The 57,671-nt window shown below is 73.4% G+C and carries 46 protein-coding genes and 2 tRNA genes; 30 read left to right on the top strand and 18 right to left on the bottom strand.

From position 1 onward, the window contains the following. Positions 1-99 precede the first annotated feature (99 nt). A complete protein-coding gene (locus tag ACFYSC_RS04335; RefSeq protein ID WP_362939256.1) occupies positions 100-750 on the top strand; it encodes a ferritin-like fold-containing protein in 651 nt (216 codons plus the stop codon). Between the two features lie 420 nt (positions 751-1,170). Here ACFYSC_RS04335 and ACFYSC_RS04330 read toward each other — a convergent pair whose 3' ends face one another. The 3 genes from ACFYSC_RS04330 to ACFYSC_RS04320 form a co-directional block, all read right to left on the bottom strand. Beyond that, a complete protein-coding gene (locus ACFYSC_RS04330; protein WP_362939259.1) occupies positions 1,171-1,401 on the bottom strand; it encodes a DUF3107 domain-containing protein in 231 nt (76 codons plus the stop codon). Positions 1,402-1,569: 168 nt separating this feature from the next. Next, positions 1,570-2,199, bottom strand: a complete 630-nt coding sequence (locus tag ACFYSC_RS04325; protein WP_179825285.1) for a TetR/AcrR family transcriptional regulator — start codon at positions 2,197-2,199, stop codon at positions 1,570-1,572. 59 nt (positions 2,200-2,258) lie between these two features. Beyond that, positions 2,259-2,579, bottom strand: a complete 321-nt coding sequence (locus ACFYSC_RS04320) for a hypothetical protein (RefSeq protein ID WP_389956477.1) — start codon at positions 2,577-2,579, stop codon at positions 2,259-2,261. 207 nt (positions 2,580-2,786) lie between these two features. On the opposite strand from ACFYSC_RS04320, the gene ACFYSC_RS04315 reads away from it, so the two are divergent. Next, positions 2,787-3,701, top strand: a complete 915-nt coding sequence (locus ACFYSC_RS04315; protein ID WP_389956473.1) for a Ku protein — start codon at positions 2,787-2,789, stop codon at positions 3,699-3,701. A 279-nt stretch (positions 3,702-3,980) separates the two neighbouring features. Here ACFYSC_RS04315 and ACFYSC_RS04310 read toward each other — a convergent pair whose 3' ends face one another. Together ACFYSC_RS04310 and ACFYSC_RS04305 are read right to left on the bottom strand one after the other, a co-directional pair. Beyond that, entirely contained in the window at positions 3,981-4,355 is a 375-nt protein-coding gene (locus tag ACFYSC_RS04310) for a hypothetical protein (RefSeq protein WP_389956470.1), read from the bottom strand. A 378-nt stretch (positions 4,356-4,733) separates the two neighbouring features. After that, on the bottom strand, positions 4,734-5,099 hold the full coding sequence (locus tag ACFYSC_RS04305; RefSeq protein WP_389956467.1) for a hypothetical protein: 366 nt from the start codon (positions 5,097-5,099) through the stop codon (positions 4,734-4,736). Positions 5,100-5,398: 299 nt separating this feature from the next. On the opposite strand from ACFYSC_RS04305, the gene ACFYSC_RS04300 reads away from it, so the two are divergent. The 11 genes from ACFYSC_RS04300 (at position 5,399) to ACFYSC_RS04250 (ending at position 23,725) form a co-directional block, all read left to right on the top strand. Further along, positions 5,399-6,385, top strand: coding sequence for an alpha/beta fold hydrolase (locus ACFYSC_RS04300; protein ID WP_389956464.1), 987 nt, complete (start codon positions 5,399-5,401; stop codon positions 6,383-6,385). 90 nt (positions 6,386-6,475) lie between these two features. After that, the gene (moeZ, locus tag ACFYSC_RS04295) at positions 6,476-7,657 is read left to right on the top strand and encodes an adenylyltransferase/sulfurtransferase MoeZ (RefSeq protein ID WP_362939277.1); all 1,182 of its coding nucleotides are present in this window, start codon (positions 6,476-6,478) and stop codon (positions 7,655-7,657) included. 224 nt (positions 7,658-7,881) lie between these two features. Beyond that, complete coding sequence (locus ACFYSC_RS04290; RefSeq protein WP_389956460.1) at positions 7,882-8,616, top strand: hypothetical protein; 735 nt, start codon at positions 7,882-7,884, stop codon at positions 8,614-8,616. Continuing rightward, complete coding sequence (locus tag ACFYSC_RS04285) at positions 8,610-9,980, top strand: S8 family serine peptidase (RefSeq protein WP_389956457.1); 1,371 nt, start codon at positions 8,610-8,612, stop codon at positions 9,978-9,980. Before ACFYSC_RS04290 ends, ACFYSC_RS04285 begins: the two co-directional genes overlap by 7 nt. Positions 9,981-10,012: 32 nt before the next feature. Continuing rightward, positions 10,013-10,960 carry a hypothetical protein gene (locus ACFYSC_RS04280; RefSeq protein WP_389956454.1) on the top strand — a complete coding sequence of 316 codons (948 nt, stop codon included), beginning with the start codon at positions 10,013-10,015 and terminating at the stop codon, positions 10,958-10,960. Next, entirely contained in the window at positions 10,954-12,378 is a 1,425-nt protein-coding gene (locus tag ACFYSC_RS04275) for a S8 family serine peptidase (protein ID WP_389956451.1), read from the top strand. Before ACFYSC_RS04280 ends, ACFYSC_RS04275 begins: the two co-directional genes overlap by 7 nt. A 134-nt stretch (positions 12,379-12,512) precedes the next feature. Beyond that, positions 12,513-12,881, top strand: a complete 369-nt coding sequence (locus tag ACFYSC_RS04270) for a hypothetical protein (RefSeq protein WP_362939289.1) — start codon at positions 12,513-12,515, stop codon at positions 12,879-12,881. Next, entirely contained in the window at positions 12,869-13,195 is a 327-nt protein-coding gene (locus ACFYSC_RS04265; protein WP_389956448.1) for an MGMT family protein, read from the top strand. Before ACFYSC_RS04270 ends, ACFYSC_RS04265 begins: the two co-directional genes overlap by 13 nt. Positions 13,196-13,263: 68 nt before the next feature. Further along, entirely contained in the window at positions 13,264-16,170 is a 2,907-nt protein-coding gene (locus tag ACFYSC_RS04260) for a CDP-glycerol glycerophosphotransferase family protein (protein ID WP_389956445.1), read from the top strand. Between the two features lie 360 nt (positions 16,171-16,530). After that, positions 16,531-19,923, top strand: coding sequence for an ATP-dependent helicase (locus ACFYSC_RS04255; RefSeq protein ID WP_389956443.1), 3,393 nt, complete (start codon positions 16,531-16,533; stop codon positions 19,921-19,923). 118 nt (positions 19,924-20,041) lie between these two features. Further along, the gene (locus tag ACFYSC_RS04250; RefSeq protein ID WP_389956441.1) at positions 20,042-23,725 is read left to right on the top strand and encodes an ATP-dependent helicase; all 3,684 of its coding nucleotides are present in this window, start codon (positions 20,042-20,044) and stop codon (positions 23,723-23,725) included. Positions 23,726-23,823: 98 nt separating this feature from the next. Here the strand turns inward: ACFYSC_RS04250 and ACFYSC_RS04245 are convergent, their stop codons facing one another. Next, a complete protein-coding gene (locus tag ACFYSC_RS04245; protein WP_389956438.1) occupies positions 23,824-24,435 on the bottom strand; it encodes a TetR/AcrR family transcriptional regulator in 612 nt (203 codons plus the stop codon). A 255-nt stretch (positions 24,436-24,690) separates the two neighbouring features. On the opposite strand from ACFYSC_RS04245, the gene ACFYSC_RS04240 reads away from it, so the two are divergent. From ACFYSC_RS04240 to ACFYSC_RS04230, 3 genes are read left to right on the top strand one after another with little or no spacing between them, the layout of a single operon-like run. Further along, positions 24,691-25,299 carry a CatB-related O-acetyltransferase gene (locus ACFYSC_RS04240; protein ID WP_389957922.1) on the top strand — a complete coding sequence of 203 codons (609 nt, stop codon included), beginning with the start codon at positions 24,691-24,693 and terminating at the stop codon, positions 25,297-25,299. 54 nt (positions 25,300-25,353) lie between these two features. Beyond that, on the top strand, positions 25,354-26,625 hold the full coding sequence (locus tag ACFYSC_RS04235) for an erythromycin esterase family protein (RefSeq protein WP_389956435.1): 1,272 nt from the start codon (positions 25,354-25,356) through the stop codon (positions 26,623-26,625). A gap of 1 nt (position 26,626) precedes the next feature. Then, a complete protein-coding gene (locus ACFYSC_RS04230) occupies positions 26,627-28,165 on the top strand; it encodes an FAD-dependent monooxygenase (RefSeq protein ID WP_389956432.1) in 1,539 nt (512 codons plus the stop codon). Positions 28,166-28,210: 45 nt separating this feature from the next. Here the strand turns inward: ACFYSC_RS04230 and ACFYSC_RS04225 are convergent, their stop codons facing one another. From ACFYSC_RS04225 to ACFYSC_RS04205, 5 genes are all read right to left on the bottom strand, one after another. Beyond that, on the bottom strand, positions 28,211-29,413 hold the full coding sequence (locus ACFYSC_RS04225) for an erythromycin esterase family protein (protein WP_389956430.1): 1,203 nt from the start codon (positions 29,411-29,413) through the stop codon (positions 28,211-28,213). Between the two features lie 85 nt (positions 29,414-29,498). Continuing rightward, positions 29,499-30,719 carry an alanine racemase gene (locus ACFYSC_RS04220; RefSeq protein WP_389956427.1) on the bottom strand — a complete coding sequence of 407 codons (1,221 nt, stop codon included), beginning with the start codon at positions 30,717-30,719 and terminating at the stop codon, positions 29,499-29,501. After that, positions 30,716-32,293 carry an IucA/IucC family protein gene (locus ACFYSC_RS04215; protein WP_389956424.1) on the bottom strand — a complete coding sequence of 526 codons (1,578 nt, stop codon included), beginning with the start codon at positions 32,291-32,293 and terminating at the stop codon, positions 30,716-30,718. The genes ACFYSC_RS04220 and ACFYSC_RS04215 overlap by 4 nt, the downstream gene beginning before the upstream one ends. Further along, positions 32,287-34,104, bottom strand: a complete 1,818-nt coding sequence (locus tag ACFYSC_RS04210) for an IucA/IucC family protein (protein WP_389956422.1) — start codon at positions 34,102-34,104, stop codon at positions 32,287-32,289. The genes ACFYSC_RS04215 and ACFYSC_RS04210 overlap by 7 nt, the downstream gene beginning before the upstream one ends. A 113-nt stretch (positions 34,105-34,217) precedes the next feature. After that, on the bottom strand, positions 34,218-35,468 hold the full coding sequence (locus tag ACFYSC_RS04205) for a siderophore biosynthesis protein (protein WP_389956419.1): 1,251 nt from the start codon (positions 35,466-35,468) through the stop codon (positions 34,218-34,220). Between the two features lie 264 nt (positions 35,469-35,732). Between ACFYSC_RS04205 and nudC the strand changes: the two genes are divergently transcribed. Further along, entirely contained in the window at positions 35,733-36,710 is a 978-nt protein-coding gene (gene nudC / locus ACFYSC_RS04200; protein ID WP_389956416.1) for an NAD(+) diphosphatase, read from the top strand. Positions 36,711-36,907: 197 nt separating this feature from the next. Here nudC and ACFYSC_RS04195 read toward each other — a convergent pair whose 3' ends face one another. Further along, complete coding sequence (locus ACFYSC_RS04195; protein ID WP_362939334.1) at positions 36,908-37,165, bottom strand: mycoredoxin; 258 nt, start codon at positions 37,163-37,165, stop codon at positions 36,908-36,910. 220 nt (positions 37,166-37,385) lie between these two features. Next, a complete protein-coding gene (locus ACFYSC_RS04190; protein WP_389956412.1) occupies positions 37,386-38,441 on the bottom strand; it encodes an alpha/beta hydrolase in 1,056 nt (351 codons plus the stop codon). A 188-nt stretch (positions 38,442-38,629) separates the two neighbouring features. Between ACFYSC_RS04190 and ACFYSC_RS04185 the strand changes: the two genes are divergently transcribed. From ACFYSC_RS04185 to ACFYSC_RS04170, 4 genes are all read left to right on the top strand, one after another. Next, positions 38,630-40,741 carry an ATP-dependent DNA helicase UvrD2 gene (locus ACFYSC_RS04185; RefSeq protein ID WP_389956410.1) on the top strand — a complete coding sequence of 704 codons (2,112 nt, stop codon included), beginning with the start codon at positions 38,630-38,632 and terminating at the stop codon, positions 40,739-40,741. Further along, positions 40,738-41,604: an acyl-CoA thioesterase gene (locus tag ACFYSC_RS04180; RefSeq protein WP_389956407.1), complete on the top strand. Its 867-nt coding sequence runs from the start codon at positions 40,738-40,740 to the stop codon at positions 41,602-41,604. The genes ACFYSC_RS04185 and ACFYSC_RS04180 overlap by 4 nt, the downstream gene beginning before the upstream one ends. A 582-nt stretch (positions 41,605-42,186) precedes the next feature. Beyond that, positions 42,187-42,456 (top strand): WhiB family transcriptional regulator, encoded by a 270-nt coding sequence (locus ACFYSC_RS04175; RefSeq protein WP_179826406.1) that lies wholly within the window; start codon positions 42,187-42,189, stop codon positions 42,454-42,456. Positions 42,457-42,565: 109 nt separating this feature from the next. Then, positions 42,566-42,760 (top strand): hypothetical protein, encoded by a 195-nt coding sequence (locus ACFYSC_RS04170; RefSeq protein ID WP_362939343.1) that lies wholly within the window; start codon positions 42,566-42,568, stop codon positions 42,758-42,760. Positions 42,761-43,036: 276 nt separating this feature from the next. On the opposite strand, the gene ACFYSC_RS04165 is transcribed toward ACFYSC_RS04170, so the two are convergent. Further along, a complete protein-coding gene (locus tag ACFYSC_RS04165; RefSeq protein ID WP_389956403.1) occupies positions 43,037-44,371 on the bottom strand; it encodes an ABC1 kinase family protein in 1,335 nt (444 codons plus the stop codon). 63 nt (positions 44,372-44,434) lie between these two features. After that, on the bottom strand, positions 44,435-45,535 hold the full coding sequence (locus tag ACFYSC_RS04160; RefSeq protein ID WP_389956400.1) for a ThiF family adenylyltransferase: 1,101 nt from the start codon (positions 45,533-45,535) through the stop codon (positions 44,435-44,437). Positions 45,536-45,889: 354 nt separating this feature from the next. Between ACFYSC_RS04160 and ACFYSC_RS04155 the strand changes: the two genes are divergently transcribed. From ACFYSC_RS04155 to ACFYSC_RS04145, 3 genes are all read left to right on the top strand, one after another. Beyond that, on the top strand, positions 45,890-46,675 hold the full coding sequence (locus ACFYSC_RS04155; RefSeq protein WP_362939352.1) for an enoyl-CoA hydratase/isomerase family protein: 786 nt from the start codon (positions 45,890-45,892) through the stop codon (positions 46,673-46,675). Between the two features lie 141 nt (positions 46,676-46,816). Next, positions 46,817-47,332 carry a M48 family metallopeptidase gene (locus tag ACFYSC_RS04150; protein ID WP_389956397.1) on the top strand — a complete coding sequence of 172 codons (516 nt, stop codon included), beginning with the start codon at positions 46,817-46,819 and terminating at the stop codon, positions 47,330-47,332. Next, a complete protein-coding gene (locus ACFYSC_RS04145) occupies positions 47,329-48,162 on the top strand; it encodes a hypothetical protein (RefSeq protein ID WP_389956394.1) in 834 nt (277 codons plus the stop codon). Before ACFYSC_RS04150 ends, ACFYSC_RS04145 begins: the two co-directional genes overlap by 4 nt. Positions 48,163-48,181: 19 nt before the next feature. Here ACFYSC_RS04145 and ACFYSC_RS04140 read toward each other — a convergent pair whose 3' ends face one another. The 3 genes from ACFYSC_RS04140 to ACFYSC_RS04130 form a co-directional block, all read right to left on the bottom strand. Next, the gene (locus tag ACFYSC_RS04140) at positions 48,182-49,147 is read right to left on the bottom strand and encodes an endonuclease/exonuclease/phosphatase family protein (RefSeq protein ID WP_389956391.1); all 966 of its coding nucleotides are present in this window, start codon (positions 49,145-49,147) and stop codon (positions 48,182-48,184) included. A 122-nt stretch (positions 49,148-49,269) separates the two neighbouring features. Then, the gene (locus ACFYSC_RS04135) at positions 49,270-49,869 is read right to left on the bottom strand and encodes an NUDIX hydrolase (protein WP_389957919.1); all 600 of its coding nucleotides are present in this window, start codon (positions 49,867-49,869) and stop codon (positions 49,270-49,272) included. A gap of 74 nt (positions 49,870-49,943) precedes the next feature. Continuing rightward, a complete protein-coding gene (locus ACFYSC_RS04130; RefSeq protein WP_389956388.1) occupies positions 49,944-51,296 on the bottom strand; it encodes a zinc-dependent metalloprotease in 1,353 nt (450 codons plus the stop codon). A 79-nt stretch (positions 51,297-51,375) separates the two neighbouring features. Here ACFYSC_RS04130 and ACFYSC_RS04125 point away from each other — a divergent pair, with 79 nt between their 5' ends. The 6 genes from ACFYSC_RS04125 (at position 51,376) to ACFYSC_RS04100 (ending at position 57,671) form a co-directional block, all read left to right on the top strand. Then, a complete protein-coding gene (locus ACFYSC_RS04125) occupies positions 51,376-52,449 on the top strand; it encodes an NAD-dependent epimerase/dehydratase family protein (protein ID WP_362939361.1) in 1,074 nt (357 codons plus the stop codon). Between the two features lie 162 nt (positions 52,450-52,611). After that, positions 52,612-53,037 (top strand): molybdenum cofactor biosynthesis protein MoaE, encoded by a 426-nt coding sequence (locus ACFYSC_RS04120; protein ID WP_362939364.1) that lies wholly within the window; start codon positions 52,612-52,614, stop codon positions 53,035-53,037. Between the two features lie 63 nt (positions 53,038-53,100). Next, complete coding sequence (locus tag ACFYSC_RS04115) at positions 53,101-54,144, top strand: PDZ domain-containing protein (RefSeq protein WP_389956383.1); 1,044 nt, start codon at positions 53,101-53,103, stop codon at positions 54,142-54,144. A 252-nt stretch (positions 54,145-54,396) separates the two neighbouring features. Then, entirely contained in the window at positions 54,397-57,312 is a 2,916-nt protein-coding gene (locus ACFYSC_RS04110; RefSeq protein ID WP_389956380.1) for a UPF0182 family protein, read from the top strand. A gap of 73 nt (positions 57,313-57,385) precedes the next feature. Continuing rightward, positions 57,386-57,462: transfer RNA gene (locus ACFYSC_RS04105), tRNA-Met, on the top strand. 132 nt (positions 57,463-57,594) lie between these two features. Beyond that, positions 57,595-57,671, top strand: a tRNA-Met gene (locus ACFYSC_RS04100).

The following is a 57,671-nucleotide window of genomic DNA, read 5'->3' as shown; positions in this document are numbered from 1 at the left end:
GCACTTTCACAGAGCAGTGTACTCGATACCACAACGCGGAACCGATTTCTTGGTATTCCTGCGGAATGGCGGGGCCCGGTAGCTCGTAGGCTTCCCTGCATGAGTGATTCCCCTCCCGGTGTCGCCGACCTGCTCGGTGTCCTCGCCTACGCCGAGCTCACCGCCTTCCTACGGCTCGCCGAGGACGCCGCCCGGCTCGCCCCCACGCTGACCGACCGGGCCGCGCTCGGCGACCTGGCCGTGACCGAGTACGCCCATTTCCGGCTGCTGAGCGACCGGCTCGCCGCGCTGGGGACGGACCCGGAGGAGGCGATGGCGCCGTTCGTCGGGCCGCTGGACGACTGGCACGCCAGGACCGCGCCGCACGACTGGCTGGAGGCCCTGGTCAAGGCGTACGTGGGCACGGGGATGGCCCTCGACTTCTACCGTGAGGCGGCCACCCTGGTCGACGATGAGACCCGCCGGCTCGTCGACGAGGTGCTCGTCGATGAGGGACGCTCGCAGTTCGCGGTGGAGCGGGTGCGCGCGGCCATCGAGAACGATCACGTGGTATGCGGGCGGCTGGCGCTGTGGGCCAGGCGGCTCGTGGGGGAGTCGCTCAACCAGGGCCGGAGGGTGGCCGAGGCCCGGCCGGAGCTGGCGGCGCTGCTGGTGGAGGCGGCGGGGGAGGACATCACCCGGATGTTCGGCCGGCTGACCGAGGCCCACGGCGAGCGGATGTCGGCCCTGGGGCTGACCCCCGGCCCCTGAGCCCGGCCGGACGGCGGACGGGCGCGCCGAGGGTCCGGGTCGCACAGGGCCGGGTGCCCCGAAAGGCCACCCGGAGCCGAGGCGCCGCCTCCCGGACGGGCCGGGGCCGAGACGCGGCCCCCGGATATGTCGGCTGATCGGGGAGCGTGAAGTCGCCGGACGGTTGTACGGTGCGAGACATGAGGGTCCCGCGCCGCTACGGCACTCCTCCGACCAGATGTGGACCGAACCGCTGGGCGCTCCGCGCCGTGCTGCGCCGGGGGGACGCGGACTGCCCCGCCGTCAGCCTGGGCCGCCACCCCGTCCACCGGGGCAGACGCCCGCCGGGCTGCCGCCTCCCGGGACGGGAGGACCGTCCGGGACGGTGCCCGGGAGACTGACCGGCCCGTGCCGGTCGGCCCCCCGGGGACTCCCGTCTTGTCAGAGGGTGCCGCCGAAGCCGACCGGCCGGTTCTCCTCCTCGCCGATCTCGATGAAACCGAGCGAGGCGATGGGGACCAGCACCTTGCGGCCGCCGGTGTCGGTGATGCTGAACACGCCGCGTTCGGGGGCGAGGGCCTGGTGCAGCTCCTCCTCGATCTGCTCGGCCGTCAGCTCGGTGTTCAGTATGAGCTCGCGGTGCACGGAGCGTACGCCGATCTTGATTTCCATCCTGCTCCCTTTCGACGAGGGTTGCTCGTCCCATGGTCACCCCATCGGAGCCGCGAGCGCCGCTTGATCGCGTCAAGCGAACAGACGCGTCGCCTTCCGCCGGCGTCCGGCCGGACGCCCGCCGGTGCTCGGCCGTACGGCCCCGCGGGTGCTCGCCGTGCCGCCCCGTCAGTGCTCGGCGGTGGTGCGGGGGAAGCCCGATATGCCGCGCCACGACAGGCGGGCGATGAGCTGGGTGGCGGCGTCCTTGGGGATGGAGCCGCCGCTGCTGATCCAGTAGCGGGCGCTGACCTCGGCCATGCCGACCAGGCCGACGCCGAGCAGCCGGGCCTCGTCGCTGGAGCAGCCGGTGTCCTCCTGGATGACCTGGCTGATCATCTCGGCGCTCTCGCGGAGGTTGCGCTCGATGCGCTGGCGGACCGGGGCGACGTTGCGCAGGTCGGACTCGAAGACCAGCCGGAACGCCTCGCCCTGGGTGGAGACGAAGTCGAAGAACGCCCCGATCGCCGCCTGGACCCGCTGCTTGTTGTCGGTGGTGGAGGCCAGTGCGTCGCGGCAGCGGGCGATCATGTCGTCCACGTGCACGTCCAGCAGGGCGAGGTAGAGCTCCTGCTTGCCGGGGAAGTGCTGGTAGAGAACCGGCTTGCTGACGCCGGCCCGTTCGGCGATCTCGTCCATCGCCGCCGCGTGGTAGCCGTTCTCCACGAAGACTTCCTGGGCGGCGCTGAGCAGCTGGCGACGGCGGGCCATCCGGGGCAGCCGGGTGCCCCGGGGCTTGGCGTCCGGGGTAGCGGTCACGGCGTTCTCCTTGCGGGTGCTCCTGCTGTCCTGCGACATCCTACGCGTGGGTAACCAGGTCAGCGATAGTCGTCCTCGTCGAGCTCCACCACGCGGGTCTGCTCGGCGGCGTCGGCGGGGTCGGCGTCGAGGGGGATGTGATCCGGCCAGTCCGGGCCGTCCTCCCGCACCGGGCGGGTCTGCTCGGCGGCGTCGGCCTCGGGGGTCTCGGGCGAGATCCCCGAGACCCGGCCGGGGGCGTCGTCGCGCGCCGGGCGGGTCTGCTCGGCGGCGTCGGCGTCGGTCGCCTCGATCCCGATCTCCTCCCCCTCGGGAAGATCCGTGAGCGTCTCGTCGTCCAGATCCGCCGGACCCTGACCGCGTGCGTTGATTTCAGCCACTCGTCTGCTTCCGTTCTTCCGTGTGACCGGGCGAACATCGGACATCGCCCAGCGTACGACCTCGGGTCCCGCCCGCCGCGAAAGGCGGGGCATCGGAACCCCCATGGCGGGTAACTGCCCTGTTGGTGAGTTTTTACATCCACCTCGTTCATGTTCCGAACGTACGTGCGAAGATCGGCGGGGGCGGTCCCGAGACAGGGAGAGACCATGCGGAGCATCTGGAAGGGCGCGATCGCGTTCGGGCTGGTCACGATCCCGGTCGGGGTGCACACCGCGACCGAGCAGCGCAACGTCTCCTTCCACCTCGTGCACCGGGAGGACGCCGGCCGGGTCAGGTTCCGGAGGATCTGCGAGGTCTGCGAGCAGGAGGTGCCCTACGCCGACGTGGCCAAGGGTTACGAGCTGCCGACCGGGGAGGTGGTCGTCCTGGAGAGCGAGGACTTCGAGGACCTGCCGCTCTCGACCTCGCGGCGGATCGAGGTGCTCCAGTTCTCCCCGGCGGACCAGATCGACCCCATCCTGCTGAACAAGTCCTACTACCTGGAGCCCGACTCCGAGGGCGTGCGCCCCTACGTGCTGCTGCGCGACGCGCTCGAACGCTCCCGCCGGGTGGCGATCGTCAAGGTCGCGCTGCGGCAGCGCGAGTCGCTGGCGGTGCTCCGGGTCAGGGAGGGGGTGTTCGTGCTGGAGACGATGCTCTGGCCGGACGAGGTGCGCCAGGCCGACTTCGGGTTCCTGGAGGAGGAGACCGAGGTGCGGGCCCAGGAGCTGAGGATGGCCGAGTCGCTGATCGACAGCATGGTCGCCGACTTCGACCCCGCGCTGTACAGGGACGCCTACCGGGAGGCGCTCCAGGAGGTCATCGAGGCCAAGGTGGCGGGCCGCGAGGTCGTCACGCCGGCCGCCGCGCCCGAGCCCGGTCCCGCGCCCGACCTGATGGCCGCGCTCCGCGCCAGCGTCGAGGCGGCCAAGCGGCGGCGGCCGCCCGGCGGGGCGCCCACCGCCGCGCGCGGGTCCGCCGGGTCCGCTGGGTCCGCCGGGTCCGCCGGGTCCGCTGGATCCGCCGGGGAGAGCGGGGAGGCGAAGACGCCGCGCAAGGGGAAGGCACGCCGTCCCGCCTGACACGCCGCTCCGTCTGACACGCCGTCCCGCCCGGCACGCCGTCCCGCCCGGCACGCCGTCCCGCCCGGCACGCCGCTCCACCGCCGCCCGGTCCGGCGGTCGTCCCCGGTACGGCGCGGTCACCGTACGGCGGGACCGTCCCGCTCCCGGAGCGCGGAGACATGCTCCCGGAAGCCGGGGACACGCGGGGACATGGGGACGGGGGCCCCGCCGGCTCGATGCCGGTGAGGCCCCCGTCGTTGCGCGCGGACGCGAGGTCCGCCCGTGATCGGCCGGGTGTCAGCTGGTCGGCGCGGCGCCGGCCGCGCCACCGCCGGCGGCACCCTCGTCACGGCCGCCACCGACGATCACCGGGTTGAAGCGCTCGAACTCGAAGTCACGGCGGGTCTGGGCCTGGCGCTCGCGCTGGGCCTGGGCGTTGTCGCCGTGCACGGTGTTGTAGTTGTTGTTGGCGGTGATGACCCGCAGCCTGAAGCGACGGTGGCTGCAGCGGCGGCCGCCCCAGCCGCAGCCGCCGCCGCAGCCGGTCTGGAAGCCGGCGATGGTGGTCTGCGCCACGGTGGCGCCGGCGGCCGTGGTGGCCGCACCCAGGCTGACGATGCCGCCGGTCAGCGCGGTGCTGATCGCGACGCCCGCGAGAACAGTCTTGAACATTTGTCTTTCCCCTTTTCGATGAGCGGTTTCCCGCTCGTTTCTCTGCGCTTCTTGAAAATGCGCGCCGTCCGGCGGATGACGCGCCGTTGCGAGCGGTGGCCATGGAATGGGTTTTCCGGCGGCGCCGGCCGCCCGGTCCCATTCGGAGAATGCCGTACGGGAATATCCCGTGCCGGCCGACGGGCGCCGTGCCGAGTCGTCTCGTCTCCCCCGGGGCACCCGGGCCCGCCGGTCGGGCACCGTCTTTCGCGGAGAACGGTGTCCTCGTGCGGGCCCGGGCCTCACCCCCCGGGCGGGTTGGAACTCGTCACGGTCGCGAGCCGGGTCGCGTGCGGTCACCCGCTAGGGGCGCGTGCCGCGTCCCGGCCGGGCGACTGGTCAGTCCCCGCCACCCGTGAACGGGTCGAACCGGTTGAAGTCGAAGTCCCGGTCCTCCTGGAACTGGCGCTGACGCTGGGCCTGCAGGTTGTCGCCCCGGACGTTGTTGTGGTTGTTGTTGACGGTGATGACCCTCAGCCGGAAGCGGTTGTGGCTGCAACGACGACCGCAGCCGCCACCGCATCCGCAGCGACGCCAGCCGCAGCCGCCGCCGCAGCCGCCGCAGGTCTGGAAGCCGGCGACGGTGGTCTGAGCCACGGCGGCGTTGGCCGCGGTCGCGGTGGTGGCCGCACCGAGGCTGACGATGCCGCCGGCCAGCGCCGTGCTGACCGCGACCCCCGCGAAGACGCTCTTGAACTTGGGCATTGCGTTTCCCCCTTGAAAGGATCGGTTGCCCCGCTCTGGCGTTTTCTCGATTTCTCGAAAAACGCCCGAGATGGCCCTTAAGGGCCGATCTCTCGCAGACTTGATTTCCGCCCCCCTTGGGCGACAAACAGAGATTGGCGGCTTTTACTTCTGCCTTATCTATTTATCGCCGCGGTTAGACTCTTATTAATTGTTTTGCTGTGAAATGTCTTTAATGTCGCTTTTGTGCTGAGGTGGGCGGTGACCGGTATCGTCGGATCAGGGGCCGTCACGGGCGCGACGCGAGAGGACAAGGGGTCATGGAGCTGATTCCGCCCTGGCCGGGCGAGATGGTCGACATCGGGGGGCAGCGCCTCCACGTGCGTTCCACCCCGCGGGGACCGGCCGAGACCGCCGTCTACGTGCACGGGCTGGCCGGTTCCGCGACGAACTGGACCGACCTGATGGCCGAGCTGTCGGATCTGGTCACCGGGCACGCCGTCGACCTCCCGGGGGCCGGCTACTCCCCGGAGCCGCCCGGCGCCGACTACTCGATCGACGCCCACGCCCGCTCGGTGACCGCGCTGGTCGAGCGGATCTCGGCCGGGCCCGTCCACCTGTTCGGCAACTCCATGGGCGGCGCGATCTCCGTGCGGATCGCCGCGACCCGCCCGGACCTGGTCCGCTCCCTCACGCTCGTCTCCCCGGCGCTGCCCGACCTGACCCCCCGGTACGGCCCGGCGCGGGTGGCCCTGTCGGCGGTGCCGAGGCTGGGTGACTGGGCCGCGAGCCGGCTGAGCATGCTGCCGCCGGAGCGCAGGATCAACGCCACGATGGCCATGTGCTACGCCGACCTCGGCCGCGTCCACCCCGACCGGCTGCGCGAGGCGGCGGAGGAGCTGCGCCGCCGGGACGGCCTGCCGTACGCCGGGGAGTCGATGATCGGCTCGGCGCGCGGGCTCGTCGCCGAGTACTTCCGGCGCGGTGAGGACAACCTGTGGCGGCAGGCGGCCCGGGTGACCGCGCCCACACTGGTCGTCCACGGCCGCTACGACCGGCTGGTCAACCCCCGGATGGCGGCCCGCGCCGGACGGACGTTCCCGCGCGTGCGACTGGTGCTGCTGCCCGACGCCGGGCACGTGGCGCAGATGGAGGTCCCGGGACGGGTGGCCCGGGAGGCCAGGCAGCTCATCACCGAGAGCGCCGGGAGTGCCGCGAGCGCCGGGAGTGCCGCGAGCGCCGGAAACGCCGGGGATGGCAGGAGTGCCGGAGACGCCGGGGGTGCCCGGTCACGGATCGGGGAATGACCGGGACGACCCCCGGGTTGTCAGTGGTGCGCGCCGTGCTCGCCCTGTGCCCGGCCGCCTCTTGAAGACCCCTGAAACGGGAGCAGAACTGTGTCGTTGCCACCGCTGGTAGAGCCGGCAGCCGAGCTGTCCGTCGACGAGGTGCGTCGTTACTCGCGCCATCTGATCATCCCCGACGTGGGGATGGCCGGTCAGAAGCGTCTGAAGAACGCCAAGGTGCTCTGTGTGGGCGCCGGAGGTCTCGGCTCACCCGCGCTGCTGTATCTCGCGGCCGCGGGCGTGGGCACGCTGGGCGTGATCGACTTCGACGTCGTCGACGAGTCCAACCTGCAGCGCCAGGTCATCCACGGCCAGTCCGACGTCGGCCGTCTCAAGGCCGAGAGCGCCGCCGCCAGCGTCCGGGAGATCAACCCGCTGATCGACGTGGTCGTGCACAACGTCGCGCTGAGCACCGACAACGTCATGGAGATCTTCTCCGGGTACGATCTGATCGTCGACGGCACCGACAACTTCGCCACCCGCTACATGGTGAACGACGCCGCGGTGCTGCTCGGCAAGCCGTACGTCTGGGGCTCGATCTACCGCTTCGACGGCCAGGCCAGCGTGTTCTGGGCCGAGCACGGCCCCTGCTACCGCTGCCTCTACCCCGAGCCCCCGCCCCCCGGCATGGTGCCCTCCTGCGCCGAGGGCGGCGTGCTCGGCGTGCTGTGCGCCTCGATCGGCTCCATCCAGGTCAACGAGGCCATCAAGCTCATCGCCGGCATCGGCGAGCCGCTGGTCGGCCGCCTGATGATCTACGACGCCCTGGAGATGAACTACCGCTCGGTCAAGGTCCGCAAGGACCCCGAGTGCGTGCTCTGCGGCAAGAACCCGACGGTCACCGAGCTGCTCGACGACTACGAGGCGTTCTGCGGCGCGGTCTCGGCCGAGGCCCAGGAGGCCGCCTCCGGCTCCACGATCAGCGCGGCCGACCTCAAGGCCATGCAGGACGCCGGCGAGGACGTCTTCGTCGTCGACGTCCGCGAGCCGAACGAGTACGAGATCGTCTCCATCCCCGGCGCCGTGCTCATCCCCAAGGGCGAGTTCCTCAACGGCTCCGCGCTGGAGCGGCTCCCGCAGGACAGGAAGATCGTCCTGCACTGCAAGTCCGGCGCCCGGTCCGCCGAGTGCCTGGCCATCGTCAAGAACGCCGGCTTCTCCGACGCCGTCCACGTGGGCGGCGGCGTGCTGAGCTGGGTCAAGACGATCGACCCGAGCCTGCCGACCTACTGATCCGACAGGGGGCGGCGTCGTCCCGGCGGCCCGGTGGCCGCGGGCGACCCCGGCCCAGCGGCCGCCGTACGGGCGGCCGCCCTCCGTACGACCGCCCGGCCGCGCACCCCGCGCGGCCGGGCGGTCGTCGTTTCCACGGGTTCCACGGGTTCCACGGGTTCCGTGGCGGTTCACGCTTGCATTTGTGGCGGTTCGCAGTCGTCCGACCGCATTAAGGTCAATGCGTGAGCGGGATACATGATCGGCGAGGACGCGCCTGGCCGACGCCGGTCATCGCCTCGCTGCTCACACTGGCCTGCGCGATCGTGGCCGCGGTGGCGGCGAGCACCGCCGCGGCCGAGCTCACCCGCGGGCCGACCCCCGCGGAGCTGGAGCGGGCCTCCCTCGGCGAGCTGGCCCGGCGCTGGCGGTCCTGGCCCGCCGGACGGATCTTCCCCGGCACCGTCGGCTACGCCGCCGAACAGGGCGGACGGGAGAGCGCCCTGCGCGTGGGCATCTCACCGGAGACCCGGTGCGACCGGGCGGTGGACGCCGCGCTCCGCGGGGCGCTGCGCCGGGCGGGCTGCCGGGGGATCCTGCGCGCCACCTACATCGACGGGCTCCAGGGGGTCGTCGTCACCGTCGGCGTCGCGGCCTTCGGGACGGAGCAGGGCGCCACCGTGGCGGAGGCGGCGCTGCCCAGGGGCGGCCTCCCGGCGCCGGGACTGCGGGCGCTCGCCTTCCCCGGCACCGTCACCGACCGGTTCGGTCAGGACGAGCGGCAGGGCGGCCTGGCACGGCGGGCCGGGCCGTACCTGGTGCTGGCCACGTTCGGGCAGGTGGACGGCAGGCCCGCCCGCGCGGCCGGGATCCAGCGGCCGACCGTGTTCTCCTTCGCCGGCGACATCGCCGACCGGATCCTCGCCGACCTCGCCACGCCCGCGCGGCCGGACTGCGCCTCCGGGGAGTGGCGGTGCTGAGGCGCGCGGCCCCGGCGGTCGCGGTGCTCCTCCTGGCCGCGGCCGGTACGGCGGGGCCCGCCGGCGCCGCCCGCGCCGACGACGTGCGGACCGCCCAGGAGCCGGTGCTGCGGACGCTGGACCTGCCGAACGCCTGGCGGACCTCCAGGGGCGAGAACGTGACGGTCGCGGTGCTCGACTCGGGGGTGGACGCCGCCCACCGCGACCTCACCGGCTCGGTGGTGCGGGGCAGGGACTTCACCAGGGGCGCCAACCCCCCGGGCGTCGCCCCCGCGCGGCTGCACGGCACCTACATGGCCTCGCTCATCGCCGGGCACGGGCACGGTCCCGGCGGGGCCGACGGGGTCGTCGGCGTCGCGCCGGAGGCCGAGGTGCTGTCGGTGCGGGTGATCCTGGAGGACGAGGAGCCGGGCTTCCAGCGGTTCAACACCGCCGCGCGGTTCGAGAACGTGGTCGCCAGGGGGGTCCGGTACGCGGTGGACCACGGCGCCGACGTGATCAACATGTCCATCTCCAAGGAACTGGCGACGAAGGAGGAGCGGGCGGCGGTCCGCTACGCGATCTCCAAGGGGGTCGTGCTGGTCGCCGCCGCGGGCAACGACGGGGGCCGGGAGTCCGCCGGGACGGGCTACGCCCCCTACTCCTACCCGGCCGCCTTCCCCGGGGTCGTCTCGGTCGCCGCGGCGGACCGGAGGCTGCGCCGGGCGTCCTTCTCCAACCGCAACCCCTCGGTGCTGCTGGCCGCGCCCGGGGTGGACGTCCTCGGCGCGGGCCCCGGGGACGAGTACTGGGTGGGTCGCGGCACCTCCCAGGCGGCTGCGCTGGTGTCGGGCGTCGCCGCGCTGATCAAAGCGAAATATCCCCGTATGTCGCCCGCGCTGGTGGCGCAGGCGCTCACCGCCGGAGCCACCCGGCGGCCGAGCGGCGGCTACGACACCGGCCTGGGGTTCGGGGTGGTCAACGCCTCCCGGGCGCTGGCCGAGGCCGCCAGGATCCACCGCCACACCCTGACCGCCGGGGCGGGGGCGGTCCAGGACCCCGCGCGCCCGGTCGGCCGCGCGGCCGGACCGGTCCAGGTCGTCCGGCGCGACCGGGACAGGATCAACCTGTACGGGGGGATCGCGGGGGCCGCGGGACTGGGGGCCGCCGCGTCCCTGGCGGTGCTCGCCGTCTCCGCCCGCGCCGTACGCCGCCGCCGGACGGCCCTGCCGGTCCCGGACGGCGCGGACGCCCTGACCGCGCCGGGGGGCGGCGCGCGACCGGCTCCGGACGGCGGGGAGGGGGCGGTCCCGGACGGCGCGGACACGCGGGCGGTCCCGGACGGCGCGGACACGCGGGCGGTCCCGGGTGGCGGGGAGGCATAGGGCGGCGGGGCCCGGCGACGTAGCATCGAAGTATGTCGATGCCCGGGGGTTCGCAGGAGCCGCGGCGGCGCCTGACGGCCCCGGCGTCCGGCGCCCGCGGCGGGTGGCCGCCGCCCGGCTCCCGGACGTCCGCGGCCGGAGGACGGCGGGCTCCCGCCTCCGCCCCGGCCGTCCCCCGGCGGGTCCGCCCCTGGCCGGCCGCGTCCCGCGACCGGGCCGCCACCGAGCGCGCCGCGCTGGCGGCCCTGGAACAGGGAGTGCGGTTCCGCGCGGTCTTCCTGCTCCTGGCCGGGCTGATCCTGGTCATCGCCATGACCGACGTGCTGATCGGCGCGGCCGGGCTGGTCCACGAGAGCGGATCGCGCCCCCTCACCCCCGCCGAGCAGGACCGCTACGTCAAGGACGAGATCGCCGGGCGCTGGCACACCTGGCCGGCGACCCTGGTCTTCCCCACCGAGCTGCAGTACGTCGGCCTGGGCGGGGCGCAGCAGTACGCCCGCCGGATCGGCCTGGCGCCCGAGGTCCCCTGCCGGGCCGGCACCGACGCCCCGGTCGGCGCGACCCTCGCCGAGCAGGGCTGCCGCACGCTGCTGCGGGCCACCTACGCCGACCAGACCTCGACCTTCGTCATCACCGTCGGCGTCGCCGTCCTCGGCGACGAGGAGCGGCGGATGGCGGCCACCTCCCGGCTGGCCGTCGACGACCGGGTGGGGGTGCGGCCCGTGGCGTTCCCCGGCACGGCCGCCGCACTGTTCGGCGCGGCCCAGCGCCAGCGCAACGCCTGGATCGGGGTGGGCCCCTACGTCGTGTTCCTCACCGCCGGATACGCCGACGGGCGCACCCGGGAGGCGGTCGCGCCGGAGGAGATCCTGCACAGCGAGCTGTGGCCGGTGGCGCAGTCGGTCGCCGGGCGCATCGCCCGGGCGCTGGGCGACGAGCCCAGCGCCGTTCCCCAGTGCACCCAGGGGAACGTGTGCTGAGGCCGGGCCGGACGCGGGTGGCGGGCGCCCTGGCCGCGATCTTCCTGCTGGTCCCCGCGCCGCCCGCCGCCGCGGAGGCGCCGCTCCCCGCGCCGCGGGCCGCCGCGGACGTGCTGCTCCCCGTACCGCCCGCCGCCGCGGACGTGCGCCGGGACCAGCGCTGGGTGCTGCGGGTCCTCGACGTCGAGCGGGCCTGGAAGGTCACCCGGGGCGCGGGGGTCACCGTCGCCGTGGTGGACAGCGCGGTGGACGCCGGGGTCGCCGAACTGCGCGGCAGGGTCGTCTCCGGGCCCGACATGGGATCCCCCGAGAGCGTGCTCCAGGACAGCCCCGAGCCGGGCATGCACGGCACCGCGATGGCCTCGCTCATCGCCGGGGCTGGCAAGGGCGACGGCGGCCTGCTCGGCGTCGCGCCGGAGGCCGGGATCCTCTCGCTGCCGCTGATCCCGCGCGAGGACGAGGACGGCGAGGGCGGGATCGCCGCCGCGCCGCCCAGGGTGGAGCGGCGGCAGGGCGCCGACAGCACGCTGGCCCGCGCGATCCGCTACGCCGCCGACCACGGGGCGAAGGTCGTCAGCATGTCGCTGGGCGCCTACGGGCCGCACCGGGCCGAGCGCGAGGCCGTCTCCTATGCCCTGTCGCGGGGCGTGGTGCTGATCGCGGCGGCCGGGAACGACGGCGGATCCCCCTACACCGCGCGCCACGGCACCTCCTTCTGGAGCTTCCCGGCCGGATACTCCGGGGTCATCGGGGTGGGGGCGGTCGACGCCCGAGGCGAGCCGGCGCCGTTCAGCAGCGACAACCTGTCGGTCGCGGTCGCCGCGCCGGGGGTGGGCGTGCCGGTGGCGCTCCCGGGCGGCGGGTACGGCACGTCGGAGGGGACCAGCGCGGCGACCGCGCTGGTGGCCGGGGTCGCCGCCCTGATAAAAGCGAAATATCCGGATCTGCCGCCCTATCTCGTGTCGCGGGCCCTGACCTCCACCGCCGCCTCCCCGCCCACCGCCGGATACGACGACCACGTGGGGTTCGGCGTGGTCGACGCCGCGGCGGCGCTGACCAGGGCCGGGGAGCTGGCGGGCGTCCGCGCCGAGGCCGGGGGGCCTCCGGGCGACCACTTCGGCACCGGCGCGCAGGCCCCGGCGCCGGAACGGCCCGGCCCGGACCCGCTGCGCCTGTGGCTGTACGGCACCGGCCTGCTGACCGGGGTGCTGGCCTTCGCCGGGGCCGCGGTGGCGCTCAACCGGCGGCCCGCGCCGTCCGGCCGAAGCGGCTCCGGAGGATCGGGCGGCCCCGGTGATCCGGGCGGCGTCCCCGGCTCCGGGGGGCGGGGCGGACCGGCCCGTCCTGGCGGATCCGGCGGCCCTCCGTGGCGGCGCCGGCCGGGGTGGCCGGGACCGCGGCGCGGACCGGAGGGGTGAGCGCCTCCAGGAGACGGTTCGAACTCGATTCGAACGCGGTTTGGACACCGTTCGGACACTCTTCGTGCGCGGTACCGTCCGAACTTCGGATCTCCGGCACGAAGGCGATCAAAGGTTCGCTAAGGTCGCCCCTCATGGGGTACGAGTTGCGCGTGGAGCGCCCGGCGCCTCTCGCCTTCGCGGAACTCGCGACTGTGCTGGGGCAGGCGGGGTTCGAGTTCCGCGGTTCACAGGAGAAGGGCGAGGTGCTGGCCCGCCACGCCGACGGCCTGCACGCCGTCGCGGTCTGGGACGGCGGCCTGTCCGGCGCGCCCGGGTCCGACTGGCACGTGGCCCAGCTCGCCCGGGTCTCGACGCTGCTGAACGCCAGCCTGGTCGGCGAGGACGGCGAGACCTACGCGATCCGCGAGGGCCGTCTGGAGCAGCTGAACGGCCCGGCGTCCTACGAGTTCGGCAAGGTCGACGAGATCCTGGCCGCCGGACCGGCCGCATGGAGCCGGTAGGCCACCCGACACCGTACGCCGAGCGGGTGCTCGACCTGGTCGAGCGGATCCCGCCGGGGATGGTCATGTCCTACGGCGACGTCGCCGAGTATCTCGGTGAGGGCGGTCCCCGGCAGGTCGGCCGGGTGATGTCCCTGTGGGGCGGCGGCGTGCCCTGGTGGCGCGTCGTGCACGCCGACGGCACCCCGCCGCCGGGTCACGAGCGGCGGTGCCTGGAGCACTGGCGCCGGGAGGGCACCCCGCTGCGGGGTTCGGCTTCCCGCGCGGACATCCGTACGGCCAGATGGGATGGCACGCCCAGAAATCGGGCGTAATCGACGTCCGCGCGCCCACTACGATGGCGTAGGACAGCGATCTGTCCGAAAGGCGGTGCCTCCCCCCAATGGCCACCGGCGTCACACCCGCGCGGGCAGGCGGCGATCCCGTCGCCGACCGCCTGAAGGTCGTCCAGGATCTCTGCGATCGCGGGGAGCCCCTGGAATCGATGATGGCGACGGTGCTCGCCGAAGGGCTCACGCCCGCCCAGCGCCGCCGGCTCGACGCCGAGGTCCTGGCTGGCCCGCTCGGCGCCCGGCTGGATCTCGCGGTCAAGCGCGGCGCGGCCCGCAGGCGCGAGTTCGTCACCCTCGTCAAGCCGTACCTCGCCGGAGTGGACGCCAAGGTCAAGCGCGACCTGCCGGTGGCTCGCAGGATCGCCTTCCACCTGGTCGACACCCGCGCGGCGGACGATCTCATCGAGGGCGACACGCTCCAGAGGATCGTCGCGGCGGGCGCCGAGCCGTCGCGCCGGGTCCGCAGGAAGATGCGCTGGTACGCCGACCTGCCGTTCCAGGACGAGCTCCCGGAGAGCATGTTCCGGCTGCGCGCCGCCGACCTCGTCCCGATCACGCGGATCGAGGACATCTCCTGGTCGGGCGGACGGCTGCGGATCACCGGCCACGCCTACCTCGCGGGCCTGTCGGTCCGCGGTCCCCGCTTCAACCACGCCACCGTCGTGCTGCGCGGTCCCCGCTGGCTGCCGCCCGTACGGCTGCGCACCCGCCGCGTCCTCGACCCCTCGGCGACCCACGGCGCCGCCGAGGCGGGCTGCAACTACGACTGGTCCGGCTTCGTCGCCGAGCTGCGTCCCTGGTCGCTGCGCTGGCGCGCCGGGGCGCGGACCGTGCTGCGCGGCGGCAGGCGGCTGCTGCGCCGCCGTTCCGTCGTGCGCGACACCACGACGTGGCGCGCGGAGATCGTGATCTGGAGCCGCGGCGCCCGCGCCGTCGGCCTGCTGCGCGGCCCCTCCACCGGCCGCACCGAGCGGCCCGCGGGCCTGGACATCGGCGGCCGCCGGTGGATCCGCCCGGTCTGGACCTCCGACCGCGCCCTGCAGGTCGCGCTGCAGCCCACCCGGGCCGAGCTGACCGGGGTGACGCTGGACGGCGACCGGCTGGAGCTGAGGGTCTTCCTTCCCGGCACGCAGCACGCCAGGGGCAACGCGCGGCTGGACGGCCACCGCATCGCCGCGGACTTCACCCCCGTCGAGGGCGGCACCGACGTCGTCGTGCCGCTCGCCGTACCGTCCCTGCTGCAGGAGCGCGACGGCGGCAGGCTCTGGGTCGAGCCCAAGGGCGAGCCCGCGGCCCCGGTGATGCTGGGCGGCGCCGCGGAGAGCCGCTCGGTGATCGGCGAGCGGGAGATCACCGTGCTGGGCGACCGGCGCGACCGCGTGTCGGTCTCCGCCCAGCGCGTCCGCCCCGTCGTCTCCGAGGCGGCCTGGTCCGCGGACGGCACGCTCACCCTCGCCGGCACCTACCCCGCCGCTCCCGGCGCGGTCGAGCTGAGCCTCAAGCACCGCACCGGCCTGATCCACACCGTGCCGCTGGAACGTGACGGCGAACGCTTCACGGTGCGGTTCGCGCCCGCCGCGATGCCCCGCTTCGCCGGGACCGTCTCGCTGGCGAGCGGCACCTGGAGCATGGCGGTCCGCGACCCCGGCGGGAAGATCGTGCCGGTCCGCACCGACCACGCCCTCCTCGGCTCGCTGGACGAGGAGACGAGGATCCGCGACGGGCGGGAGTACCGCCTGGTCTCCACGCGGTTCGACGTCCCCGTGCTGACCGTCGCCGAGCACGTGCCCGACGACGAGAAGGGCGCCGGCGGCCTGTACGCGCTGCAGCGCACCTTCTATCCCGCCCAGCGGGCCATGGAGCCGACCGACGCGACCGTCTACGTCTCCTACGACGGCCGCCAGTACGAGGGCAACGTCCGCGCGGTCTACGAGGAGCGCGTACGGCGCGGCGACGACCGCGAGCACATCTGGGTGGTCAAGGACGGCGCGTTCGTCCCGCCGGGCTCGGCCGAGCTGGGCTTCGGCCCGGACATCCGCCCGACGGTGGTCCGCTCCGGCAGCCGCGAGCACTACGCGGCGCTCGCGCGCTCCCGGTACGTCGTGGCCAACGGCTTCCTGCCGCCGTGGTTCCGGGCCCGTGAGGACCAGACGGTCGTGCAGACCTGGCACGGCAGCCCGCTCAAGCGTCTGGGCAACGACCTGCCGCACATGTCGCGTGACCCGAAGCCGGCGGCCTGGCACCGCCAGGCGGCCGAGGTGCGCGGCTGGGACCTGCTGATCTCGCAGAGCCCGTGGGCCACCCCGATCCTGCGCAAGGCGTTCGGCTACCGCGGGGAGATCCTGGAGAGCGGCTACCCGCGCAACGACGTGCTGTCGTCCCCCGACCGGGACGAGGTCGCCGCGCGGGTGCGGCGCGAGCTGGGCATCGCCGAGGGCTCCACCGTGGTGCTCTACGCGCCGACCTTCCGCGACTACGACCGCAGGAACGCCTCGGTGAAGCTGAACCTCGCCGAGGCGCGGCGGGTCCTCGGGGAGGGCCACACGTTCCTGGTCAGGGGACACCCGATGCAGGCGGCGCCGAACGTGTCGCGCGACCTCGCACTGGACGTCACGACATATCCGGAAGTGACGGATCTGTTGTTGATCGCCGACGTGCTGATCACCGACTACTCGGCCATCATGTTCGACTTCGCCGCGACCGGCCGTCCGATGCTCTTCTTCACCTACGACGCGCAGCGCTACTCGGCCAAGCGGGGCCTGTACCTCGACCTCGCGGCCGAGGTCCCCGGGCCGCTGCTGACGACCGCCGCCGAGGTGACGGAGGCGCTGCGGACGATCGACGAGGTGGCCGCCGCGCACGCCGACCGCTACGAGCGGTTCCGCCGCACCTACGCGCCCCGCGACGACGGCAAGGCGACCGGCCGGGTGGTGGACCACGTCTTCGGCGGCTCCTGACACACGGGGGCCGGGCCGCGGTGAGGCCCCGGTCCACGGGTCCCGCTGTTCCCCGGCGGGGCCGGTGGGATCCGGCCCGGAAGGCCCGCGGGGCGCTCCGGTGTCCCGCGGCGTCCCGGCTCCGGTGAGATCTTCAGACATTCTGTGAGATTTCCGACGGCCCCCGGCTGCCGGGGAGCGTCCCCTCCGAGGTCCGGCGGGGTCCTCCGGGCGGCCCGCCCGCCGCCGCGGCGTCTTTCACCGTGCGACTCGCGCCGACTCGGCACGATCATCGTCCGGGATCTGGTGGAATGACGAGTTGTGAGTGGTCAGGGTTGGCGTCTGGTACGTCGTGAGGGCGCGGGGAAGGCTGTTGCCCCCGTGCTCGACGAGCACCAGCGTGCGGTGGTGGCGCATGGGAGCGGCCCGCTGCTCGTGCTCGCCGGACCCGGCACCGGCAAGACCACCACGATCGTGGAGAGCGTCGTCGACCGGGTCGAGCGGCGGGGCGCCGACCCCGAGCGGGTGCTGGTCCTCACCTACAGCCGCAGGGCCGCCGAGGAGCTGCGCGAGCGCATCACCGCCCGCATCCGCCGTACGACCCGCACCCCGCTGGCGATGACCTTCCACTCCTACGCCTACGCCCTGCTGCGCCGCGAGGCCGTCCTCGCCGGACGGGTTCCGCCGCGTGTGCTGACCGCCCCCGAGCAGCTGCTGGAGATCCGGCGGCTGCTCCACGGCGAGCTGGAGGACGGCGCCCTCCAGTGGCCCGAGGACATGCGCGAGGCCCTCGCCACCCGCGGCTTCGCCCAGGAGCTGCGCGACTTCCTGGCCCGCGCCACCGAGATCGGCCTCGGCGGGCGCGACCTCGTCGAGCTGGGCCGCACGCACGGCCGCCCCTCCTGGGTGGCCGCCGGGCGGTTCGCCGACCGCTACCACACCCGGTTCGACCTCGACGCCGAGCCGGTGCTCGACTACGCCGACCTGATCCGCGCCGCCGCCGCCCTGCTCGCCGAGCCCGAGGCGCGGCTGCGCGAGCGGTCCGCCTACGACGTCGTCTTCGTCGACGAGTACCAGGACGTCGACCCGGCCCAGGAACTGCTGCTCCAGCAGCTCGCGGGGGAGGGCCGCGACCTCGTCGCGGTCGGCGACCCCGACCAGTCGATCTACGGCTTCCGCGGCGCCGACGTGCGCGGGATCATGGACTTCCCCGACCGGTTCCGCCGCGCCGACGGCTCCGGGGCGCCCGTCCTGGCGCTGCGCGTCTGCCGCCGCAGCGGCCCGGAGCTGCTCCGGGCCACCCGCCGCGTCACCGCCCGCCTGCCCTCCCCGCTCGGCGGCGCGGCCCACCACCGTGACCTGCGCGCCCTGCCGGACGCCGTCCCCGGCGAGGTCCGGGTCGTGGTGACCGACGGCGCGACCCAGGAGGCCGCCGTCGTCGCCGACACGCTGCGCCGGTCCCATCTGCTGGACGGCGTCCCCTGGTCGAGGATGGCGGTGCTGGTCCGCTCGGCCACCCGCCAGCTCCCGCTGCTGCGCCGCGCGCTGGTGAGCGCCGGGGTGCCGGCGGTGGTCGGCGGCGGGGAGGTGCCGCTGTTCCAGGAGCCCGGCGTGCGGCCGCTGATCCGGCTGATCCAGGTCGCGCTCCACCCGGAGAACCTCGACGAGGCCATGGCCGAGGAGCTGCTGACCGGCGCGCTCGGCGGCACCGACATGATCGGCGTGCGCCGCCTGCGCAGGGCGCTGCGGATCGCCGAGCACGAGGCGCTGCTCCACCCCGACGAACGCGACGTCCCCGGTGGCGACCTGCCCCGTGACGACGACGCCCCCGGCGACGACCCGTCCCGCGAGGACGACGTCCCCGGCGATGACGCGTCCGGCGATGACGCGTCCGGCGATGACGTGCCCGGTGGCGACGCGCGTGACGACGTGGTCCGGAGCGGCACGACGCCCGACGGCGACCTGCCCGGCGGCGGCGCGACCGGTCCGCGGGACGGCGACGCCGACGCGCCGGAGGGGGACGGGCTCCCGATCCCGCTGGAGGAGCGCGAGGCGCCGGCGCCCCGCTCGTCCGGTGAGCTCCTCGTCGCCGCGCTCAAGGACTCCCGGGAGCTGGTCCGGGTCGAGCCGCACGTGGCGCTGCCCGCCGAGCGGGTGGCCCGCCTCATCGCCGGCGCCACCGAGGCCGTACGGCGCGGCGGCACCGCCGAGGACGTGCTGTGGACCGTCTGGAAGACCACCGGCCTGGCCGAGAAGTGGACCGAGACGAGCCTCTCGGGCGGGTTCCGGGGCGCCATGGCCGACCGTGACCTCGACGCGGTGGTGGCGCTGTTCGACCACGCGGCCAAGTTCGTCGACCGGCTCCCGCACGCCGGCGTCGAGGTGTTCGTGGAGGACCTCGTCTCCCAGGAGATCCCCGGAGACTCCCTCGCCGAGCGCGCCCCCGACGCCGACTCGGTGCGCATCCTGACCGCGCACCGATCCAAGGGCCTGGAGTGGGACGTGGTGGTCGTCGCCGGCGTCCAGGAGGGCGTCTGGCCCGACCTGCGGCCGCACGGCCCGGTCCTGCGCACCGACGACATGGTCGCCCGGGCCCGCGGCTCCGAGAACGAGAGCCCGTCCGCCGTCGCCGCAGCCCTGACCTCCCAGGTGCTGGCCGAGGAGCGCCGCCTGTTCTACGTCGCGGCGACCCGGGCCAGGAAGCGGCTCGTCGTCACCGCCGTCGGCGGGGAGGACAGCGAGGAGCGCCCCTCCCGGTTCCTCACCGAGCTGGTGCCCGGCTCGGGCGAGGACGTCGGGATCGACGAGCGTTCCCGCTGGCTGAGCATGTCGGCGCTGGTCGCCGACCTGCGCTCGGCGGTGACCGACTCGACCCGGCCCGCCCCGCTGCGCAGGGCCGCCGCCGAGCACCTGGCCCGGCTCGCCGTCGCCGGGGTTCCCGGCGCGCACCCCGACGAGTGGTACGCCCTGACCCCGGTCTCCGACGACCGCCCGCTGAACTGGCCCGACGGCATCGTGCGCATCTCGCCCTCGGCGGTGGAGAACTTCACCAAGTGCGGCCTGCGCTGGCTGCTGGAGACCTCCGTCGGCGCGGGCGGCACCGACGCGGCCCGGGGCCTGGGCACGGTCGTGCACGCCCTGGCCGTGCTGGCCGCGACCGGCATGCCGAGCGAGGAGACGCTGGGCAAGCGCCTGGACGACGTCTGGGGCGAGCTCGACTTCGGCGGCCTCTGGTACAACCGCAAGCAGCGCCGGGTGGCCGAGGAGATGGTCGCCAAGTTCCTGCGCTGGCACCGGGAGAACCCCCGCGAGCTGGTCGGCCTGGAGGAGGCGTTCGTCGCCACGCTCGCCGACGGCGTGCAGATCAAGGGCCGGGTCGACCGCGTCGAGCGCGACGCCGACGGCCGGGCGGTGATCATCGACATCAAGACGGGCAAGAACGGCCCCAAGGACGCCGACCTGGACCGCCACCCCCAGCTCGGGGTGTACCAGCTCGCCGCGCTGCTGGGCGCCTTCCAGCGGCACGGGATGACCGAGCCCGGCGGGGCGGCCCTGGTCCAGGTGGGCGACGCGGCGGGCAAGAAGGACGCCAAGGAGCAGATCCAGCGGCCCCTGGCGGAGGACGCCGACCCCGGCTGGGCCCGCGACATGGTCGAGACCGTCGCGACCGGCATGTCGGGTCCGTTCTTCCAGGCCAAGGTCAACGACGGCTGCCGTACGTGCGCCGTGCGGTCGAGCTGCCCGGTCAGCAAGAACGGAGACCAGGTGTGCTGAGCCGTACCACCCGGCGCGGGGCCGCGCCGCGCCGTTCCCCGGCGTCCCGCGCCACGCCGTGCCGTGTCCGGGAGCGCCGCGTCGCGCCCGGCCGGGCCGTACCGCGCGGGGGCGCCGCGTGCTGAGCCCGATCCAGCTCGCCGAGAAGCTGGGCGTCCTCCCCCCGACCCCGGAGCAGGCCGCGGTGATCGAGGCCGGTCTGGAGCCGATGGTCGTCGTCGCGGGCGCCGGGTCCGGCAAGAGCGAGACCATGGCGGGGCGGGTCGTCTGGCTGGTGGCCAACGGCCTGGTCCGCCCCGACCAGATCCTCGGCCTGACCTTCACCCGCAAGGCCGCGGGCGAGCTGGCCCACCGGGTCCGCGAGCGCCTGGCCGGCCTGGTCGCCGCCGCGCAGGTCCCCGCCGAGCTGCTGGAGGGCGAGCCGACGATCTCGACGTACCACGCCTACGCGGCCCGGCTGGTCACCGACCACGCCCTGCGTGAGGCGCTGGAGCCGACCATGCGCCTGATCAGCCCGGCCGTCTCCTGGCAGCTCGCCCAGCGGGTGGTCAGCGGCTACGACGGGCCGATGGAGCAGATCGAGTGGGGCCCGGCCACCGTCACCCGGGCGGTGCTGGAGCTGGCCGGCGAGCTGGCCGAGCACCTGCGGACCCCGGCGGACGTGCGGGAGGTCGGCGCCTGGCTCACCGACCGCTACGGAGAGCTGCCCGGCTCGCCCACCCTGGCCCAGCGCCGCCCGCTGGTCACCCAGCGGGCCCGCGAGCAGCTCCTGCCGCTGGTGGAGGCGTACGGCAGGCTCAAGCGGCGGCGCGAGGTCGTCGACCACGGCGACCAGATGGCGCTGGCCGCCCGGATCGCCTCCGGCCACCCCGAGGTCGGGGAGATCGAGCGGGGCCGGTTCGCCGTCGTCCTGCTGGACGAGTACCAGGACACCAGCCACGCCCAGCTCGTCCTGCTGCGCGCGCTGTTCGGCGGCGGTCACCCGGTGACCGCCGTGGGCGACCCCTGCCAGTCCATCTACGGCTGGCGCGGCGCGTCGTCGGGCAACCTCAGCCGCTTCCCCCGCGACTTCCGCACCCCCTCCGGGGAGCCGGCCCCGGTCAGGTTCCTGTCGGTCAGCTTCCGCAACGGCGACGCCGTGCTGGACGTCGCGGCCCGGGTGCAGCTCCCGCTCCGGATGGAGTCGCGGGACGTGCCGGTGCTGGTCCCGGGCGGCAACCGCGTCCAGCGCGGCCGGGTGACGTGCGCCTTCCACGAGACCGCCGACGACGAGGCCGAGTGGGTCGCCGCGGAGATCTCACGGCTGCTGGGCGGCGAGAGCGCGCCCGACGGCCTGCCGTGGGGCGACGGCGAGCGCAGGAAGGCCAAGCAGAGCGCCTGGGGCGGCCCGCAGTGCCTGCAACCCCACGACGTGGCGATCCTGGCCCGCAAACGGTCGCAGTTCCCCGCGCTGCGCCGGGCGCTGGAGGCCCGCGGCATCCCGGTCGAGGTGGTCGGCCTGGGCGGGCTGCTCGCCGTACCGGAGGTCGCCGACGTGGTGGCCACGCTGCGGGTGGTCTACGACCCGTCGGCGGGCGACGCCCTGGTGCGCCTGCTGTCGGGTCCGCGCTGGCGGATCGGCCCGGCCGACCTCAAGGAGCTGGGCGACCGGGCGCGCGAGCTGAACCGCGAGCACCGGGAGGAGTCCGAGGGCCCGTCCGCCGGGTCCGATCCGCTGGACCAGGTCGTGGCCGACCTCGCCGAGGAGCGCGGCAGCCTGGTCGACGCCCTCGACGAGCTGCCCGAACGCCCCGAGTGGCAGGAGGCGTTCTCGCCGCTGGCCCGGGTGCGGCTGCTCGCCATGGCCCAGGAGCTGCGGACCCTGCGCGCCCACACCGGTCAGCCGCTGCCCGACCTGATCGCCGAGATCGAGCGCAGGCTCGGCCTGGACATCGAGGTGGCGGCCCGGGGGACGGCCGTCGGCCCGTTCGCCTCCCGCGCCGACCTCGACGCGTTCCTCGACGCCGCCGCCCGGTTCGCCGGGGACTCCGAGGACCCGACGCTGGGGGCCTTCCTGGCGTTCCTGAAGGCGGCCGACGAGGAGGAGAACGGCCTGGACGCAGGCCGGGTGGGCGAGAGCAACAGCGTGAAGCTGATGACCGTCCACGCCTCCAAAGGCCTGGAGTGGCCGGTCGTCGTGGTGCCCGGAATGTCGCAGGCGCTGTCCAAGGCCGGGACGCTCACCGTGGGAACGATCTTCCCGGCCCGTCCGACGACCAGTCCCCGGTGGACGGAGAACGCCCGCAAGCTGCCCTACCCGTTGCGCGGCGACGCCTCGGACCTGCCCCGGCTGACCGGGCTGTCGAAGGAGGAGCTGGGCGACTTCGACGAGCGCTGCCGCGACCGCGACCTGCTGGAGGAGCGCCGCCTGGCCTACGTCGCGGTGACCCGCGCCCACTACCTGCTGATCGCCTCCGGCTACCGCTGGGGCACCGGGTCCAAGCCGCTCCTGCCGTCCGAGTTCCTGCTGGAGATCCGCGACACCTGCGGCCGGGTGGCGGCCTGGGCGCCCGAGGCGGCCGAGGACGCCGTCAACCCGCTGCTCGCCGAACCCGCCGAGTCGGCCTGGCCGGTCAGCCCCGACGACGCGCGCTACGCGGCCGTTCTCGACGGCGCCACCCTGGTCGAGGCCGCCCTCGCCGCCCTCACCGGCGGCGACGCCCCCGCGGACCCGTCCGGCCGTACGGCGGGCGGGCCCGGTACGACGGGCGGCTCCGAAGCCGGTACGGCGGACCCGTACGTGCCGCTCGGCGACATCCCCCTCCCACCGGAGGACGAGGAGGTCCCCTTCCCGGACGCCCCCTGGGACGTCCCGGAGGACGCGTGGGACGCCTCCGGCGGCGCCGCCCCGGCGGATCCGGAGTCCGCAGAGGCCGGGGAGGCCGGGGAGGCCGCGGGGGCCCCGGGTGTTACGGAGAGTTCCGGCGGAGGGCTCGCGGCGTCATCCCCGGACGCGCGGGAGGACGCGGCGGTGACCATCGCCGACCAGGCCGCCCACCTCGCCGGGTTCGGGGACGACCCGGGCAACCGGCACGCCAGGACCCTCGCCGAACTGCGCGGCTGGGACCGCGAACGGGCCAGGGCGTGGGCGCGCGACACCGAGCTGCTGCTCAGGGAGCGGGAGACCAACCGGCGGCGCGGCGGCGGCCGGGTCGAGCTGCCCACCCACCTGACCGTCTCCTCCCTGGTCACGCTGGCCTCCGACCCCAAGGCCCTGGCCCGGCGGATCCGCCGTCCCGTGCCGCGGAGGCCCGCGCCGCTGGCGCGCAGAGGCACCTCCTTCCACAGCTGGCTGGAGTCCCGCTGGGGCCAGCAGCGGCTGATCGACGAACTCGACCTGCCCGGCGCCTTCGACGACGGCTTCGAGGAGGCCGACGCCCGCCTGGAGGAGCTGCGCGCCCGGTTCGAGGAGAGCGAGTGGGCCTCCCGGGAGCCGATCGAGGTCGAGGTGCCGTTCGAGACGATGATCGCCGACCGGCTGGTCAGGGGCCGGATGGACGCGGTGTTCCAGACCCCGGACGGCCACTACGAGGTCGTCGACTGGAAGACCGGCCGCCGCCCCGAGGGCCGGAAGGCGGAGACGTCCGCGTCGGTGCAGCTCGCCGCCTACCGCCTGGCCTGGTCCCACCTGGCCGGCGTCCCCCTGCCGGCGGTGAGCGCCGCGTTCCACTACGTCAGGTCCAACGAGACCGTCCGCCCGGCCGACCTCCTCGACGAGCGCGGCCTGGCCGCCCTCATCGAGTCGGTCCCCGCCATCGGCTGACACTCCGCCCCGGGTCTCCGCGGTGTTCGCGGAGGACCCGGCGTGTCCGGCGACCGGCGGAGACGACGGCCGCCGTGGGCGCGGCGGGGCGTCAGGACTCACCGGGCTCCGGGGAGCTCCCGGCCGGCCTGGGGCCGGGGCCTCATCCCGGCGAGGAGGGCGTCGAGGATCCGGTCGACGTACTCATGGGTCAGTTGCTCCTGGGTGATCAGGAGCTGGAAGTACAGCGGGCCGGACAGGACCGCCATCGCCAGGTCGAGGTCGAATGCGGGCGACAGCTGGCCCCGGTCGCGGGCCGTCTTCAGCCGGGCGACGGTCTTGTCCGCCTGCGGGGTGATGAAGCGCTCGTTGAGCGTGGCGGCGATCCGGGGATCGTGCTGGGCCTCGCCGACCAGGGCCTTGAACAGGGGTCCGAAGGGCGGCCTGCCCAGCAGGTCGACGGCCGCGTAGATCTGCGTGCGCAGGTCGGTGACGAGGTCGCCGGTGTCGGGGTAGTCCAGGCCGGGCTCGTTCAGCGACAACAGCGAGTCGAGCAGCAGGGCTCCCTTGGACGGCCATCGGCGGTAGATGGTCTGCTTGCTGGCACCCGCGCGGGCCGCGACCGCCTCGATGCTCAGCTTCGCGTAGCCGATCTCCTGGCCGAGTTCCAGTGTGGTCCGCATGATGGCCTCGGTCCGGTCGGCGCCGCGACGGTGGGGAGTGTCGGTCATGCCGCCACTTTATCGGTACGGAACGGTCCGTACTTGACATTGGATCCTGGCTTGGAAATCATTCCATCGGTACGGTACGTTCCGTACAGATAAGAACGGTCAGGCTGAAGCCCGTCCCCAGGGACCGCGAGCGGGTGCGCCCCACCCCGGCGCGTCCGACGCCCGGTTGACCGGGTCTGACGTTCCTCACCACCTCATCGGAAAGACGATGCTCTCGTGATACCCGTTCCCGCCGACCCGACCGTGGTGCACCCCATGCCCGGCCAGCCGCGCCTGGTGCTGCTGAAGCCCCTCATCACCTCGCCGCTGATCGAGGCCGGGGAGTTCTCCTACTACGACGACCCCGACGACCCGGCCGCCTTCGAGACCCGCAACGTGCTGTACCACTACGGGCCGGAGAAGCTGGTCATCGGGAGGTTCTGCGCGCTGGGCGAGGGGGTGCGGTTCATCATGAACGGCGCCAACCACCGCATGGACGGCCCCTCGACGTTCCCCTTCCCGATCATGGGCGGCTCCTGGGCCGAGCACTTCGACCTCATCACCGGCCTGCCCGGACGGGGCGACACCGTGGTGGGAAACGACGTCTGGTTCGGCTACCGCTCCACGGTGATGCCCGGCGTCCGCATCGGCCACGGCGCGATCATCGCCTCGGGCGCCGTCGTCGTCGAGGACGTCCCCGACTACGGCGTCGTCGGCGGCAACCCCGCCAGGCTCATCCGCCGCCGCCACAGTGACGCCGACATCGCGCGCCTCCTGGCCCTGGCCTGGTGGGACTGGCCGCTGGAGCACATCACCGCTCATATCCGCACGATCATGTCCGGCAGCGTCGACGACCTGGAGAAGGCGGCGCCCGCGCGGATGTGACCGCTGCTCCCACCCGCCGTTGACATCCCCTTCACCACAGAATCGAGTTGCCCGATGTCTGCTCCGTCCCATCCCGGCTCGTTCACCGACTGGCTCGGCGACCACGCCGCCCCGCTCACCCACCTCGACCCGGAGGCGCCGCTCGACGACCTGGAGCCGCTGCGCGAACTCGTCGGAGCGGCCCGCGTCGTCGCGATCGGTGAGAACTCCCACTTCATCACCGAGTTCTCGCTCATGCGCAGGCGCATCCTGCGGTTCCTGGCCGAACGCTGCGGCTTCACCGTCCTGGCCTTCGAGTACGGCTTCAGCGAAGGGTTCCCGCTGGACGCCTGGGCCCAGGGCGAGGGCCCCGACGACGAGCTGCGGGCCCGGCTCGCCGAGGCGATCCCGGTCGGGGTCGGCGAACCGCTGCGCTGGATGCGCCGGCACAACGCCTCGGCCAGGGTGCCGGTGCGTTTCGCCGGGATCGACGTCCCGGCGGCCGGTGGGTCCCTGCTGCCCGCGCTCGCCCCGGTCGCCGACTACCTGCGCGAGGCCGATCCCGAGGTCCTCCCGATGATCCAGGAGGCGATGCGGATCGCCGAGTCGTTCGCCGGCGCCTCCGCGGCCTCGGCCGCACCGGCCTGGACCCGCCTGACCGCCGCCGAGCAGGACGCCCTCAGCGCGACCCTGATGCGGCTGCTCATCCGCTTCCGCGCCGTCGAGCCGTTGTACGTCTCCCGCACCGGCCGGGAGGGCTACGACATCGCCCTGCGCCGCCTTGAGGCCGCCTGCGCCGCCGACTACGGTTTCCGCGCCATGGCCGGCCTGTTCGCCGGCACCGGCCTGACCGCCGACACCTCGGCCAGGGACGTCTACATGGCCGGGTCGGTTCTGTGGCACCTGGAACGCCTCGGCCCCGCCGCCCGCGTCGTGCTGGCGGCCCACAACGCCCACATCCAGAAGACGCCGGTCTCCTTCGACGGCCATCTCACCGGGCTGCCCATGGGACAGCACCTTCACCATGCGCTCGGCGATGACTACGTCGCCCTCGCCCTGACCAGCCCCGCCGGGCACACCGCCGACATGCGTCCCGACGAGGACGCGCGCTTCGGCTTCACCATCGAGGACACCGAGCTGCAGCCGCCCGAGCCGGGAAGCGTCGAGGCCGCCTTCGCCGAGGCCGGGCTCGGACTGAGCATCGCCGACCTCCGCAGGGCGCCCCGCGAGACCCCCGGCCCCGACCGCTACCGGATCCAGAGCGCCTACCTGCACACGCCCGTCCTGGACGCGTTCGACGCCGTCCTCACCACCCCGGTCTCCACCGTCGCCGACATCGAGGACTGAGATGCGACACATGAAGAACGCCGACGTGATCATTGTCGGAGCCGGCCCGACCGGCCTGATGCTGGCGGGTGAACTGAGCCTGGCCGGGGTGCGGCCGCTGGTGCTGGAGCGGCACCCGCACCGCCGCGACACCCCGAAGGCCGGAGGTCTCGGCGGGCAGATCCTGGAGCTGCTGCGCTACCGTGGCCTGCTGGAACGCTTCCAGGCGGCCTGCACCGGCCCCGTCCCGGCGCCCCGGTTCCCGTTCGGCGGGGTGCATCTGGACTTCACCCGGATGGCGGATCCGCCGCTGCACGCGCTGCCGCTGCCGCAGCAGTCGCTGGAGAGGCTGCTCGACGAACGCGCCGGCGAGCTCGGCGTGGACGTCCGGCGCGGGCACGAGGTCACCGGGGTGAGCCAGGACGACACCGCGGTGACGGTGGACGTGCGGGGCCCGGACGGTCCGTACCAGGTGAACGCCCGCTACCTGGTGGGCTGTGACGGCGCGCGCAGCGGGATCCGGGACCGGGCCGGCATCCCGTTCCCCGGCGTCACCTACCCGGAGGTCAACCGGCTGGCCCAGGTCACCCTGCCCGACGAGGTGACCGTGCTGGACAACGGCGATCTCGACGTCCCCGGCTTCGGCACGGTCCGCGCGGGTTTCACCCGCACGGACCGGGGCCTGCTCGGCGTCGGCTCCTCACCCGGCGCCCGGAGCGTCTCCCTCTACACCATCGAGGACGAGAGCACCGAGTACGACGACGACGTCCCGATGACGCTGACCGAGCTTCAGGACAGCATCCACCGCGTACTCGGCGCGCACCTGCCCCTGGCCGGATCGACGCGGCTGTCGCGCTTCACCTTCAAGGCCCACCAGGCCGAGCGCTACCGGGCCGGGCGCATCCTGCTGGCCGGTGACGCCGCGCATCTGTTCCCCGCCACCGGGGTGGCGCTCAACGCCGGCCTGCTGGACGCGGTCAACCTGGCCTGGAAACTGGCCGCGGAACTCCACGGCCGGGCGCCGGGCGGCCTGCTGGACACCTACCACGACGAACGCCACCTCGCCGGCGCCCGTACCATGCTGCACACCCGGGCCCAGGTGGCGTTGCGACGCGGGCACGACGAGGCCGCCGAAGCACTGCGCGAAGTGTTCTCCGAACTGCTCGCCGACGAACAACCGCTGCGCCGCATGGGAGCACTCGTCGCCGGAACCGACATCCGCTACCCCATGCCAGGCTCGGGCCACCACCCGCTGGCCGGAACCTTCGCCCCCGACCTCACCCTGCACACCGACCGGGGGATCACCGGCGTCGCCGGACTCCTGCACCCCGCCCGGCCCGTCCTCCTCGACCTCGCCGGCCGTACGGATCTGCGCGAGGCCGCCCGCGACTGGGGACGGCGCGTCGACATCCACACCGCCAAGACCGACCGGCGGCCCGCCGACGCCCTGCTGATCCGCCCGGACGCCCACATCGCCTGGGCCGCACCCGTCGATGAGCCCGCCGGCACCGCCGTACCCGCGCTGCGCGAGGCGCTCTCCACCTGGTTCGGCACACCCTGACGCGGCCCGGGCATCGGCGATCCCCGCCCCGGAGGCCGGGGAATCCTAGCTCGGTGGGAGGTCCCTGACGAACACGATCCCGTCGGTCCCGGCCAGGTGGGCCGGGTTCATCGGGATGTAGCCGAACCAGGGGGAGACGCGGGGGGCGGGTGGCGCGTCGCCGAGGACGGCGGTCAGCCGGCGGGGGTCGAGAAGGAGGCGCTCCTCCGGGAGCGTGTACAGGAGTCCTTCGACGGTGTCCGGGGGCGGGGCGTCCACTCCCCGGTGCCGGATCGTGCCGAGGACCGTGGCCAGGAAGGCGTACTCCCCGCCCAGGCGCGCGCTCAAGATCGAGCCGGAGCTCCACCACTCGAACGGCGCGTCCCCCATCCGCATCACGCTCCTGCCCGGCTGGAGATGAAGGTTGTGGGCGTGGACCAGCGCCGGGCCCCGCTCGGCGACGGCGAGGACGTTGGCGGCGATCATCGAACTCCGCAGGCCCAGCAGCCGCGCCATGCGGCCCGGCGAGGTGTCGGCCATCCAGTGGTGGTAGCGCAGCAGACCGACGGCGGCGCGCCCGTACAGGCGGGCCCGCTCCATCTCCTCCCGTGAGGAGGTCTCGGCGAGGTGCGGGGTCTGCGCGTCGAGCAGCGCCACCAGGTCGTCGGCGATCAGCCGCAGCTCCCCGGCCTCGGCCGACCGTCCCACGGACTCGGAGGGGTCCATCATCGTGGCGGGGTTCGCCCACCGCTCGTCGGCGCCGAGCAGGCGGTCGAGCGTCTCCGCGTCGCAGGGGAGCAGGTCCGCGTCCACCCGGGCCGCGAGGTGGCCGTGGAGCGCGGTGAGGGCCTGGCGGGGGCTCGCGGCGTGGCTGATCTCCAGCGGGCCGTCGAGACCGGCGAAGCGCACCCGCTCGGACGGCGACCGGCCTTCGTTGTACTCGCGCATCCAGCGCACGAGCTCACGGTTGCCCGGGGCGGCTCCCCACCCGTGGCTGAAGCCGCGTTCCATGACCTCGTCGAGGGTGCCGGTGCCCGAGGTGACGTGGTCGTCCACGACCAGGCCCATCAGGCAGTCGCTCTCGATCCCGATCGTCCGGTAGCCCTCCCGCTCGACGAGCTGCCGGAAGAGCTCGTTGCGCACGTCGAGCAGGACGTCCTCGCCGTGGGTGGGCTCGCCCAGCGCGAGCACCCGCGGCCGGGCGGGGAGCAGGCCCATGACGGCGGCGGCGTCGACGGCGTGGGCGGCGTCTTTCATGTCGTTGACCATGCCTTCGACGCTATCTTTGAACTCCCGGTTGGGACTTTTCCCCGAGGCGCCCGGCATCACGAGATGAAACCTTCAAAACGGTGGGTCACCCCTCGGCATGGCGGCCGCTCCGGTGGCCGTCCCGGACCGCCGCCCGGCCCAGATAGCGGAACGACGGCGGCGGGTGCATCAGGAAGTCGTGGTGGGAGATGTTCCAGGCGTAGGCGCCCGCCATGGTGAACTCCACGACGTCGCCGGGGGCCAGCGCGACCGGCGCCCGGCGGGCGAGGACGTCCTTGGGTGTGCACAGCTGCCCGGCGATCGTGACCGGTTCGCCCGGCGGCAGCGGGGCCATCGGCTGGGAGTGCCCCTTGGCGGCGGGGGTGCGCAGGTGGTGGGTGCCCCCGGCGACCACGGCGAACAGCTCGCCGTGAACCCGCTTGACGTCGAGCACCCGCGTCACGTACCGCCCGCAGTAGGCGGTCAGGGACCGTCCCGGCTCGACCCGCAGTACCTCGCCCGGACGGCGCAGCCGCGCCAGGCCCTCGCCGTAGGAGCACCAGTCGAAGCGGTCGTCCGGGTCGGCGTAGGACACCGCCATGCCGCCGCCGAGGTTGACCTCCGTCACCCCGAGCGCGCGGGCGTACTCCAGCACGGTCCCGGCCAGCCGCAGCAGGTCGGCGGCGGCGAGCCCGCTGGCCAGGTGGGCGTGGACGCCGCGCAGCCGCACCCTGTCCTGCCCCTCCAGCGCCGCCGCGCAGCGGGCGACGTCGGCGGGGTCCATGCCGAACGGCGTCGCGCCGCCGCCCATGGCGAGGGACGCCCCGCCCACCGGCACGTCGAGGTTGACCCGCAGCAGCACGTCGGCGCGGCGGCCGGAGGCCAGGAGCCGCCGTAGCTCGCCGGGGCTCTCCACGTGCAGCCGGGTGACGTCCGCGGACAGCTCCGCCCGGGTCTTGCCCGGACCGCCGAGGGCCGTCGGCACGTCCGGGAAGAGCCTCCGGACGTGCGCCAGCTCGCCCGCCGAGGAGACCTCGAAGCCGTCCACGTGCCGGGCCAGCACCCTCAGCAGCTCGGCGTCGGGGTTGGCCTTGACCGCGTAGTACAGCTCGATCCCCGGCAGCGCGGCCCGCACCGCGGCGGCGTGCCCGTCGAGCGCGGCGAGGTCGTAGACGTAGGCGGGCAGGTCAGCGGTCGCCAGGCCGTACGGCGGGCCGCCGCGGTCCGGCTCCGGGGTCGCTCCCGCACCGTCCGGAGCCGGAGCCGGGACCGGGACCGGGGTCTGATCGGCGGGCGCCGGGCCGTACGGCGGGACGGCGGCCGTCACGAGACCATCGCCAGCGGGTTGGCGACCGGCACGTACCCGGCGCGGCGGTCGGCGGCGCGGGCCCACCGGACCGACAGGTTGGCCTTGGCGGGCAGCGGGGCGCCCGCCAGGAGGTCCGACAGCCGGCGCGGGCGGCCCCGCGACCCGGCGTACCCGGCCAGCACCTCCCCGGCCACGGCCCACAGCTCCCGCGCCGCGCCGGGGTCGGGGCCGGCCAGCCGGGCGGCGATCTCCGGCAGGTGGTTGACCATCAGGCAGTAGACCACCCGGTTCCAGCCCCCCTCCTCGTCGTAGGTGAGCGCCGCGGCGACCTCACCCGGCAGTCCGGCGAGGTCGTGACGGCCGGCGACGAGCTTGGCGCCCTCCATGTCGCGGAAGACGGCCTCCACCGGAAGCCCGGCCGCGTCCACGCCGACGAGCACGTTCTGCAGGTGGGCCTCCAGCACCACGCCGTGGGTCAGGTAGGCGTCGAGCACCGGCGGCGCGACGCGCTCCACGTAGGCCCGCCACCACCGCGCGGGGTCGGCGGGCCGGTCGCCGGCGGCGGCCAGCGCGCCGCTCAGCAGCGGGGTCACCCCCGGACGGCAGACCGACCACGGGCTCGCCCGGACGATCACGCTCAGCCCCTCCAGCAGCCGGGTGCCCAGGGCCGCGGAGCGGTAGCCCGGCTCGGGCAGCCACCGGGTGCCGGGGAACCGCTCGGCCAGGCCGGCGAACACCGGCGTGAGGCGCCGGGTCAGCTCCACCGCGCCCGCCAGCTCGTACCAGGAGTTCTTCCGGACGCAGTTGGTGATCCGCACGTCCAGGCTGAACTTCAGGCAGCGGTCGATCCCCGGCTCGTAGACCGTCCGGACCGACGAGGTGGGGACCGACGCCCGCGAGGCGCTTCCCAGGTCCGTCAGCCTCCCGTCGGCCAGCGGGGCGGCCAGCTCCGCCGCGAGCAGGTCGAGCTGCCACGGATGCGCGGGCAGGAGGGTGTAGCCCGGCGGCGCGGCGCCCAGCCCGTCGAGCGGACCGGTGTTGCCCGCCCCGGCCAGCACGTCGTCGCGCACCCCGAGCAGCCGCAGCGGGAAGCTCGCGTGCGCCTCCGGGGCGTGCCGCAGCCAGCCCGCGTCGCCGCGCGCCTTCGGGCTGGGGTGGAACGGGTGGCCGAAGACCAGCCCCTGCTCCGAGGCGAGCCACGGGTCGGCCGGGGGCGGGACGTCCCGGCGGGCGGCGACCAGTGCCGCCATGGCCTCCCGGCTCGCCCCCACCTGGGTCGCGAACTCCTCGTTCGCCGCGTCCGCGGTCTCGCCCAGCTCCCGTTCGACGAGCCGGACCAGCAGGTCCACCGACAGGGGCCGCCAGCGCCCTTCGTCCAGCCGCTCCGGCGGCCCGTCGAACCGCAGCGCCAGCCCGCCGTACGTCCGGGCCCGCAGCAGGGTGCCCGCCACCCGCAGCAGCACGTACGGCTCGGCGTGCCATACCAGCCCGCGCGGCCCGGCCACCTCCCGGACGCAGCAGCGCAGCAGCGCGGCCAGCGACGCCTCCTCGGCGGCGGCGGCCGGGGAGGTGAGCGCGAGGCCGGTCAACACGGCGCCCTTCTCCCGGCCGCGCCACGGGAGGAGCCGTCACGGGTGGAGCCGTCGCGGGGAGCCGGGGGGCCGGCGGGGATCTGGCGCAGGTAGTTGGGGCCGCTGGTGCCGTAGAACTTGTTCACGTCGCGCGCCCCGGTGCGGGTCCTGTCCACCAGCGTCCCGGCGGTGACCATCGACTTGCCGACCAGCCGGGCGGCGTCGAGGGTCCTGGCCCGCAGCAGCCTGGCCATGGGGTCGTAGCCGTGCTCGTCGAGAGCCTCGGCCAGGGCGTCACGGACCAGCCGGAACGCCCGCGGGGGCGGCAGCACCCCGGATGTCACCGCGGTCGCGGCCAGGTGCAGGGTGATGGTCACGAACACGTCGGCGAGCGCGTGCGGGTCGTCGGTCAGCATCCGCTCGTCGGCGAAGTCCGGTACCTCGATCCCGGCCGCCCGCAGCCGCCCCGGGGAGGTCAGCAGGCCGTCGTAGTCCTTGACCAGCAGCCTGGCCGGTCCGTCGCCGAACACCAGCGACAGGTTCTGCTGGTGGGCCTCCAGCGCGGTGCCGTACCGGACGAAGAGCCGCACGTTGTAGGAGAACAGCAGGCGCAGGTAGTCCTGGAGCATCTCCGCCGCCTCCCCCCGGTACCACCGCCCGGCGAGCTCCTCGGCGACCAGCCCGCCGCCCGGCAGGGGAGCGGGCAGCGCGGCCACCGGGACGATCTCCCCGGCCGGGTGGCGGCGGAGCATCCAGCCGAGGTACTCGTGCCCGGCGTGGGCGTGGGTCTGCTCGTCGGCCAGCAGCACCCGCGGGTCCGGCATGCGGCGCAGCAGCAGCTCGGCCCGCGCCCCGTCGGCCAGCGTCTCCGGCTTGATCGACCGCCGGTTGCGCAGCCCCAGCGTGCTGGTGGTCAGCGGCAGTTTCAGGTGCGCGCGCCGGTCGAGCGCGACCGTGCGCGTCGAGAGCGTCGGCCGGACCTCGAGGTACGGTTCCGGCGCCAGGACCGTCCACGGGATCTCCTCGACCGCGCGGGCCGTCAGCGGGTGGACGGGGAACAGCACGTGCGTCCCGGCTAGCTCGCCGGGCAGCCCGACCGCGGGGAACTCCGGCGCGCACGGCAGTGCCGCCCCGGTGACCCGCTCCCGGGGCACGGCCGCCCAGCGCAGCTCGAAGGCGGGCGCGAACTCCGGCGCGTAGGCCACCAGCTCCTCGTCGGTCAGCCCGGTCCGGCAGCGCGCTGTCGGGTAGACCGGGTGGTCCACGAAGGCGGCCAGCGCCTCGTAGCGCACCGCGTCGAGCCGCCCGGCGTCCGCCTCCGCCCGGGGGCCGGTCCCCGCTCCCGCTCCGGTCCCGGTCCCCGATCCGGGGCCGACACCGACGGGGACCCGCCCGCCGGGGCCGTCGCCGCGTCCGTCCGGAAGCCGCCCGCCGCCGGTCCGCCGGCCCACCGGGGTACGGCGGGCGAGGCGGGCCAGCACCTCCTCGCGGTGGGCGTCGTGGAGTTCGAGGGCGCGCAGCGCCTCCCCGCACTCCCGGGCGAACGCCTCCACCCCGGCCGCGTCCGCGGGCGCGGAGACCTCCCGCAGCGCGTGCAGGACCTCCGCCAGGCGCAGCGCCTCCTGCGGGGCGACCACGAAGTCCTGGAACGGCGACCCCGCCGCCAGCCGTACCTGCCGCCCGGTGGGCAGCAGCAGCACGACGCCGTCCCTGCTCCGCGTGACCCGTCCGGCCAGACCGCCGTAGTCCTCGCGCAGCAGCGCGTTCAGGACCCGGGCCGCCAGGTACGGCTCCCGCCCGCCGGCCCCGCCCGCGCGGTGCTCGCCGTCCATGCCGTGCCCTCCTCTCACCGGGCGCGCACCGCTCACGGGGCGCCCGCCGTTCACGCGACGCCCGCCGTCCGCGGGGCGCCTGCCGTCCGTGCCGCGCCCGCCGTTCGCGTGGCTCATGCGACCTCCCAGCGCGCGGTGGCGGCGAAGGCCGCGAGGGCGTCGTCCACGCTCGCCCGGTCGGGGCCGATGGCGCGGACGATGCCCAGGTAGTCGCGGTTGGTGTTGGACGGCTCGATCCGGTCGCCGACGGCACGCAGCGGCCGGTGCCAGAGCCGCACCCGGTCGCCGGGGGCGGGGTCCACCACGCCCGGGGCCGCGGTCACGGTCCCCGGCCGGTCGGCCACCAGGCTCAGTATGGTCCCGTGCCCGGCGGGTCGGCCCGCGGGGTCCGGGAGGTCCGGGAGGCCGCTGCCGCCCCCGGGGATCCCCGGGGCCCGTCCCGCCCGCTCGTCCGTCCCCGCGGGGTCCCCCGGCCGGGCGCCGAACCGTTCGCCCAGGTGGACGGCGAGAACGTGCTCGAACAGCGGGACGCCCAGCAGGTCCGCGAGGAGGAAGTCGCAGTGGTCGCCGATGACCCGGTAGTTGACCTCGACGATCCGCGGCCCGGCCGGGGTCATCGCGTACTCGGTGTGGCAGGCCCCGAAGCCCGCGCCCAGCGCGGCGAGGGCCCGCAGCACGTGCTCCCTTCCGGGAGGGTCCGCCCAGTCGAGCCGTTCCTCCACGAAGTGCGGCGGCGGTCCCAGCGTGGTGCGGAAACCGCCGAGCACCCGCAGGTCGGTGCCGTCGCCGAGGGTCTCCAGCGTGTGCAGCGGCCCGTCGAGGTACTCCTCCACCACCAGTGCCTCACCCGGCCGCCGGCCACGGATCACCCGGACGGCCGTGGCGAGCTCCCCCGCGTCGGCCACCAGCACGACGTCCTCGCTGGCCACGCCCTCGCGCGGTTTGACGACCGCGGGGAACGGCGGGTCGGGGGGGACCGGGTCGTCCGGTGCCAGCCGTACCGAGCGGACGGTCTCGACCCCGGCCTCGGCCAGCCGCCGCCGGGTGAGCGCCTTGTTCTTGGCGGCGAGGCAGGCCCGCCAGTCCTTGCCCGGCAGGCCGAAGTACGCGGCGGCGAGGGCGGTCTCCGCCTGGAGATGGTCGGAGTTGGAGAAGATCGCGTCGGGCGCGTGGTGGTGGGCGATGAGGTCGATCACCGAGCGGGCGTCGCGGACGTCGCACCGCAGCACCTCGGCCCCGGAGGCCGCGTGCCGTTCTGGGCGGTCGGTCAGGATCGTGACGTCGCAGGCCAGCGCGCGTGCCGCGGGGAGGAACCCGTCCGTGACCGAGTCGGTCGGTTTGAGCGCGGTGAGGTACAGGCGCAATGCGGGGACCCCCGTTTATCAGGTAAGGCTAACCTAATTCGGTTCATCTTAACCGGGTGGAGATCATCACGCTGGCGTCTCGGCGTAAACACGGTACATGTCCGGCCTGACATGAGGATGCCAGTCACCCCGGACGGTCCGGCGGCGGGCCCTGCGAGGCGCTCCGCACCGCTCCTGCGGGCCGGTCCGGGGTCGCGGCGGGAGGCGTCCGGGGACGCGGCGTAGGATGACCAGTCGGTCTGGGAGGCGAACGGCGTGGAGAGCGTGGAGATCACAGCACAGGACGGACTACTGGGGCCGCTGCTCCTCGCGCGCAGCGCCGTCGACCGCTCGGCGCTGCTGCGGGGCGACGCCGCGTGGCTGGAGAGGGCCTGGGCCGATCCCGCCACCCGGGTCCTGACCATCGACGACGGCAACACCCTGGTCAGGCGGTCGGGCGACGAGTTCTCACTGGTCCTCTCGGCCCCGGAGGACGCACCCGCGGGCGAGCGCTACCTCCTCGGCGTGGACGCCGGGGGCGTCGCCTACTTCGCGATCTCCGCGCCGCTGCCGGAGCCCGTCCTGGGCGCCTCGCACGGCCGGATCGTCTCCCCGGTCGCCGCCTCCGCCGTCCCGGACGGACAGGTCGTCGTCGCCGGGCTCCGCCAGATCGGCGCGCTGCTCGGCGACCTGGACGCCGGGCTGCTGGTCTACGCGGTCGCGCTGGAGGCGTGGCACTCCACCCACGAGTTCTGCCCGCGCTGCGGCAGCCGTACGGAGGTGCGGTCGGGCGGGCACGTCCGCGTCTGCCCCCGCGACGCCAGCCAGCACTTCCCCCGGGTCGATCCCGCGGTGATCATGCTGGTCCACGACGATCAGGACCGCTGCCTGCTGGCCAGGGGTCCGGAGTGGGGCGAGGGCCGGATGTCGGTGCTCGCCGGGTTCGTGGAGCCGGGCGAGTCGCTGGAGCACGCGGTGGCCCGCGAGGTGGCCGAGGAGGTCGGCGTGAGCGTCACCGGCGCCCGCTACCTCGGCAGCCAGCCGTGGCCCTTCCCGCGCAGCCTGATGCTGGGCTTCTTCGCGCGCGCCACCTCCACCGAGCTCGTCCTCGACCCGGAGGAGATCGCTGAGGCGCGCTGGTTCGGCCGCGCGGAGCTGCTGGCCGCGCTGGAGAGCGGCGAGGTGCGGCTGCCGTCCGGGCTTTCGATCGCCCGGAGGCTGATCGAGACCTGGTACGGCGAGCCGCTGTCCGGCGACTGGTGATCGGCGACGCGGTCCCGCAGTACGGCGGGTCGCCGTGCGAGGGCCGGTGATCCGCGACGCGGTCCCGCCGGGTTCGCAGGGTTCCGCCGGGTTCCGCGGTCCGGGGAAAGCCGATCCCGGCAGGGGGAACCACCCCACCGGGACCGTTGGCCGCCGCCGCGCTCCCCGCCGGAGCGGCGGGACGGCCGGCGCGGAGGCTACTCGCCGGCGACGGCCGCCGCGGCCCGCAGCCGCGCCTTGACCTCGATCACCGAGGGGTTGGTCGCCGCGGTGCCGTCGTCGAAGACGACGGTCGGCACGACCTGGTTGCCGTTGTTGACGCTCATGACGAACTCCGCGGCGTCGGGGTTCCGCTCGATGTCGACCTCCCGGTAGACGATGCCCTCGCGGGTGAGCTGGGACTTCAGCCGCCGGCAGGGACCGCACCAGCTGGTCGTGTAAACGGTGAGCGCCATGTCTTGATCATCCCCTCATGTGATGTTCGGCGCTCATGGCAACAAAGCGAAGGCCGTTCGTCTTCCCGCCCGATCCACGGACCTCTCCCGGCGGGTTCCCGGATCCTTCCCGCCCGGTCCTCGAACCCTCCCGGGCGGGCACCCCGGCCCTTCCCGCCCGATCCCGCGGACCCCTCCTGCCCGGCCCCGGGCCCTTTCCGACAGGCGGCCGGGAAAGCCGTCAGCGGAGCCGGGACGCGACCCACTCCTGCACCGTCTCGGCCACCCCGGCCTGCCGGTACATCGGCGAGCTGTGGTCGGCGCCCGGCTGGGTCAGCACCGTCATCGGCACGCCGAACCGCTTCAGGCGCTCCTGGAGCCGGAGGCTGTGCTCGACCGGCACGAACTCCTCCTCCGAGTGCAGCGTCAGCACGGGGGCGTCGCCGCGGCTCGCGTGCAGCGGCACCTCCATGCTGTTCCAGACCTTCGGGCACTCGACGGGCTCGCACCCTCCGGCGAGGCGGACGGCGGACTCGCGCAGCTTGCGCCGGTAGGCGTCGGTGGTGTCGGCGCCGTCGTTGTAGGCGGTGATCGGCGAGATCACGGGGGAGACGCCGACCACGCCGCGCAGCCCCGGCAGCCTCCGCTCGCCGTAGGTGCCGACGGCGGTGGCCAGGTGGCCCCCGGCGGAGAAGCCGATCACCACGTAGTCGTTCGGGTCGAAGGACCACAGGGCCGCGTGCTTGCGCGCGGTGGCGATGGCGTCGAAGGTGTCGGTGCGGGGCGCGGGCCAGGCCGCGCTGCCGGAGAGGCGGTAGTTGAGGTTGAAGACCGTGTAGCCCAGCTCGGCGTAGCTCCGGGCGATCTCCGACATCTGCTTCTTGTCGCCGGTCGACCACCAGCCGCCGTGGATCAGGAAGACACCCGGCCGCCTGAGCTCGTCGGGCTGGTACCAGACGTCCATCCGCTGCATGGTGTGCCGGCCGTACGCGACGGTGTCGACGATGGTCCCCCTGGCCAGCGGGTCGGAGTCGCCGGTGGCGGGCGCCGAGGAGGTGGAGGACGGCGTCGGGGTCGGGGTGGGGGTGGGGTCGCCCTTCGCCGCCGCGGCGGACGCGGACCCCGCCGTGACGACGGACCCCGGCATGACGGCCCCCGCCGCGCCGATGGACCCCACCGTGACGGGCGTGGCCGCCGACACGTGGACGGCCAGGGACATGGAGGAGGCGTGCGCCATCGCGGGCCCGGACGCCAACGCCGCCAGGGCCAGCGCACTCACCGTCACCGCTGTTCGCACGAGTCTCGTCCTTCCCCGAAGTCCACTTCGCTCACATTGTGGAGTAAAGAAGGCGGTTTATGCATCTCGGGGGGCGACATAGGTTGGCCGCGGCACGGTGGCGGCCTTACCGGGTCGTGGCCATCGGCTGGAAAGATGTTTTCGTCCGACCCGTTCGACAGTCTGTGGGGGCGTTCGTGGAACTCGGCGTGGACCTCGATGACGTCCTGGCGGGCCTGGACCCCGAGCAGCGCGCGGTGGCCGAGACCGTCCGCGGCCCGGTCTGCGTGCTGGCGGGGGCCGGGACCGGCAAGACGAGGGCCATCACCCACCGCATCGCGTACGCCGTGCGCAGCGGCGCGGTCGAGGCGCAGAGCGTGCTGGCGGTGACGTTCACCACACGCGCGGCCGGGGAGCTCCGGCAGCGCCTGCGACTGCTCGGCACGCCGGGCGTGCAGGCCCGCACCTTCCACGCCGCCGCGCTGCGCCAGCTCACCTACTTCTGGCCGCGCGTCATCGGCGGCGACCCGCCCAGCGTGATCGAGTCGAAGCTGCCGCTGCTGGCCGACGCCGGCCGCTCCCTCCGCAGGAACCTCGACCGCTCGGAGCTGCGCGACGTCGCCTCCGAGATCGAATGGGCCAAGGCCACCCAGATCGGCCCCGAGGACTACGCCCAGGCCGTCACCAAGGCGGGCCGCACCCCGCCGCTCCCGGCCGAGGAGGTCTTCCGGCTCTACGACGCCTACGAGCGGCTCCGCCGGGAGCGGCACCTGGTCGACTTCGAGACCATCCTGGAGCTCACGGCCGCCGTGATGACCGAGCACCGCGAGGTGGCCGGCGAGATCCGCCGGCAGTACCGCTACTTCGTCGTCGACGAGTACCAGGACGTCAACCCGCTGCAGAAGCTGCTGCTCGACACCTGGCTCGGCGGGCGCGACGACCTGTGCGTGGTGGGCGACCCCAACCAGACGATCTACTCGTTCACCGGCGCGACCCCCCGCTACCTCACCGGTTTCCCGGTGGAGCACCCCGACGCCGCCGTGATCAGGCTGTTCCGCGACTACCGCTCCACCCCCCAGGTCGTCTCGCTGGCCAATCGGGTGCTCGACCGGGCGCGGACCCCCCACAAGATGACCCTGCTCGCCCAGCGCCCCGACGGCCCGGAACCGGTCTTCACCGAGTACGACGACGAGGTCGCCGAGGCCCAGGGGGTCGTCCGGGCCGCCGCCGGGCTCATCAGGAGCGGCGTGCCGAGCCGCGAGATCGCCGTGCTGTTCCGCGTCAACGCCCAGTCGGAGGTCTACGAGCAGGCGTTCACCGAGGCCGGCATCCCCTACCTGCTGCGCGGCGCCGACCGGTTCTTCGAGCGCCCCGAGGTACGGCAGGCGGTCGTGCTGCTGCGCGGCGCGGCCCGCTCCGCCTCGGCCGGCGACGACCTCGTCTCCACCGCCCACGGCGTCCTGTCCGGGATCGGCCTCACCGCCCAGCCCCCGAGCGGGGGCAGGACACGCGAGAAGTGGGAGTCGCTGAAGGCGCTGGCCGACCTCGCCGAGGAACTCGCCGCGGGCGGCGCCGACCTGCCGGGGTTCGTGGCGGAGCTGGAACGGCGGGCCGCCGAGCAGCACGCGCCCGCGGTCGAGGGGGTGACCCTCGCCTCGCTGCACGCCGCCAAGGGCCTGGAGTGGGACGCGGTCTTCCTGGCCGGAGTCACCGACGGGATGCTGCCGATCGTCTACGCCGAGACGCCCGAGCAGATCGAGGAGGAGCGCCGCCTGCTGTACGTCGGCATCACCCGGGCCCGCGTCCACCTGGGCGTGTCGTGGGCGCTGGCGCGCTCACCCGGGGGGCGCCGCTCGCGCCGGCCGTCCCGGTTCCTCGACGGCCTCATGGGCCGGGCCGCCGCCCGCGTCCCGTCGCCGGGTCGCGGCGGGCGCGACGGGACCGGTGGGACCGGCGGGGAGCACCGCGAACGCCGCGAACGCCGTACGGTCGCCGCGCCGGTGAGCTGCCGGGTGTGCGCCAAGACCCTGATCGCCGCGGCCGAGCAGAAGCTCGGCCGGTGCACCACCTGCCCCGCCGACTACGACGAGGGGCTCCTCTCGGCCCTGCGGTCCTGGCGCGCGGACGCCGCCAAGGAAGCCAAGATCCCGACATACGTGGTCTTCACCGACGTAACCCTGCAGGCCATCGCGGAACGGGCGCCCCTGTCCGAACGGGACCTGATGGCGATACCGGGAATCGGACGCGTCAAACTTGACCGGTACGGCGAGGCGGTGCTCCGCCTGTGCCGCGCTGCCGGAACCCAGACGGAGGACCTGTGAACGAGGCGCTCAAGGAGCTGCTGGACCTGCTCGACCTGGAGCAGATCGAGCTCGACATCTTCCGCGGCCGCAGCCCGGAGGAGCGCATCCAGCGGGTGTTCGGCGGCCAGGTGGCCGCGCAGGCCCTGGTGGCCGCGGGGCGGACGCTCCCGGCGGACCGCCACGTCCATTCGCTGCACGCCTACTTCATCCGGCCGGGCGACCCGTCGGTCCCGATCGTCTACAACGTCGAGCGGGTCCGCGACGGCCGGTCCTTCACCACCCGCCGGGTCGTGGCCATCCAGCACGGCAAGGCGATCTTCACTCTCTCCGCCTCCTTCCAGATCATGGAGCCCGGCGTCGAGCACCAGGCCGCCGTCATGCCGGAGGTGTCGCCGGCGGAGGGGCTGCCCTCGTTCCAGGACCGGATGCGTCAGATCGTCGATGAGGACTCCCCCTACCGGGAGTGGCTGTCCCGGCCGCGCCCGGTGGAGCTGCGCTACGTCACCCCCCTGACCTGGGAGGCCCACCGCGATCCCGAGCTGCGCGGCTCGAACACGAACGTGTGGTTCCGCTACGACGCCGAGCTTCCCGACGACCCGCTGCTGCACGTGGTGCTCGCCGCCTACGCCTCCGACTTCACCCTCGTGGACACGGTCCTGCTGACCCACGGGCTGGCCTGGGGGGCTTCGAACATCTCCGGCGCGTCGCTCGACCACGCGATGTGGTTCCACCGTCCCTTCCGCGTCGACGACTGGATGCTGTACGCCCAGGAGTCCCCGTGGTCCGGGGGCGCGCGGGGGCTGGCCCGGGGCGAGATGTTCACCCGTTCCGGGGAGCTGGCCGTGTCGGTGGTCCAGGAGGCCATGATCCGGGTCAATTAGGTGGGAAACTGCAGGTAGAAAATATGTTGCCCGCCCCCGGGGGCCGGGTTTAGGGTCATGGTCAAGCAAGTCGGGTGTCGTAACCCGACGATCCGTAGACGGAGGTGAGTCCGCTGTGAAAATCAACATGATGATGCCGTCCCAGCTGGGGCTCGCTTTCGCATGCGGTGACACCGCCCTGCCTTGTGGCGGCCGGTCCATCCTCACGGCTGGTCCGGTCTCCCGGCGTCGGCAGGAGGAGTCTGCCCGGTCTCAGGCCGGTCGTCTGTTCGCCGCCGCTGCCACCGCCGAGCCGGTGGCCGCAGGCGTCGCGGGCGTTCCGGCTCTCGCGGGTGCCCCGGCTCCCGCAGGTGCTCCGGCCCTCATGGGCGGAAGCTACGCACCGGCCCAGCACGTCCGAATCGGTGGACTGCGTGGTCCGCATCCCTGGAGGAAACCTCCGGTCATCACCTGACCGGGGTTAATAGCCTCCAGGCCGCGGATCCGCAATCAGGATCCGCGGCCTTCTTGTTTGTCCGCGTCATTCCTGACCCCCACCCAGAGGTAACCAAAGATCAACACCCATACAGAGAGGTGAACAAGATGGGGGCCCAGACGATCATGGACCTGATCGACGAAGCCGAAATCCCCTGTCGTACCGACCCGGACCTCTGGTTCGCCGAGTCTCCTGAGGATGTGGAGTTCGCCAAGGCGCTCTGCGGAGGCTGCCCGATCAGGCAGGCCTGCCTGGCCCGCGCGCTCGAGCGCGAGGAGCCGTGGGGCGTGTGGGGCGGCGAGCTCATCCTGAGGGGGGTCATCGTTCCGAGGAAGCGTCCGCGCGGACGTCCGCGCAAGACCCCCCTCGCCGCCTGACCGAGAGCTGGTGACCGAGAACCGGTGACCGAGAACCGTTCGACCGAGAACTGATCGACCGAGAACTGATCGACCGAGAACCTGAGACCTTTCGAAAGGACCACTTCCGATGACCTACTCCACCACCCAGGGCCAGACCGCCTCCTCTATGCAAGAAGAACTGGTCAGGGACCGAATACGGACCCTTCACCGTGAGGCCGAGGAGCAGCGCCTGGCCTCCGGCGTTCTGCGCCTCCGGCGCGCGCGCCGTGACGCCGAGCGCGCCACCTCGCGTCTCCATCAGGCGCTGCTACGCCTGAGCTGACCGAAGAGGAAGAGATCGGGTGACCGGCCGCCACACCGGCCGGGCGGCCGGCCACCCGGCCTCGTGAAGGGCGTCCGCTCCGCATGGACCGGACGCCCACGCGGCCGCACATGCGATCTGAGTCACGGGGGCCCGCCACGGCGGGCCCCTTCTTCGTCTGCCGCCCCTCCCGAGGCGGTTCCCCGCGGCATCCAGACCGATGCCGTCTCCCCGCTTCGCCTCGGCCCCCGATGCCGTCTTCCCCGCGTCCGGCCCCCGATGCTCCGGTCCGCGGTCTCAGCCCGCGGCGGCCTGCTCCCAGGGGTCGTCCTCGTCGAAACCGGGAACCCAGCGGACCACCTCGTCGCGGAAGCGGGCGGTGGTGCCGAGCTGGCAGAGCACACCGATCCCGGCCGCGTGGACACGATGGATGAGCACGTAGGAGGGCGGCAGGTTCAGCTGGCGCGCGACGTTGCCGGGCCTCAGGTCGGTGACCGTCGCGGCCTGCTCCTGAAGCCACTCGCGGCTGAAGGTGAACTCCTCGGCCGTGGTCGGCTCGACGTAGGGAGCGAGGAACGCCCGCAGGGACTCGGGCTCGATCTCGATGTGGGGAAGGATGAACCCCTCGTCCCGCAACCCCTGCACCACGCTGGCCATGTCACCGCTGTTGAAGATGCGGGTCAGCTGCCCGAAGGCGGGCGGGTATCCCTGCGGCAGCCGGTTGACCGCACCGAAGTCGAGGGCGCACAGCCGTCCGTCGCCGGTGACCCGGAAGTTACCCGGGTGAGGGTCGGCATGGAGCATGCCCACCCGCGCGGGGGAGGAGAACAGGAATCGGACCAGCAGGAGTCCGGCGCGGTCGCGCTCCTCCTTGGTGCCGTCGGCGATGATCCGCGACAGGGGCGTGCCGTCCACCCACTCCGAGACCAGCACCTGCTCGTTGGCGGCGACGACGTCGGGGATCACGAAATCGGGGTCGTCCCTGAACTCCAGGGCGAAGGCGTGCTGGGCCTGGGCCTCGTTGAGGTAGTCGAGCTCCTCGGCGACCCGCTCACGCAGCTCGGTGAGCACGCTCTTGACGTCGAGGCCGGGCAGCAGCGCGCCGAAGAGCTTGCCCAGCCTGGCGAGCTGGGCGAAGTCGGAGAGCAGCGCCTTGCCGGCACCCGGATACTGGATCTTGACCGCGACCGTACGGCCGTCGTGCCAGACCGCCTTGTGCACCTGCCCGATCGACGCGGCCGCGGTCGGCCTGTCCTCGAACGACAGGAAGTTGTCCCGCCAGTCGTCCCCGAGTTGCTCGACGAGGACCTTGTGCACGGTCGCCGCCGGAAGCGGCGGAGCGGCGTCCTGGAGCCTGGTCAGGGTCGCGCGATAAGGCCCGGCGATCTCCTGGGGCAGCGCGGCCTCGAAGATGGACAGGGCCTGGCCCAGCTTCATCGCCCCGCCCTTGAGCTCTCCGAGGACCTTGAAGATCTGTTCGGCGGTGCGCTGCTGGATCTCCTGGGTGACGATCTCCGCGGGCTTGCCCCCGATCCGCTTTCCCAGGCCGAGAGCGGTGCGACCGGCGAAACCGATCGGAAGGGACGCCAGTTTGGCGGAGCGCGCTACGGCGCGGCGCGGAAGGTCACTCACCTTGGCTTCGCGGCCGGTCCCCGTACAGCGAGACGCCGCTCCCTCCCTTCGGTGTGGTGTCTATCAGCGGCAGGTAGCCGACGCGACCATTGTTGGTGAACCAAAGTCGTTTCGGAAGCAACGACATTGAGGATGAACACTCCAGGATCGCCGCTTCCATCTCCAATCAGGCAATACATCCAATGTGCTGTTGGTCACATTAAGCTCGCGGTCGTCGAGCAGGGCAAGCGCCTGACCTGCCGCTGTGGCCGCCACCAGTGCCGAGAGCACCGTTCCGCAGGCGATTTCACCCGCGGGGAAGCCACCCAGGCGGGCGCTGACGATCGGCCAGCCGGGATCACGGTCGCGTCTCGTCAAATCTAGGCACTGCAGACAGGTGCTTCGTCCAGGCAGCACCAGGGGACCGACCGAACCGAACCCCTCGAAGGCGGTCACCAGCAGATGGGGAACCCGCCGGTCGAGGAGATCCCGCACGAGCAGGCCGTCGAGCGGCTCCACCGGGGCGAGCACCACCAGATCGGGCGGTCTGGCGCCGTCGGCGAGCCGGGCCGCGCGCTCACCCGTCCAGGCGTTCACCCCCGGAGCCAGGGCCGTGATCACGGCGACCGCGCCGTCCTGCCTGCTCATCCCCACCTGCGCCCAGGTCAGCCCGCCGGGCACGATGTCGCATGGCCGGGCCGATCCGGGATCGACGACGCAGACGTTGCCGACGCCCGAGGCGGCGAGCAACGCGGCGACCTGCGCGCCCACCCGGCCGGCGCCGTGGACGCGCACCAGGGCCTCGCGTCTGCGCGCCAGCGCGCCCACCCCGCCGTCCGTGGCGCCGGGGGACAGGGACAGCATCTCCAGATCCGGCTGGAGCCGGTCCCGCTCGGCCAGCGGGAGTGTGCGCAGTGGGCCGAGGCCCGCCGCCGCGTCGTCCATCAGACCCCGGCCGGCCAGCATGCCGAGCAGTGCCCGGCCTCCCTCCTCACCGATCCCGATGTCGGCCGCGTCCGCCAGCACCCCGGGGAGGTCGCGCACGCCGTCCAGGCCCTCCACCCAGCGGCGGACCTCCGGCTCCAGGTCGGCCAGCATCACGGCGTGCCGGGGGTGCAGCCCGAACTGCAGGGTGCGTTCGTCGCGGGCGACCCGGCGCAACGCGGGCTTCAGCCGAGGCCGCATCGGGATGGACACTTCGGGTGATCTCGACGGGGACAACGGGATCTCCTTCCGGCGTGCGAGGACGGTCACCCTGCCGTGACGCCTCCCCGGCCGCCCGGTGAGGCGGTGCCGTGTCGGCGATGCGGCCTTTCGGGGACGTCGTGCTCGCGGAGTGCTCGCGGACGCCGCACCGGCAGGGACGTCACCGTGTCCTGACGGCCTCACGGCGACGTGCCGGAAGCGTGCCACGCGAACGGAAGATCCCGTCCGCGTTTCCCCCGGCCTGTGGATAACCGGCACCGTGGTCGGTGACCTGTGGAAAACCCATCGGGCTCCGGCCCCCGGCGTCCGGGCGGCCTGCACTACGCTCCCCGCATGAACGAGCTCCTGATCGACCGGCGCGACGGCGGAGTCGCGGTCCTCACCCTCAACCGCCCGGAACGGCGCAACCCGATGACCGACGGGATGACCGAGGAGTGGCGCGGCGCCGTCGCGGCCCTGCGGCGGGACCGTGAAGTGCGATGCGTGGTGGTCACCGGTGCGGGGAGCGCCTTCTGCTCGGGGGGAGACCTGTCCTGGCTCGCCGAGCGCGCGGCCGAGGGGGTGACCGGCCTGCGCGACCGGATGCTGGACTTCTACCGGACCTGGCTGTCGATCGCCGATCTGGAGGTGCCGACCATCGCCGCGGTCAACGGCGCCGCCGTCGGGGCCGGCCTGTGCCTCGCCCTGGCCTGCGACCTGGTCTACGCCTCCGAGGAGGCCAAGCTGCTCGCCCCCTTCACCTCGCTCGGCCTGCACCCCGGGATGGCCGCGACGTACCTGCTCCCCCGGGTCGCCGGCGTGGGCGTGGCCAGGGAGCTGCTGCTGACCGGGCGGACCGTGACGGGAGCCGAGGCGGCCGCGGCCGGGCTGGTCACCAGGGCCTTTCCCGGAGCCTCCCTGCTGGAGGAGGTGTTCGAGATCGCCCGCAGGACCGCCGCCAACGCGCCCGCCGCCACCAGGCTCACCAAGGTCGCGCTCGCGGGCGGCGGGCACGCGGACCTCGACGCTGCGCTGCGCTGGGAGTCCCTCGCCCAGCCGGTCACCATGGTCTCCGACGACATGCGCGAAGGCCTGGCGGCGCAGCGGGAACGCCGGCCCGCGCGATTCGGCGACTCCTGAGGCGGGTGTTATCCAGGTTAATTCGATAAGGAGCCGCCATAACCTCCAGGCATCGCCGAACAATCTACGAACACGGATTGACCAGCAGGAACGTCACTCACCCTCTGGTGTTAATTCATCTTTCTCGGCTACCGTTCATATGTGCCCCCCGAGACAGTCGAGGTCCGTCGAAGTTCTCGTCGCCGGCGGACGGTTTCCGCGTACCGTGACGGCGAGAAGACGATCGTGCTGCTGCCCGCCGGACTGAGCAGCAACGACGAGGAGCAGTGGGTACGGCGGATGCTCGACCGGCTGGCGGCCAAGGAGCAGCGGCGACGACCCTCCGACGACGACCTGATGGAGCGGGCCCGCGACCTGTCGGTCCGCTACCTCGACGGCCGGGCCACCCCGTCGAGTGTGCGCTGGGTGGACAACCAGCAGCACCGCTGGGGCTCGTGCACCCCCGACAACGGCACCATCAGGATCTCCACGCGGCTGCGCGGCATGCCGTCCTGGGTGGTCGACTACGTGATCATGCACGAGCTCGTGCACCTGCTCGTGCCCAGCCACGGCCCCCGGTTCTGGGCACTGGTGGAGCACTACCCGAGAGCCGAGCGGGCGAGGGGGTTCCTGGAGGGCTTCTCCATGGCGGCCAACAGCCCCGCGGAGGAATGGTGACCTCACGACAGGGCCTGGGGGAGACCCCGGAAGAGGCTTCGCGGGAGCGGGAGCGGGAGCAGGAGCAGGAGCGGGAGTGGGAGTGGGAGACGCCCCGGGAGTCTCAGACACCGCGGCGCATGGTGGCGGTCCTCGTCACGCCCTCGATCGCGGACGCGGCGCCGCCCGGAGTGGACGCCGGAGAGTTCCTGAGGGCCGCGGCCGAGGACACCTACGAGCTCGCCGCCGCGCTCGACCTCGTCTCACCCGTCCTGGTGACCAGCGTGCCGGGCATGGAGGAGATCGTCTGGCCCGGGACGCCCGTCGTGGAGATCCCCGACCTGTCGGGCCCCGCCCTGGTCCGCGCCGCCTTCGAGGCGCTGTCATCCGTCTCGGGGAGCTCGGGGAGCTCGGGGAGCTCGGGGAGCTCGGGGAGTTCCGGGGGCTCGGAGGGCTCCGGCACTCGGCGACCCGCCCCCGGAATCCCGCCGCACGAGGGGAGCGCCCCGCCGTACGGCGGGCAGGCGGTGCTGCTGAGCGGTGACGCGCCGGACCTGCCCGGCCTGCTGGTCGGCAAGCTCTTCCGCCGGCTCGGCCGCGCCCGGATCGCGGTCTGCCCGGCCGTGGGCGGCGGCGCCGTGGCGATAGCCGCCCACCTGCCCTACCCCGCCTGGGCCGGCGTGGGCTTCGACGATCCCGACCCGGTCCGGTCGCTGCGCGCCTCGGCCCCCGGTCCCCGTACGGTCGCCACAGGCCCCGGCTGGCACCGCCTGCGCACCCCGGGCGACGTCGCGCGGCTGGATCCCGGCCTGGAGGGCTGGGAGAACACGCGGGCGCTGCTGTCGGCCTGAACGCCGGACGACGACGCCGTCAGGGCGGCAGGCGCAGGTCGGCGAAGACGGCCCGGTGGTCGCTGCCGGGGACGGTGTGGACGCTCACCGCGTTCACACCCACCCGCTCGTCCACCATGACGTGGTCGATGGTGATGATCGGCGGAACGCCGCGCCTGTTGGCCGGCCAGGTGGGGACGAGCCCCGCGCCGACCCGGTCGGCCGCGTCCGCGTAGCCCCGCGCCAGCAGCCCGCGCAGGGCCGCGTGGTCGAGGCTGGCGTTGAAGTCGCCGGCCAGGACGCGGATCCTGTCGGGGACGGCGGGGGGAAGGGCCGCCAGGGCCCGCCCCCACTCGTGGACCTGTGCGCCCAGCGGCGGGTAGGGATGGACGTCGACGAACTCGACGGGCTTGGCGCCCGGCACGGTTACCAGCGCGGCCGGCATGTTGTGCCCGACCGGCTGGAACAGGTCGTCCAGCCGGGTCATCGGGTTCCGGGCGTACAGGCCGCTGCCCCGCGCGCTCCACTCCGTCTCCAGCACCCGGTACGGCATGAGCTCCTTCAGCCCGGCCGCGTCCAGCTTCCCGGCCAGCCCGGGGGTCAGCTCCTGGGCGCTCAGCACGTCGGGTCTCAGCCGCCGGACCAGATCGACCACGGCCACCGCGTCGGCCTTGCCGAAGAGCATGTTGAGGGTCAGCACCCGCAGCGCCGGCCCTGAGACCGAAGCCGCCTGCGCCGAGCCGACGGCACGCGGCAGCACGCTGAGACCCAGCGCCGCGGTGGCGGCCAGCGCCACCGCCGTGGCCGCGCGCCTGCGGGACAGCGACGCCAGCAGGAGGGGCACCAGCGAGCCGGCCGCGACGTACGGCGTGCCGGTCATGAGCTGCGTGGCCAGCGTCCCGCGCTCAAGCCCGGCCACCCTTGCCACGGCCCAGGCGGTGAACGGGACGACCGCCGCCCAGGCGAGGGCCTCGGGGACGCGCCGACGCCGGCGGGCAGGCGTCATGATCGCGCCGCCCACGTCTCCGCCGGCCGCCGTTCTCACCCTCAAGCCGCCCCGATTCGCTCATCACGCCAGTGGACAGAAACGGTAGTCAGGGGGGTGTGAGACGAGCATAAAACACCCGGCTATCCGGTACGGAGAACCTCACGGGCCCGGCGCGCCAGCCGCCGGGTCGCCTCGTCCGACAGCTCGGGGATCTCCTCGATCGGGAACCAGCGCAGGTCCAGCGACTCCTCGCTGATCACCGCCTCGACGCCCGCCGGGGCGACCGCGCCGTACTCCACGTCCAGGTGATGGCTGTGAGGCGGGTGACACCAGACCCGGTGCCGGTCGAGGGCGAGCGGGCCGGGAAGCAGCCGCAGACCCGGAATGCCGGACTCCTCGGTCGCCTCCCGTAGCGCCACCGCGGCGAGCGTCGCGTCGCCGCGCTCGCAGTGACCCCCCATGGGCAGCCACATCCCCGCCTTCGGATGCAGCGTGAGCAGCACCCGGAGGCCGTCGTGCGACAGCACCGCGGTCGTGGCCGTCAGGTGACCCGGCACGCACTCGCGCCACATCGCGTCCTCGTGGGCGTGCACGTGCTCCAGGAACTCCTCGCGCAGAAGCTCCTCCCCGGCCGTCGGCGCGGTCCAGCCCCGCAGCACGGACGCCGCGTCCGCCCGCAGGCTCCCGGAGCCTTCCGCGCCGGCCGGGTCCGCCGCGCCGGCCCGCGCCCTCGGAACCACCGAGGTCACCGGGACCGCCGGCCTGGCCGTGCCGGCCGGTTCGCCGAGCCCGCCGGCCCGCTCGCCCGGCCGGTTCACCCGCGATCGCCCTCGCCGCCGTCCTTCCGGTCGTCGCCGCCGTCCGCGCCGTCCGCGCCGTCCTCACGGCCCTCGCCGTCCTTCCGGCCCTCGTCCCCGGCGGAGGAGGACTCCCTGAGGGACGCCTCCAGGCCGGACAGGTCGAACTCCGGCTCGCCGTGGACGAAACCGGCGGGGTCGTCGAGGTCGCCGGCGGTGGGCATCAGGTCGGGGTGGCCCCAGACGGCGTCGCGCCCGTCGACTCCGCGGGCGGCCTCCAGGGCCTGCCACAGCGCCGCGGCCTCGCGCAGCCGGCGCGGCCGCAGCTCCAGCCCGACGAGCGTGGCGAAGGTCTGCTCGGCCGGGCCGCCGGTCGCCCGGCGACGCCGTACGGTCTCGGCCAGCGCGGCGGCCGAGGGCAGCTTGCCCTCGGCGGCGCGGTCGACGACGGTGCCGACCCAGCCCTCCACCAGGGCCAGGACGGTCTCCAGCCGGGCGAGGGCGGCCTTCTGCCGCTCGGTCTCCTCCGGCTTGAGGAGGTTGCCGCCGGACAGCGCCTGCTGGATCTGCTCGGGGTTGTTGACGTCGAGGCCGCGGAGCTGCTCTTCCAGCGCGGAGACGTCCACGGTGATGCCCCGGGCGTACTCCTCCACGGCGCCGAGCAGGTGGGCACGCAGCCACGGGACGTGCTGGAACAGACGGTGGTGCGCCGCCTCGCGGAGCGCGAGGTAGAGGCGGATCTCCTCGGCGGGCGTCTCCAGGCCCTGGCTGAACGCGGCGATGCCGCCGGGCAGCAGCGCCGGGTCGTCCGACAGGGGGAGCCCGATGTCGGTGGAACCGATCACCTCGCGGGCGAGCGAGCCGACGGCCTGGCCGATCTGCTGGCCGACCATCATGCCGCCCATCTGCTTCATCATGCCCATCAGCGGACCGGCCATCGCCTGCGCCTCGGGGGGCAGCCCGGCCGCGCCGAGCGTGCCGCTCATGGTCTCGACCATGCGCGCGGCTATCGGGTCGCAGAGCTGCCGCCAGACCGGGACGGTCTTCTCGATCCACTCCGACCGGCTCCACGCCTGTGGGCTGCCCGTCCCGCCCGGCAGCGCCGTGACCTCGTTGAGCCACAGGTCGGCGAGGTTGAGGGCGTCGACGATCTGACGCCGCTCGCCCTCCATGACGCTCGGATCGCCCTCGGCGACGACCACGTGACGCGCGATGTTCTTCGCCATGTCCCAGTTGACCGGGCCCGAACCCGATGGCGCGGAGAGCATGTCGGCGAACTGGCGCATGGCCGCCGCGATCTGCTCAGGGTCGCCGAACATGGCGAACGGGTTCTCGTTGGGGTCGTTTTCCCGACCTGGCAAGTCAGTCACCGCTCTACCTCGTGCAGGATGGAGGAGTCCACATCCGCCACGTTATCCGTCACACGGCGGGTCAGTGCAAAGCGAGGACATGGTGCCTACCTCGAAACGCCCGCGGTCCCCGGTCGTCGCCGTCACCGGCGCCGCCTCGGGAACCGGCCGCGCGTTCCTCGCGAAGGTCGCCTCTTCTGCGGATTTCCGCAGGGTCGTGGCCATCGACGAGCAGCGCGGCGACGTCCCCGGCGTCACCTGGAGGATCATCGACGTCAGGGATCCGCTTCTGGCGAACCGGATCTCCGACATCGACGTGCTCGTCCACCTGGCGGGAGACTTCGCCCTCGACGCCGACCCCGCCGAACGCAGGGCCTACAACCTGCGCGCCGCGCAGACGGTCCTCACCGCCAGCGCGGCCGCCCGCGTGCGCCGGGTCGTGCTCGTCACCAGCGCCATGGTGTACGGCGCGACACCCGACAACCCCGTTCCGCTGCCCGAGGACGCCCCCGTGGCGGCCGAGCCCGACACCGGCATGGTCGGCGACCACCTGGAGATCGAGGCGCTGGTCAGGCGCTCCCTGCGCAGCCACCCCGGCCTGGACGTCACCGTGGTACGGCCCGCCGCCGTGGTCGGCCCCGGGGTGGACAGCGTCGTCACCCGCCACTTCGAGGCGCCCCGGCTGCTCAGCGTCAAGGGCTGCGAGCCCCGCTGGCAGTTCTGCCACGTCGACGACCTGGTCTCGGCCCTTGAGCTGGCCGCGCTCGGCACGGTCTCCGGGGTGGTGGCCGTGGGCTGCGACGGCTGGCTGGAGCAGGAGCAGGTCGAGGAGATCTCCGGGCTGCGCAGGTTCGAGCTGCCCGCCGGGCTGACCTTCGGCACCGCCCAGCGCCTGCACCGGCTGGGCGTCACCCCGGCGCCCGCCACCGACCTCCACTACGTGGTCTACCCGTGGGTCGTCGACTGCGTGTCGCTGCGTGAGGCCGGGTGGAAGCCGGCGTGGACGAACGAGGCCGCGTTCACCGAGCTGCTGGAGCTGCGCGAGGGCAGGCACACCGTCGTCGGCCGCCGCCTGTCCGGCAAGGAGGCCACCCTCACCGCCGCCGGGGCGACCGTCGCGGTCCTGGGCACCGCCGCCATCGTCCGCGTGGCCCGCAAGAAGCGCCGCACGTGAGCCCGGCGCCCACGCCGCACGCGAGAGCCGGTCCTCGCGGCGCGTGCTCGCGGCGCGTGTGAGTCCGGTCCCCGCGCCGCACGCGGGTCCGGCGGTCGTGCCGCACACGATCGAGCACTCCGGCGCCGGGGCCGCCGGGCACCGGCGATGTAGGCTTTCGGCGTGGACGTCATCCGGCTGCTGGGCATTCGCGACACCCCCCTGTCCCTCGACGAAGTGTTCTCCGCGGTCGGCGACCACGCCGCCGGCGGCACGGCGATCTTCGTCGGCACGGTCCGCGACCACGACCACGACAGACCGGTCACCCGGCTGTCCTACTCGGCCCACCCGAGCGCCGAGGCGGAGCTGCGCAGGGTGGCCGAGAAGATCGCCGCGGACTTCCCGGTGACCGCCCTGGCCGCGGTGCACCGGACCGGTGACCTCGCGCTGGGGGACGTCGCGGTCGTCGTGGCGGTCGCCTGCCCCCACCGCGGCGAGGCGTTCACCGCCGCCCGCAGGCTGATCGACGACCTCAAGAGCACCGTGCCGATCTGGAAGAACCAGCTCTTCGCCGACGGCACGACCGAGTGGGTCGGGGCCTGCGACTGACGCCCGCCGCCGGCGGGTGGGTGCGCGGTTCTCCCACCGGTGATACGGAATAGGCTTCCTGTCATGTCACGACGAGCGCTGACACTGACGGTGGCCGGCATCCTCACACTCCTGCTGGGCATCGTCGGCGCCCTGCTGCCCGTGCCGTACGTGGTGCTGAGTCCCGGACCGACCGAGAACACCATCGGAGACGTCAAGGGCAAGCCCGTGATCAGCATCGAGGGTCGTCGCACCTACCCGACCTCCGGCGCCCTCAGGCTCGTCACCGTGGCATACCAGGGCGGCCCCGGCAACAGGATCGACCTGCTCAGCGCGCTGCGGGGCTGGCTCGACCCGACCATCGCCGTCGTGCCGAAAGAGACGATCTTCCCGCCGACGAGCACTGCGGAGCAGGTCGAGCAGCAGAACAGCGAGGAGATGACCGGCTCCCAGGACGACGCCACCGCGGCGGCGCTGACCGAGCTGAAGATCCCCTTCACCTCGGTCGTGACCGTGGCCTCCGTCCAGAAGGGCCTGCCGGCCGACGGGAGGTTCAAGCGCGGGGACGAGATCACCGCGGTGGACGGCGCCGCCGTGACCGACCGCGAGAGCGTCGCCGCCGCCGTCCGCAAGCACAAGCCGGGCCAGCGGGTCACCTTCACCGTCAACCGCGCGGGACAGAGCACTACCGTGGCCGCCCCCACCGTGGCCGCCAAGGACGGCACACCCGTCGTGGGCGTCAGCATGCAGGTCGGCTACAAGTTCCCGTTCAAGGTGGAGATCAACGTCGGTGACGTCGGCGGGCCGAGCGCCGGGATGATGTTCTCCCTCGGCATCGTGGACAAGCTCACCCCCGGCGAGATGACCGGGGGCAAGGCCATCGCCGGCACCGGCACCATCACCCCGGACGGCAAGGTCGGCCCCATCGGGGGCATCCAGCAGAAGATGGTCGGCGCCCGCGAGGACGGGGCGGCGTTCTTCCTCACCCCGGCGGGCAACTGCGCCGAGGCCGTCCAGGCGGTCCCCGACGGGCTCAAGCTGATCAGGGTGAACACGCTCCACGACGCCGTGCGGGCGGTCGACGCGATCCGCACCGGCGGCCCGACGGAGAGCTGCCCGGCGGGCTGACGGCCGTACCGGAGGGCGGTGACGCGGGGTGACCGTCCGGATTCCCGGGGTTCCACCGGGTTCTTCCGGGCACTGTTCCGCGCTCCCGCACGTTGGCATCGATGAACCCGGGATCCGCGGGCGTTGTGGCCGGACCGTGCCCAAGGGCTGAGCACGGCCGAACCCCCGCCGGTGTAGGTTTCCAAACACGGACCGTGCTCTCACGACAAGGGGTTGGCCTTGAGCTTCCGGACCCCCGGAGCCGGTAGGGCGATGCGCTTGCCCCGCCGGCCACGACTCTTGATTCCCACGGCGATCGCCATCGTCGCGCTCGTCGCTTTGTTCTTCCTGTTCGTCGGCGTCTTCACCGACTACCTCTGGTACGACTCGGTCGGCTACACCAAGATCTTCTCCGGTGTGATCGTCACCCAGATCGTGCTGTTCGTCGTGGGTGCCGTCCTGATGGTCGGGCTGGTGGGGGGCAACATGCTCCTCGCCTACCGGACGCGGCCGATGTTCGGCCCCGGGATGTTCGGCGGCGCCAGCGGCGCGGACCGCTACCGGATGGCCCTCGACCCGCACCGCAAGATGATCTTCCTCATCGGCGCCGCGGTGCTGGCCCTCTTCACGGGGTCCTCGTTCGCCGGACAGTGGAAGACCTGGCTGGAGTTCGTCAACGCCACCCCGTTCGGCGAGACCGACGCGCTGTTCCACTACGACGTGTCGTTCTTCATGTTCACCTATCCGTTCCTGCGGATGGTGCTGAACTTCCTGTTCACCGCGGTGGTGCTGTCGGCCGTCATGGCGGCCGTCGTGCACTACCTCTACGGCGGCTTCCGGCTCCAGTCGCCCGGCGTGCACGCCACCCGCGCCGCCCGCGTCCACCTGTCCGTGCTGCTCGGCGTCTTCGTGCTGCTCAAGGCGGTCGCCTACTGGGTCGACCGGTACGGCCTCGTCTTCTCCGACCGCGGCTTCGTGTACGGCGCCTCCTACACCGACGTCAACGCGGTGTACCCCGCCAAGACGATCCTGGCGATCATCGCGCTGATCTGCGCGGCGCTGTTCTTCGCCGGGGTGGTCCGCCCCGGGGCCATGCTGCCCGGCGTCTCCTTCGGCCTGCTGGTGCTGTCGGCCATCCTGATCGGCATGGTCTACCCGGCCCTGGTCGAGCAGTTCCAGGTCAAGCCCAACCAGCAGGGCAAGGAGCAGCCGTTCATCAGCCGCAACATCGAGGCCACCAGAAAGGCGTACGGCGTCGACCAGACGGAGGTCATCGACTACGCCGCGCAGGGCGACGCCTCGAAGGTCAACGTCAGCGCCGACAGTTCGATCTCCGGCGTGCGCCTGCTCGACCCCAACCTGGTGTCCAAGACCTACCAGCAGAAGCAGCGCATCCGCGGCTTCTACGACTTCCACGACCCGCTCGACGTCGACCGCTACCCGGACGAGTCGGGCAAGCCGCGCGACACCGTGGTGGCGGTGCGTGAGCTCACCGGCCCGCCCGCCGAGCAGGACAACTGGATCAACCGGCACCTCGTCTACACCCACGGCTACGGCTTCGTGGCCGCGCCCGGCAACAAGGTCGACGCCGAGGGCCTGCCCGCCTTCGACGCCAAGGACATGCCGGTGACCGGCTCCCTGGCGGAGCGGACCGGTCTGAAGGAGGCCCGGGTCTACTTCGGCGAGTCCCCGAGCGCACCCGAGTACGTCATCGTGGGCGGCGACCGCAACCAGGAGCTGGACTACCCGCTGAGCAGCGGCACCGGCCAGAAGAACACCACCTATGAGGGCAAGGGCGGCGTCCCGGTCGGCTCGTTCCTCAACAGGGTCCTCTACGCCGCCAAGTACAGCGAGATGAACCTGCTGCTGTCGGGCGACGTCAACGACAAGTCCAAGATCCTCTACGTGCGAAACCCGCAGGAGCGCATCGCCAAGGTCGCGCCGTTCCTGAGCCTGGACGACAACTCCTACCCCGCCATCGTCGACGGCAGGGTGGTCTGGATCGTCGATGCCTACACCACGTCCAACGCCTACCCCTACTCCGACAGCAGGAGCCTGGAGGCGATGACGCGGGACACCGTCACCGACCCGCGCCTGGTCGTGCAGCAGCCGCGCGACCAGATCAACTACATGCGCAACTCGGTCAAGGCCACGGTGGACGCCTACGACGGCACCGTCACGCTGTACGCCTGGGACGAGAAGGACCCGATCCTGCAGACCTGGCGCAAGGCGTTCCCCGGTGTCGTCAAGCCGAAGAACGAGATCTCCACCGGCCTCCAGCAGCACCTGCGCTACCCCGAGGCGCTGTTCAAGGTCCAGCGCGACGTGCTGTCCCGCTACCACATCAAGGACCCGAGCGCCTTCTACAGCGGCCAGGACTTCTGGAACGTCCCCAACGACCCGTCCTCGGGTGAGCGTGACATCAAGCAGCCGCCGTACTACCTGTCGGTCAAGATGCCGGACACGACCGAGCCGACGTTCTCACTGACCACCACGTTCGTGCCGCGCCAGGGGCCTAACCTCGCGGCGTTCATGTCCGTGGACGCCAACCCGGGGCCCGACTACGGGAAGCTCCGCATCCTGCGGATGCCTTCCAACACGACGATCCCCGGCCCGGGCCAGGTGCAGAACAACTTCCAGAACAAGTTCTCCGGCGAGCTCAATCTCCTCGGCATCGGAGGGGCGAAGGTCCGCTACGGCAACCTCCTGACCCTGCCGTTCGCCGGCGGCCTGGTCTACATCGAGCCGGTGTACGTGGAGACCGCGGCCTCCTCCGGGCAGGAGCCGTACCCGATCCTCCGCCGGGTGCTGGTCTCCTACGGCGACAGGGTCGGCTTCGCCGACACGCTGGACGCCGCGCTGAAGCAGGTCTTCGGGGAAGGCGCCCAGCTGCCCCAGCAGGAGGTGAACAAGCCGAACACGCCGGCCCAGCCGAACACCGCGCTGAACCAGGCGATCGGCGAGGCCCAGCAGGCCTACGACAGGGCGCAGAAGGCACTGAACGCCAACCCGCCCAACTGGACGGAGTACGGCGCGGCCCAGAAGGCGCTCTCGGACGCGCTGAAGAAGCTGGAGTCGGCCGCTGAGCCGTCGGCGTCCCCCGCTCCGACGGCGACGCCGACCCCGGCGCCGTCGGGCTCGGCCACGCCGTCGCCCACCCCGACCCCCACGTCGTCACCGAGTCCCTAGCAGGTGAAGAGCCCCGCAGGTCAACCGATTCGCGTCCACCGCCAAAGCCGGGTAGTCTTTAGACACACACCGACGCGGGGTGGAGCAGTTCGGTAGCTCGCTGGGCTCATAACCCAGAGGTCGCAGGTTCAAATCCTGTCCCCGCTACCAAGGCCGAGGGCCCGGATCTCATCGAGATCCGGGCTCTTCGCATTTCCCTGCCTCCGTCCCACCGTGCGCCGGCCGCCGCGCCGCTGATTTGCCTTGTCTCCGGGGGGCGGGTAATCTTTAGACACACACCGACGCGGGGTGGAGCAGTTCGGTAGCTCGCTGGGCTCATAACCCAGAGGTCGCAGGTTCAAATCCTGTCCCCGCTACCA

The organism is Streptosporangium sp. NPDC004379 (genome assembly GCF_042873875.1).
GTDB lineage: Bacteria > Actinomycetota > Actinomycetes > Streptosporangiales > Streptosporangiaceae > Streptosporangium.
The sequence above is the reverse complement of the archived record's forward strand: the minus strand, read 5'-3'. Positions and strand labels throughout refer to the sequence as shown.

Bases quoted from the DNA above. Each gene is read 5' to 3' on its own strand.
- ACFYSC_RS04110 (WP_389956380.1), top strand. From the start codon at position 54,397: ATGCGCTTGCCCCGCCGGCCACGACTCTTGATTCCCACGGCGATCGCC.
- ACFYSC_RS04245 (WP_389956438.1), bottom strand. From the start codon at position 24,435: ATGACCGACACTCCCCACCGTCGCGGCGCCGACCGGACCGAGGCCATC.
- ACFYSC_RS04335 (WP_362939256.1), top strand. From the start codon at position 100: ATGAGTGATTCCCCTCCCGGTGTCGCCGACCTGCTCGGTGTCCTCGCC.
- ACFYSC_RS04265 (WP_389956448.1), top strand. From the start codon at position 12,869: ATGGAGCCGGTAGGCCACCCGACACCGTACGCCGAGCGGGTGCTCGAC.
- ACFYSC_RS04155 (WP_362939352.1), top strand. From the start codon at position 45,890: ATGAACGAGCTCCTGATCGACCGGCGCGACGGCGGAGTCGCGGTCCTC.
- ACFYSC_RS04195 (WP_362939334.1), bottom strand. From the start codon at position 37,165: ATGGCGCTCACCGTTTACACGACCAGCTGGTGCGGTCCCTGCCGGCGG.
- ACFYSC_RS04260 (WP_389956445.1), top strand. From the start codon at position 13,264: ATGGCCACCGGCGTCACACCCGCGCGGGCAGGCGGCGATCCCGTCGCC.
- ACFYSC_RS04140 (WP_389956391.1), bottom strand. From the start codon at position 49,147: ATGACGCCTGCCCGCCGGCGTCGGCGCGTCCCCGAGGCCCTCGCCTGG.
- ACFYSC_RS04170 (WP_362939343.1), top strand. From the start codon at position 42,566: ATGACCTACTCCACCACCCAGGGCCAGACCGCCTCCTCTATGCAAGAA.
- ACFYSC_RS04300 (WP_389956464.1), top strand. From the start codon at position 5,399: ATGGAGCTGATTCCGCCCTGGCCGGGCGAGATGGTCGACATCGGGGGG.
- ACFYSC_RS04125 (WP_362939361.1), top strand. From the start codon at position 51,376: ATGGTGCCTACCTCGAAACGCCCGCGGTCCCCGGTCGTCGCCGTCACC.
- ACFYSC_RS04235 (WP_389956435.1), top strand. From the start codon at position 25,354: ATGTCTGCTCCGTCCCATCCCGGCTCGTTCACCGACTGGCTCGGCGAC.
- ACFYSC_RS04270 (WP_362939289.1), top strand. From the start codon at position 12,513: ATGGGGTACGAGTTGCGCGTGGAGCGCCCGGCGCCTCTCGCCTTCGCG.
- ACFYSC_RS04240 (WP_389957922.1), top strand. From the start codon at position 24,691: ATGCCCGGCCAGCCGCGCCTGGTGCTGCTGAAGCCCCTCATCACCTCG.
- ACFYSC_RS04330 (WP_362939259.1), bottom strand. From the start codon at position 1,401: ATGGAAATCAAGATCGGCGTACGCTCCGTGCACCGCGAGCTCATACTG.
- ACFYSC_RS04315 (WP_389956473.1), top strand. From the start codon at position 2,787: ATGCGGAGCATCTGGAAGGGCGCGATCGCGTTCGGGCTGGTCACGATC.
- ACFYSC_RS04305 (WP_389956467.1), bottom strand. From the start codon at position 5,099: ATGCCCAAGTTCAAGAGCGTCTTCGCGGGGGTCGCGGTCAGCACGGCG.
- ACFYSC_RS04160 (WP_389956400.1), bottom strand. From the start codon at position 45,535: ATGCGGCCTCGGCTGAAGCCCGCGTTGCGCCGGGTCGCCCGCGACGAA.
- ACFYSC_RS04210 (WP_389956422.1), bottom strand. From the start codon at position 34,104: ATGGACGGCGAGCACCGCGCGGGCGGGGCCGGCGGGCGGGAGCCGTAC.
- ACFYSC_RS04225 (WP_389956430.1), bottom strand. From the start codon at position 29,413: ATGGTCAACGACATGAAAGACGCCGCCCACGCCGTCGACGCCGCCGCC.
- ACFYSC_RS04280 (WP_389956454.1), top strand. From the start codon at position 10,013: ATGTCGATGCCCGGGGGTTCGCAGGAGCCGCGGCGGCGCCTGACGGCC.
- ACFYSC_RS04115 (WP_389956383.1), top strand. From the start codon at position 53,101: ATGTCACGACGAGCGCTGACACTGACGGTGGCCGGCATCCTCACACTC.
- ACFYSC_RS04175 (WP_179826406.1), top strand. From the start codon at position 42,187: ATGGGGGCCCAGACGATCATGGACCTGATCGACGAAGCCGAAATCCCC.
- ACFYSC_RS04310 (WP_389956470.1), bottom strand. From the start codon at position 4,355: ATGTTCAAGACTGTTCTCGCGGGCGTCGCGATCAGCACCGCGCTGACC.
- ACFYSC_RS04230 (WP_389956432.1), top strand. From the start codon at position 26,627: ATGCGACACATGAAGAACGCCGACGTGATCATTGTCGGAGCCGGCCCG.